At 55.5% G+C, this 56816-nt stretch carries 50 protein-coding genes, 1 tRNA gene, 1 pseudogene and 1 riboswitch (2 of these 53 only partly in view); of the genes and pseudogenes, 27 read left to right on the forward strand and 25 right to left on the reverse strand.

What is annotated here, in order from left to right; genetic code table 11:
* The 6 genes from ACFPDR_RS16270 to ACFPDR_RS16295 form a co-directional block, all read left to right on the forward strand.
* On the forward strand, positions 1-465 hold the 3' portion of the coding sequence (locus tag ACFPDR_RS16270) for a benzoate/H(+) symporter BenE family transporter (protein ID WP_376911491.1). The gene continues 699 nt to the left of window position 1, outside the view; the window shows 465 of its 1164 coding nt (coding positions 700-1164); the start codon falls outside the window, past its left edge; it ends in the stop codon at positions 463-465.
* A gap of 17 nt (positions 466-482) precedes the next feature.
* On the forward strand, positions 483-1745 hold the full coding sequence (locus ACFPDR_RS16275) for a GTPase (RefSeq protein ID WP_374698038.1): 1263 nt from the start codon (positions 483-485) through the stop codon (positions 1743-1745).
* Entirely contained in the window at positions 1745-3286 is a 1542-nt protein-coding gene (locus tag ACFPDR_RS16280) for a GTPase (protein WP_321386668.1), read from the forward strand. The genes ACFPDR_RS16275 and ACFPDR_RS16280 overlap by 1 nt, the downstream gene beginning before the upstream one ends.
* A 269-nt stretch (positions 3287-3555) precedes the next feature.
* Positions 3556-4494 carry a ZIP family metal transporter gene (locus tag ACFPDR_RS16285; RefSeq protein WP_060186076.1) on the forward strand — a complete coding sequence of 313 codons (939 nt, stop codon included), beginning with the start codon at positions 3556-3558 and terminating at the stop codon, positions 4492-4494.
* A 290-nt stretch (positions 4495-4784) separates the two neighbouring features.
* Positions 4785-5399 (forward strand): ABC transporter ATP-binding protein, encoded by a 615-nt coding sequence (locus ACFPDR_RS16290; RefSeq protein ID WP_088453247.1) that lies wholly within the window; start codon positions 4785-4787, stop codon positions 5397-5399.
* Between the two features lie 109 nt (positions 5400-5508).
* Positions 5509-6618 (forward strand): class II histone deacetylase, encoded by a 1110-nt coding sequence (locus tag ACFPDR_RS16295; protein ID WP_376911492.1) that lies wholly within the window; start codon positions 5509-5511, stop codon positions 6616-6618.
* Positions 6619-6664: 46 nt separating this feature from the next.
* Here the strand turns inward: ACFPDR_RS16295 and ACFPDR_RS16300 are convergent, their stop codons facing one another.
* The 7 genes from ACFPDR_RS16300 to ACFPDR_RS16330 form a co-directional block, all read right to left on the reverse strand.
* Entirely contained in the window at positions 6665-7600 is a 936-nt protein-coding gene (locus tag ACFPDR_RS16300) for a helix-turn-helix domain-containing protein (protein ID WP_009454544.1), read from the reverse strand.
* A 232-nt stretch (positions 7601-7832) separates the two neighbouring features.
* Positions 7833-8444 (reverse strand): superoxide dismutase, encoded by a 612-nt coding sequence (locus tag ACFPDR_RS16305; RefSeq protein WP_009454542.1) that lies wholly within the window; start codon positions 8442-8444, stop codon positions 7833-7835.
* Positions 8445-8497: 53 nt separating this feature from the next.
* On the reverse strand, positions 8498-8977 hold the full coding sequence (locus ACFPDR_RS16310) for a hypothetical protein (RefSeq protein ID WP_021446677.1): 480 nt from the start codon (positions 8975-8977) through the stop codon (positions 8498-8500).
* A gap of 303 nt (positions 8978-9280) precedes the next feature.
* A complete protein-coding gene (locus tag ACFPDR_RS16315; protein WP_239055540.1) occupies positions 9281-10714 on the reverse strand; it encodes a hypothetical protein in 1434 nt (477 codons plus the stop codon).
* A 245-nt stretch (positions 10715-10959) separates the two neighbouring features.
* The gene (locus ACFPDR_RS16320) at positions 10960-12882 is read right to left on the reverse strand and encodes a PIG-L family deacetylase (RefSeq protein WP_082453572.1); all 1923 of its coding nucleotides are present in this window, start codon (positions 12880-12882) and stop codon (positions 10960-10962) included.
* A gap of 167 nt (positions 12883-13049) precedes the next feature.
* A complete protein-coding gene (locus ACFPDR_RS16325) occupies positions 13050-14213 on the reverse strand; it encodes an NnrS family protein (protein WP_257113357.1) in 1164 nt (387 codons plus the stop codon).
* Between the two features lie 79 nt (positions 14214-14292).
* Positions 14293-14772 (reverse strand): MarR family winged helix-turn-helix transcriptional regulator, encoded by a 480-nt coding sequence (locus tag ACFPDR_RS16330; RefSeq protein WP_035267922.1) that lies wholly within the window; start codon positions 14770-14772, stop codon positions 14293-14295.
* Between the two features lie 413 nt (positions 14773-15185).
* On the opposite strand from ACFPDR_RS16330, the gene ACFPDR_RS16335 reads away from it, so the two are divergent.
* The gene (locus tag ACFPDR_RS16335) at positions 15186-16325 is read left to right on the forward strand and encodes an FAD-dependent monooxygenase (RefSeq protein ID WP_060185883.1); all 1140 of its coding nucleotides are present in this window, start codon (positions 15186-15188) and stop codon (positions 16323-16325) included.
* Between the two features lie 268 nt (positions 16326-16593).
* Positions 16594-17910: an MFS transporter gene (locus ACFPDR_RS16340; protein WP_060185882.1), complete on the forward strand. Its 1317-nt coding sequence runs from the start codon at positions 16594-16596 to the stop codon at positions 17908-17910.
* A 141-nt stretch (positions 17911-18051) separates the two neighbouring features.
* On the opposite strand, the gene ACFPDR_RS16345 is transcribed toward ACFPDR_RS16340, so the two are convergent.
* Positions 18052-18321 carry a hypothetical protein gene (locus ACFPDR_RS16345; RefSeq protein ID WP_035267915.1) on the reverse strand — a complete coding sequence of 90 codons (270 nt, stop codon included), beginning with the start codon at positions 18319-18321 and terminating at the stop codon, positions 18052-18054.
* Positions 18318-19121 carry a YggS family pyridoxal phosphate-dependent enzyme gene (locus ACFPDR_RS16350; protein ID WP_009454526.1) on the reverse strand — a complete coding sequence of 268 codons (804 nt, stop codon included), beginning with the start codon at positions 19119-19121 and terminating at the stop codon, positions 18318-18320. Before ACFPDR_RS16350 ends, ACFPDR_RS16345 begins: the two co-directional genes overlap by 4 nt.
* A 77-nt stretch (positions 19122-19198) precedes the next feature.
* Here ACFPDR_RS16350 and ACFPDR_RS16355 point away from each other — a divergent pair, with 77 nt between their 5' ends.
* The gene (locus ACFPDR_RS16355; RefSeq protein ID WP_035267913.1) at positions 19199-20506 is read left to right on the forward strand and encodes an aminotransferase class I/II-fold pyridoxal phosphate-dependent enzyme; all 1308 of its coding nucleotides are present in this window, start codon (positions 19199-19201) and stop codon (positions 20504-20506) included.
* A 101-nt stretch (positions 20507-20607) separates the two neighbouring features.
* Here the strand turns inward: ACFPDR_RS16355 and ACFPDR_RS16360 are convergent, their stop codons facing one another.
* Entirely contained in the window at positions 20608-21477 is an 870-nt protein-coding gene (locus ACFPDR_RS16360) for a DMT family transporter (protein WP_083053673.1), read from the reverse strand.
* 85 nt (positions 21478-21562) lie between these two features.
* On the opposite strand from ACFPDR_RS16360, the gene ACFPDR_RS16365 reads away from it, so the two are divergent.
* The 3 genes and pseudogenes from ACFPDR_RS16365 to ACFPDR_RS16375 all read left to right on the forward strand — a co-directional run.
* Positions 21563-22072: a MarR family winged helix-turn-helix transcriptional regulator gene (locus tag ACFPDR_RS16365; protein WP_376911496.1), complete on the forward strand. Its 510-nt coding sequence runs from the start codon at positions 21563-21565 to the stop codon at positions 22070-22072.
* A 39-nt stretch (positions 22073-22111) separates the two neighbouring features.
* Positions 22112-23779 (forward strand): VRR-NUC domain-containing protein, encoded by a 1668-nt coding sequence (locus tag ACFPDR_RS16370; protein WP_376911497.1) that lies wholly within the window; start codon positions 22112-22114, stop codon positions 23777-23779.
* A 797-nt stretch (positions 23780-24576) separates the two neighbouring features.
* Positions 24577-25953 (forward strand): annotated as a pseudogene (locus ACFPDR_RS16375) (ATP-dependent DNA helicase); the annotation flags it as partial.
* On the opposite strand, the gene ACFPDR_RS16380 reads toward ACFPDR_RS16375, so the two are convergent.
* The 11 genes from ACFPDR_RS16380 to ACFPDR_RS16430 form a co-directional block, all read right to left on the reverse strand.
* Positions 25898-27259 (reverse strand): D-amino acid dehydrogenase, encoded by a 1362-nt coding sequence (locus ACFPDR_RS16380; RefSeq protein WP_031232121.1) that lies wholly within the window; start codon positions 27257-27259, stop codon positions 25898-25900. The pseudogene ACFPDR_RS16375 and the gene ACFPDR_RS16380 overlap by 56 nt on opposite strands.
* 133 nt (positions 27260-27392) lie before the next feature.
* Positions 27393-27480: riboswitch (glycine riboswitch) on the reverse strand.
* Positions 27481-27571: 91 nt separating this feature from the next.
* Positions 27572-28642 (reverse strand): ABC transporter ATP-binding protein, encoded by a 1071-nt coding sequence (locus ACFPDR_RS16385; protein ID WP_083053668.1) that lies wholly within the window; start codon positions 28640-28642, stop codon positions 27572-27574.
* On the reverse strand, positions 28639-30405 hold the full coding sequence (locus ACFPDR_RS16390; protein ID WP_035267900.1) for an ABC transporter permease: 1767 nt from the start codon (positions 30403-30405) through the stop codon (positions 28639-28641). Before ACFPDR_RS16390 ends, ACFPDR_RS16385 begins: the two co-directional genes overlap by 4 nt.
* Before the next feature lie 71 nt (positions 30406-30476).
* On the reverse strand, positions 30477-31562 hold the full coding sequence (locus ACFPDR_RS16395; RefSeq protein WP_080747931.1) for an ABC transporter substrate-binding protein: 1086 nt from the start codon (positions 31560-31562) through the stop codon (positions 30477-30479).
* Between the two features lie 93 nt (positions 31563-31655).
* Positions 31656-34193 (reverse strand): extracellular solute-binding protein, encoded by a 2538-nt coding sequence (locus ACFPDR_RS16400; protein ID WP_376911498.1) that lies wholly within the window; start codon positions 34191-34193, stop codon positions 31656-31658.
* The gene (locus ACFPDR_RS16405) at positions 34193-34867 is read right to left on the reverse strand and encodes a response regulator transcription factor (RefSeq protein WP_035267896.1); all 675 of its coding nucleotides are present in this window, start codon (positions 34865-34867) and stop codon (positions 34193-34195) included. The genes ACFPDR_RS16400 and ACFPDR_RS16405 overlap by 1 nt, the downstream gene beginning before the upstream one ends.
* An 82-nt stretch (positions 34868-34949) precedes the next feature.
* The gene (gene nadB, locus ACFPDR_RS16410; RefSeq protein ID WP_376911499.1) at positions 34950-36716 is read right to left on the reverse strand and encodes an L-aspartate oxidase; all 1767 of its coding nucleotides are present in this window, start codon (positions 36714-36716) and stop codon (positions 34950-34952) included.
* Positions 36716-37855: a quinolinate synthase NadA gene (nadA, locus tag ACFPDR_RS16415; RefSeq protein ID WP_137430969.1), complete on the reverse strand. Its 1140-nt coding sequence runs from the start codon at positions 37853-37855 to the stop codon at positions 36716-36718. Before nadA ends, nadB begins: the two co-directional genes overlap by 1 nt.
* Positions 37856-38059: 204 nt before the next feature.
* Entirely contained in the window at positions 38060-39106 is a 1047-nt protein-coding gene (locus ACFPDR_RS16420) for an NADP(H)-dependent aldo-keto reductase (RefSeq protein WP_035267880.1), read from the reverse strand.
* A gap of 82 nt (positions 39107-39188) precedes the next feature.
* Complete coding sequence (locus ACFPDR_RS16425) at positions 39189-40925, reverse strand: amidohydrolase (protein WP_376911500.1); 1737 nt, start codon at positions 40923-40925, stop codon at positions 39189-39191.
* A gap of 290 nt (positions 40926-41215) precedes the next feature.
* A complete protein-coding gene (locus ACFPDR_RS16430) occupies positions 41216-41632 on the reverse strand; it encodes a YkgJ family cysteine cluster protein (protein ID WP_035267876.1) in 417 nt (138 codons plus the stop codon).
* A 459-nt stretch (positions 41633-42091) separates the two neighbouring features.
* On the opposite strand from ACFPDR_RS16430, the gene ACFPDR_RS16435 reads away from it, so the two are divergent.
* Positions 42092-42168 (forward strand) — tRNA-Val (locus ACFPDR_RS16435).
* Between the two features lie 536 nt (positions 42169-42704).
* Here the strand turns inward: ACFPDR_RS16435 and trhA are convergent.
* On the reverse strand, positions 42705-43325 hold the full coding sequence (trhA, locus tag ACFPDR_RS16440) for a PAQR family membrane homeostasis protein TrhA (protein ID WP_009454498.1): 621 nt from the start codon (positions 43323-43325) through the stop codon (positions 42705-42707).
* 372 nt (positions 43326-43697) lie between these two features.
* Here trhA and ACFPDR_RS16445 point away from each other — a divergent pair, with 372 nt between their 5' ends.
* Complete coding sequence (locus ACFPDR_RS16445; RefSeq protein WP_021446666.1) at positions 43698-43871, forward strand: YegP family protein; 174 nt, start codon at positions 43698-43700, stop codon at positions 43869-43871.
* Positions 43872-44019: 148 nt separating this feature from the next.
* Here ACFPDR_RS16445 and ACFPDR_RS16450 read toward each other — a convergent pair whose 3' ends face one another.
* Positions 44020-44424, reverse strand: coding sequence for a RidA family protein (locus tag ACFPDR_RS16450; RefSeq protein WP_376911501.1), 405 nt, complete (start codon positions 44422-44424; stop codon positions 44020-44022).
* A gap of 335 nt (positions 44425-44759) precedes the next feature.
* On the opposite strand from ACFPDR_RS16450, the gene ACFPDR_RS16455 reads away from it, so the two are divergent.
* The 7 genes from ACFPDR_RS16455 (at position 44760) to ACFPDR_RS16485 (ending at position 49694) form a co-directional block, all read left to right on the forward strand.
* Positions 44760-45188 carry a hypothetical protein gene (locus ACFPDR_RS16455; RefSeq protein ID WP_376911502.1) on the forward strand — a complete coding sequence of 143 codons (429 nt, stop codon included), beginning with the start codon at positions 44760-44762 and terminating at the stop codon, positions 45186-45188.
* A gap of 176 nt (positions 45189-45364) precedes the next feature.
* Positions 45365-45784, forward strand: a complete 420-nt coding sequence (locus tag ACFPDR_RS16460) for a GFA family protein (RefSeq protein ID WP_060185813.1) — start codon at positions 45365-45367, stop codon at positions 45782-45784.
* Between the two features lie 124 nt (positions 45785-45908).
* Positions 45909-46448: a lipocalin family protein gene (locus ACFPDR_RS16465; protein ID WP_060185812.1), complete on the forward strand. Its 540-nt coding sequence runs from the start codon at positions 45909-45911 to the stop codon at positions 46446-46448.
* Positions 46449-46618: 170 nt separating this feature from the next.
* Positions 46619-47428 carry an ABC transporter substrate-binding protein gene (locus ACFPDR_RS16470; protein WP_026482714.1) on the forward strand — a complete coding sequence of 270 codons (810 nt, stop codon included), beginning with the start codon at positions 46619-46621 and terminating at the stop codon, positions 47426-47428.
* Between the two features lie 102 nt (positions 47429-47530).
* On the forward strand, positions 47531-48265 hold the full coding sequence (locus ACFPDR_RS16475) for an amino acid ABC transporter permease (protein ID WP_302356723.1): 735 nt from the start codon (positions 47531-47533) through the stop codon (positions 48263-48265).
* The gene (locus ACFPDR_RS16480; protein ID WP_035267749.1) at positions 48265-48963 is read left to right on the forward strand and encodes an amino acid ABC transporter permease; all 699 of its coding nucleotides are present in this window, start codon (positions 48265-48267) and stop codon (positions 48961-48963) included. The genes ACFPDR_RS16475 and ACFPDR_RS16480 overlap by 1 nt, the downstream gene beginning before the upstream one ends.
* Complete coding sequence (locus tag ACFPDR_RS16485; protein WP_376911505.1) at positions 48960-49694, forward strand: amino acid ABC transporter ATP-binding protein; 735 nt, start codon at positions 48960-48962, stop codon at positions 49692-49694. The genes ACFPDR_RS16480 and ACFPDR_RS16485 overlap by 4 nt, the downstream gene beginning before the upstream one ends.
* 174 nt (positions 49695-49868) lie before the next feature.
* Here ACFPDR_RS16485 and ACFPDR_RS16490 read toward each other — a convergent pair whose 3' ends face one another.
* Both ACFPDR_RS16490 and ACFPDR_RS16495 read right to left on the reverse strand, forming a co-directional pair.
* The gene (locus tag ACFPDR_RS16490) at positions 49869-50147 is read right to left on the reverse strand and encodes a hypothetical protein (RefSeq protein WP_060185809.1); all 279 of its coding nucleotides are present in this window, start codon (positions 50145-50147) and stop codon (positions 49869-49871) included.
* A 95-nt stretch (positions 50148-50242) separates the two neighbouring features.
* Positions 50243-51946, reverse strand: a complete 1704-nt coding sequence (locus tag ACFPDR_RS16495) for a sigma-54-dependent Fis family transcriptional regulator (protein ID WP_060185808.1) — start codon at positions 51944-51946, stop codon at positions 50243-50245.
* 351 nt (positions 51947-52297) lie between these two features.
* Between ACFPDR_RS16495 and ACFPDR_RS16500 the strand changes: the two genes are divergently transcribed.
* From ACFPDR_RS16500 to ACFPDR_RS16525, 6 genes are all read left to right on the forward strand, one after another.
* A complete protein-coding gene (locus ACFPDR_RS16500) occupies positions 52298-52570 on the forward strand; it encodes a phenol hydroxylase subunit (RefSeq protein WP_009454452.1) in 273 nt (90 codons plus the stop codon).
* A gap of 23 nt (positions 52571-52593) precedes the next feature.
* On the forward strand, positions 52594-53601 hold the full coding sequence (locus ACFPDR_RS16505; protein ID WP_009454450.1) for an aromatic/alkene monooxygenase hydroxylase subunit beta: 1008 nt from the start codon (positions 52594-52596) through the stop codon (positions 53599-53601).
* Entirely contained in the window at positions 53601-53873 is a 273-nt protein-coding gene (locus ACFPDR_RS16510) for an MmoB/DmpM family protein (protein ID WP_003800437.1), read from the forward strand. Before ACFPDR_RS16505 ends, ACFPDR_RS16510 begins: the two co-directional genes overlap by 1 nt.
* Before the next feature lie 18 nt (positions 53874-53891).
* The gene (locus ACFPDR_RS16515) at positions 53892-55397 is read left to right on the forward strand and encodes an aromatic/alkene/methane monooxygenase hydroxylase/oxygenase subunit alpha (RefSeq protein ID WP_021446663.1); all 1506 of its coding nucleotides are present in this window, start codon (positions 53892-53894) and stop codon (positions 55395-55397) included.
* 65 nt (positions 55398-55462) lie between these two features.
* Positions 55463-55825 carry a phenol hydroxylase subunit P4 gene (locus ACFPDR_RS16520; RefSeq protein WP_035267737.1) on the forward strand — a complete coding sequence of 121 codons (363 nt, stop codon included), beginning with the start codon at positions 55463-55465 and terminating at the stop codon, positions 55823-55825.
* 15 nt (positions 55826-55840) lie between these two features.
* Positions 55841-56816, forward strand: partial view of an NADH:ubiquinone reductase (Na(+)-transporting) subunit F gene (locus ACFPDR_RS16525; RefSeq protein ID WP_035267734.1) — the 5' portion only. 86 nt of this gene lie beyond the right edge of the window; 976 of the gene's 1062 nt are visible here — the first part of the coding sequence; it begins with the start codon at positions 55841-55843; its stop codon lies off the right edge, out of view.

Here is a 56816-nt window from a genome sequence, read left to right on the forward strand (position 1 = left end):
TTGCAGTTGGCGGGTTACCCCACGCCATCGCGCCCCGTGTTGGCTGGCACCGGTTTGGCCTCGATGTTGGTGGCCTGTTTTGGGGGCATCACCATTGTGCTGTCGTCCATTACCGCCGCTTTGTGTACGGGCAAGGATGCCCATCCTGATCCCGACAAGCGCTATGTGGCTGGTATTGCCAATGGCGTGTTTTATCTATTGGGCGGCACCTTTGCCGGCTCGATTGTGTATTTATTTACGGCTTTGCCCGCCTCCTTGATTGCAGCCCTGGCGGGTCTGGCGTTGATAGGGGCCATTGTGGCCAATGTGCGGGTGATGGTCAGTGAAAGCGGCTATATCGAGCCGTCTGTCATCACATTTTTAACCACCGCATCAGGTATGAGCTTGTTTGGACTGGGCGCTGCATTTTGGGGCGTGGTGTTTGGCTTGGTGGCTTATCGCTTGCTTGGGTCCAAACATAAGTGAAACAAAAGGAAGAGACTATGAATCAGTTGGCACTATCCCTTGATCAAGTATTGGAGCCTGTGTTGGCCGTGTTGCCACAGCGCCGCTGGGATCTGGATCGTTTGCGCGTTCTCTTGCAATTGAACGTGCCGCCAACTGTGACCGTAGTCGGTAAATACAATCACGGCAAAAGTCGTCTGCTCAATGAGTTGATGGGCAGTGATGTTTTCAATGTGGCTGATCGCCGTGAAACTGTCGCATTGGCCGAGCATGTGCATGAAGGGGTGCGCTGGCTGGATGCGCCCGGTCTGTACGCAGACGTGGCCTTGCAGGACGATGCTCTGGCGCGTGAAGCCATGGGTTTGCAGGCGGATATTCGTCTGTTCGTCCACGCGGCCAAAGAGGGCGAGCTGGACGCGCTGGAAAGCAATTTGCTGCAAGAGCTGGCCGCAGACCATCAGCGTTCGCAGCGTCAGAACCTGATGGTCATCAGCCAGATTGACCAGTTGGCCGATGACGAGCAGCAAGAAAAAGTGCTGGGCGCGATTCAGCAGCAGTGTGCCGGTGTGACACTGCACCCCGTGTCCAGCACCCGCTATCGTCAGGGCCGTGATGGGGGCAAGCAGCGCATGCTGGAGAAAAGCGGAATTCCCGCTTTGCAGGCTTCTTTGGAAGCGGCCTTGAAACGTGTGCCGCAAGCCCGCGAGTTCGAGCGTGAAGCCTTGCTGACCGAACTGACGCAAGAACTGAACGCCTTGCAGCAAACGCAAGAGCAAAGCCTGCATAGCCTGCAGCAGACGCAAAAGCAGCAGCACATTGATTTTGTGGACGGTCTGCGCAAGATTCTGGAAGGCATCGAGAAGGATCTGGAGCCGGTGGTCAATGCCCCCGGCGTGGATCATTCCCTGGTGCCGGATACCTTCGAGTTTGGTTTCAAGATGACGGCAGGCAAGCAAGAGCGTGCCCGTTTGCAGATTGCCTATTCGCGTGCGTGTATTGCGATCAATGGGCATCTGGTGGAATACGGTGCCGTAGGCTTGCCAGCGGCCCAACGTACCTCGGTGCGCAGCATGGATACCGTCATGATTGCGGTGATGGGTGTGTCGGTGAAGTACCGAGATGATCTGCGTCGTATTTTCTGCGAGCAGGCGGGTCGCGACAAGCTGGTTCAGGATTTCACCCATTATTTTGAAGTCTCGGATGGCCGTGTTGCTTTGGAGAAGCAGATCGAGGCGACTGAAAATCAGCTTGAGCAAACGCGTCAGGCTTTGGAAGGTCTGTCCACCTTGGAGCATGCGTAATGTCGGTGGAAAGCACGTTTATCAAGGCGGTTGCGCAGCTCAATCCTGCCAGTCAGGATATGCAGCCCGCTATTGCCAAGATGGAGCAGTGGCTGGCGGATTTGGGCCAGACGACCGTGGCGCAAGCCTTGTCCTGCACGGCTTTGGCCGAGCAGGGGACATTGGCGCACAGTGCTCGACAACTGAATCAGCAGTTGCAAGAACAAAAAGAGGCCTGGGCGGCTTCCTGGTCTGCATTGGCACCCGCGCAGGAGTTGGCGGATCGTTTCCGCGATCGCATTATGTTGCTGGTGTTTGGCTCCTTTAATGCCGGTAAAAGCTCCTTGTGTAATTTCCTGGCGGACCGCTTTCGTCGTCAGGGTCATAGCGTGGATTTCTTCCGTCTGGCCGATGGGCAGATGCAACCCATGCCTGAAGGTTTTCAGGAAGGGGCAACGGAAACCACGGTTGCCTTGCAAGGGGTGTGTCTGGGCGAGAAGCTGGTGTTGCTGGATACCCCCGGCTTGCACTCGGCCAATGCGCATAACGCTGCTTTGACACAGCAGTTTCTGGAAAGCACGGATGCGCTCTTGTGGTTGAGCAGTTCCAGCGCACCGGGGCAAGTACAGGAGTTGGGCGATTTGCTGGTGGAATTGCGCCGCAACAAGCCCTTGCTGCCGGTGATTACCCGCAGCGATCGCATCGAGGAAGATGAGATCGACGACGAGATTGTCAAAGTGCTTTGCAACAAGACGGCCGATAACCGCCAGTTGCAGGAAGAGGACGTGATGACGCGGGCAGCGCAGGCCCTGAACCATTGGGGCTTGGGCAGTGACTTGCTCAAACCGGCCTTGTCCCTGTCTGTGCATATGGCGCGCAGTCAGCAGGATGAACAGCAGGGCTTGGAGCAGGCGGGCTTCGAGCGCTTGTATCTGGCAGTGCAGAACCTGCTGAAGCCTGCCTTGGCATACAAGCAGCGTAAACCTGCCGAGCTGCAATTGCACCATATAGAAGAAGTGATTCTGAGTCCCTTGACGCAAACGCTGGAGCAGGCCGCTACCCAATTGCGTCAGCGTATTGAAGAGCAAACGCTGGTACTGCAAGGAGCCGTGCAAGCTCTGACAGAAGGCACCTGGCGGCGAGTGGTGCCCCAATTGCCCGAAGTACTGGAAAAACATGCCGCCCAGCAAGATGTTGCCGCTGTGCGTACCGAACTTGGCCAGAACTTGAGCGAGGCGTTTGCGGAGTTAAGCCAGACTATCCTGGCGAATTTCCAGTTGATGCAGCCAGACGTGCCGACACTGAATCTGCCTGCGCATATTGGCTATGAAGTGTTCCAGGAGCAGGGGGAAGGGCAAGCGCCGTTGATCGACTACAACCGTCTGTACATGAGCTTGAGTGATGGGGTGATGAATAGTGCCCAGGAGCTGGCGGAACAGGTCGTGGAGCAGGCCGAGCAAAGTCTGGAACAGCTCCAGCAAGAGCTGATTCAATTGGAAAATGCTGTGGCTGAACAGGCCCAGGTTTTGGAGGCAATCAAGCATCAATTGCATACTGCCTGAGCTAGTATTCATTCGGTTTTGCATCGCCATGCAAAGCGCAGATAACAGGCTGGATGGCTGTCAAACCCCAAGCTGATTTCATGGATTGTGGCTTATTTGTTGAAATGCTAATGAGAATTGTTAGCATTTCGATATTTATGTTTTAAATCGAAGATGAAGTCGCTATGATGGTTTGTACAGCATCCATGCCTTTGCAAGAGCCGTTTTACGGCTCTTTGCGTCTGTATCAGGCAAACCTGGATTGCGTAATTTTCTGGGGGCGCACGGCTATGAAACCGAAAACAAGCCACTACTTTTCACCCAATAAGGGAAGCTCGCCTCACTGGCGCCAACACCTGCGCCTGTGGGTTGGACTCATCATCTCCATGGGGGGCGTCTGGGCGCTCTGTCATCAGTTCTGGCTGTACGCACAAGATCACCCGGTGGTCTTGCAGGCCCTGGTGGGCGGCTCCATCGCGGCACTGGCCACAGCACTGGGCACCGTGCCCGTCATGTTTTCTCAAACCATGTCGCAGCGTACGCAAGATACGCTGTATGGCTTTGGGGCGGGGGTGATGCTGGCCGCTTGTGCTTTCTCGCTGGTTCTGCCGGGCCTGGAAGCGGCACAGAACCAGCAAGTGTTTGGCGGTGGTGCCTGGGGCGCGGGCTCCGCCGTGGGCCTGTCCATCTTGTTGGGTGCTGCAGCCTTGATGCTGCTTGATCGCATCCTGCCGCACGAACACTTCATCAAAGGGCGTGAAGGTCCTGGCAGTACGACGTCCACCAAGCTGCGCCGTACCTGGCTGTTTGTGATCGCCATTACGCTGCACAACTTCCCGGAAGGTCTGGCCATTGGCGTGGGCTATGTGGGCAATGAAGGGGTGCGTGCCAATGCGTTGGCTACGGGTATTGCCATTCAGGACGTGCCTGAAGGTTTGGTGGTGGCACTGGCCTTGTTGGCTGCTGGTTATAGCCGTACCTTCTCGGTAGTTTTGGGTATGGCCAGTGGTCTGGTTGAGCCGGTCGGGGCGGTGCTGGGTGCGGTGGCCGTCAGCAGCTCGCTGGTGCTTCTGCCTTTTGGTCTGGGCTTTGCAGCGGGTGCCATGCTGTTTGTGATCAGCCACGAGATCATTCCCGAATCGCACCGGCAAGGACATGAAACCTTTGCAACCGGCGGTTTGATGATCGGTTTTGTCTTGATGATGTTGCTGGATACGGCCTTGGGATAAGCAAGTCCACGCGGAGAAATAGCCTGAACAAGCTTGTCTTGTTTCAGGCTATTTTTTTGGTTTTGGCTGTAGACCCGCGCATGAATGCCTGGCAAGGCTGTGCCCGACAAGGTTTTTGCTCCATAGCTGCTGAACCCTGCATGGCCACAGCACAGCAAGCAGTCCAAACATCAGCCCATAAAGACCTATACTAAGGCCCCTGTTCGGGGCAGTCCCGTACTTGTTTTTTATCCCGCCTCGTCAGAGCATCTTTTGTCTGCCCAGGCGCTTCTTTGGCAGTGATTTCCAGCATGCTACGCATAGACAATCTCAGTAAAAACTATGGCGACTACCCCGTTTTCAAGGGGCTGACTCATACATTTCAGCCTGGCTGCGTGGCGCTCTGTGAGGAAGACAGTACCGGTAAATCCACCTTGCTGAATATCATTGCAGGTTTGCTCGAACCGGATGCGGGGGAAGTGTGGATAGACGGGCATTCGCTGATGAAAGCCCCCCGACAAGCCCGCGCCCGTATGGCTTATGTGCCGGACAACTGCATGCTGTTTCCGTCCCAGACTGGCCGCGAACTGCTGGAACAAATCGCCGCAGAAAAGAACACCCATGTGGATGACAATGCGCTGGATCTGGCCTGCCGATTAGGGCTGGAGCCACACTTGGACAAGCGCTTTGAGCAGATGTCGACAGGCACGCGCCGCAAGGTATTTCTGACGGCGGCGGCCTTGGGTGACCCGGCAGTGATCATTGCCGATGGCCCCAGCAATGGCCTGGATACGCAGGCTCGTGCCGCTTTGGCGGAGCAGTTCCAGATCTGGTCGCAAGACCGTGTTGTGCTGTTCGCCAGCTACGATGCCGAGTTGGTTGAGGCTTGCGGAGCAGAAATAATCAATATTGCCGAGCTGGTTTAGACCTTGGGGGGGGGCCGTCAGCCCATAAATTCGGCAATCCTACGGATTCTTTCCGCCGTTCAGATCCCTACTATGGTTCTGCCAGACAAACCAAAAGAAAGGAGACGACATGGCAACAGGATATATTTGGAACACTCTTTACGGCTGGGTAGATACGGGGACGGGCAGTCTTGCCTCGGCCAATCTGGGGGCCCGTTTACAACCGATCAGCCACCACTTGGCCCATCCCGATACGAAGCGCCGCTTTCACGAGCTGGTTTGCGCCTCCGGGCAAATTGATCATCTGACTAGCATCCAGGCCAAGCCTGCACGCGACAAGGATATTTTGCGTGTGCATACGGCAGAGCATCTGGAAAACATGAAGCGTGTCAGTGCCTTGCCAACCGGCGGCGACACCGGCGACGGCATCACCACCATGGGTAATGGCGGCCTTGAAATTGCCATGCTTTCTGCCGGTGGCGCCATTGAGATGGTCAAGAAAGTGGTCAGTGGTGAAGTCAGTAATGGCTACGCACTGGTAAACCCACCCGGCCACCACGCACCCCGTGCTGGTGCGATGGGTTTTTGCATTTTTAATAACACCTCGGTGGCCGCGGCGTACGCTCGCGAAGAACTGGGCCTGGATCGTGTCGCGATTCTGGATTGGGACGTGCATCACGGTAATGGTACGCAGGATATCTGGTGGAATGACCCTTCGGTTCTGACCATTTCCCTTCACCAGCATCTATGCTTCCCGGCCAATAGTGGTTTTACGACTGAGCGCGGCGAGGGCGAAGGCTGGGGCTACAACCTGAATATCCCATTGCCTCCTGGCGGTGGGAATGCCGCCTACCTCTATGCCATGGAAAAAGTGGTACTGCCTGCGCTGCGCGCCTATAAACCGCAGCTGATTATCGTGGGCTCGGGTTTTGATGCCAGCATGATGGACCCGCTGGCACGCATGATGGTGACGGCTTCCGGTTTCCGTCAGATGGCACGTCAAATTATCGACTGCGCCGAGGAAGTGTGTGAAGGTCGTATCGCTTTTGTGCAGGAAGGGGGGTACAGCCCGCATTACTTGCCATTCTGCGGTCAGGCTGTCATCGAGGAGCTGACCGGTGTACGTACGCTGGCTGATCCTTACGCGGACTTTCTGGGCGGGATGGGCGGCGATACGCTACTGGATGCGGAACGTGCTTGCGTGGACGAAGCCGCAGGCTTGTTGAGCGGTCTACGCTAATACGCTGTGATGTTCATGGTTTGAACGCTACTCCGGACCTTGTCGTTTAATGGCAGAGTCCGGGCACGGCAGCCAGGATAGCACCATGCGCATCCGGCACATACCAGTGATTCAGAGCCGCTTTCACAGCGGCTTCTGTGCGTCTGGTAATGCCCAGCTTGCGCAGCAAGGACGTGACATGCGAATGCACAGTGCGTTCGCTTAAAAACAGACTGGCCGCAATTTCCCGGTCGGTATAGCCCGTTACCAGCCAGCCCAGTACTTGCATTTCCTTGGCACTGAGCGCGGCGGGCAAGGGAGCGGGGACCAGTCGAACCAGAACATCCCCCTTGGGAAAACGCTGTGCTTGCAGTCGATAGCTTCGTTTGCCTTCCAACCAGAACGCTTGCAAGGTTGAGGTCTCCTGGCCCATGAAGGACAAGGCTTTAGCCAGTGCGGGGCTGAATTGGGAGGCATTGGAGAGCATGTCTTCACGCATGATCAGGCTGCCTGCCTGTGGCACCAAATGCAAGACGATGCCGTTTTGCGCGACCATGTTTTGCATGGCCTCTTCCAGCAGGATTTTTGCGCCCAGCGCCAGCGTGCGGACGTGGCGATTGAAGCTGCCGGCCTGTTGGGAAGAAAAGTGAATCATCCCCAGATAGGAATCCCCTCGCTGCAGTTCTACCGTCATGCCATCCTGAAATCCACCACGCAGCAGAGCATCGGTATAGATAGCAGTGCTGCGAAAAGGAGGATCCATGGTGTCCGAGCACTCGGAAATGGAGGGGGGTAGCAAATCGTGGGGAGAGGCTTGCGCCGTAAATCCGGGTGGATAGATTTGCGGAAAGCCTGTCCCCAAGGCAGAGGCACAGTTCAGGTTATAGCCTTCACAATGCAATTCCAGATGCGTACGGCTTTGTGGTGCACAGCCCAGAAGCTGCACCGCATCGAAGTGAAACAGGGAGCGTAGGGATTGAATACGATCGCAGAGACTCAACATGTGGGGGCCTGGGGATGTGTGTGGTAAGGGCGCTAACAATCAACATAGCGTTTGGTGATGCACTGCGCAATTGGGCCAAACCCAGGCGTGGATGCTGGACTGTGTAGGGATGTGCCCCTAAAGCCAAAACCCTCCGAAAGTGGAGGGTTGCTTGGAAAGGCGACAAGCTAAAGTGCTTGTTGCTACCTGTCTCCGAGTAAGGCGACAGGGTTTGACGGGGCGTAAAACCGCTTTATTTAACGGCTTCCAGGTATCGTCTCAGCACTTCGGGCCAATTAATCACATTGAAAAAGGCCGCAATGTATTCAGGCCGACGATTCTGATACTTCAGGTAGTAGGCGTGTTCCCACACATCCAGGCCCAGTATGGGCGTGTTGCCGTGCATCAGCGGGCTGTCCTGATTGCCGGTGCTCTCTACCACCAGCTTCTTTTCCGGGGTGACACTGAGCCAAGCCCAGCCACTACCAAAACGTGAGATCGCCGCTTTGGTAAAGGCATCCTTGAATGTCTCGAAACCGCCCAGATCCCGGTCTATGGCATAAGCCAGATCGTTGGGAAGGGTGCTATCGGCATCGGGCGTCATGACGGTCCAGAACAAGCTGTGGTTGGCATGACCGCCACCATTGTTGCGCACGACATTGCGCAGGGATTCAGGCAAGGTGTCCAGCCCGGCTACCAGCTCATCAATAGGCGGGTAGGGCAAGTTGGCCGCTTCCAGTGCCGCATTCAGATTATTGATATAGGTCTGATGATGTTTGCTGTAGTGAATCTCCATGGTCTGGGTGTCGATATGCGGCTCCAGAGCATGGTAGGCATAAGGCAGGGCAGGTAAGGTGTAAGACAAGACGCACTCCTCGATAAACCCCAGGCCGGTGGCGCCTGGGGGACAGAATGAAACTAATGAGAAAAAGAGCGTTCCTGCGGGCTGACCGCCCCTAAGAACAGGGCAGAGCAGGTAGGGACATGATGGGGGTAGCGTCGCGCATAGCGGGCCAGTTCGGCATAAGTGCGGCGGCTGTGTTGCCAGGCAGCCATGCGCCAGTCGTCCGCCAGACGGGTATTGGCAGCGGCGCAGCACAAGGTTTCATGAGCTGTGCACAGGTGCAGACCCTGTTCGTCACTTTGACCCAGTTGCTCGCAGGCATCGGCCAGATTCAAATGGGCAATGACCCAGGCGGCAATGGTGGCGTCGGCCCCTTCGCAAGAGCCAAACAGCAGCGGTTTCACATACGCACGAGCTTGCTGATAGTGCGTGATGGCATCGGTGTAATTGTGGGATTGAAAGGCCTGGTTGCCCTGTGTGATCAAATTGCGCCAGGAGGCCAGTTCGTCGCGTTGGGTAAGAGCGTGTTGGGACTGTTGGGCGAGTGTCTGCATGCATTGCTCCTGATAAAAGGTAGCGCATCAATAATGAAATTAATGATAATGATTTGCATTTATATTATCAAGGTAATCCCAAAAGCAAATCGTAAGCAGATCAAACGTCAGGCAAAAAAGGAGGGGGAGCACTTCTTAAAGCCAATATCAGTGCGGCTTTGTGGGCAGGGTGAGCGTGCTTAGGTGTATACCCTGTAGCGTCAATATTCTTGTTTCAGATCAAGCCCCAGTTGGCTGCAGGACAAGAAAAAAGGCTGAAAGCCCGGGAGCTTTCAGCCTTGATTTCCGCTTGTCTGAACCGTCTTAACGACGTTTTACCGACAGCTCATATTCCATATCCTGGTCGTAACTACCCAAGGACATGGCTTTGACTTCGTATTCGCCCGCTTCCAGCTGGACTTCCAGACGTGCGTTCATGTCGCCGCCGCTATCATCGTCTTCAGCAACGGTTTGACCGTCTTTACGCAGCACCAGGTAGGTATCGAAGATAGGCGAGGTCATGTCAATGACGTAGCTGCCAGGTTGACGTACGGTCAACTGGTAGCTGTCGCTGGTGATGCCTTGCAGCATCAGAGCCTGGCGAGGCTCACCCACACGGATGGTTCCGCCGCCGGCATTGGCAGGGACTTCATCAGCCGAGGCGGACAGGGCAAACAGACCAGCCTGGTTGGAGCCAGAAATCTTCACCTGGTGTTCGCCTGCAGCCAGTACGCCGCGGACGCGTTGTTGGCCGGCTTCATCACCGTATTGGTTGGCACTGGTGGAGTCTACTTCCATCGTGGCCTGGAAGCCTTGGGCGTCCATTTGCACGGTGACCAGTTTGGGTTCGGACAAGGTGAAGCTGTAGGTTTGGGTTTCACCCGTGAACAGACCGGTTTTGCCATCGCCGTCCAGAGTCAGACTGTCGCCGTTTTTCAGCTCGATCTCGCCGGTCATTTCTTCGGGCTTGATCTCCAGCGAGAAGCCGCCCTGGAAGTTTTGTGCGCCCATGGCCGAGCTGGCCTGAACAATGTACTCACCGGCTTTCAGGTACACCTGCAAGCGTGCATCGGTACCGCCACCGCTGTCATCGTCCGAGGCCAATTCCATGCCGCGACGATCCATCAGCTTCAGATAGGCGTCCATGCTGTTTTGCTCGGCCTTCATGGCCAGGCTGTACAAGCCGTCCTTGTCGATATTCAAGCGGTAACGCTTCTGGCCGCCCAGTGCCCAGTCATGAATGGTCTGGTCTTGAGTCAAAGGCTCGCCGGTGTAGGCTTTCAGGGTATCGACGACGACCTGGAACGGACCGTAGGAACTGGTGTTGAAGCCGCTGACAACCACTTGGTAGGTGTCGTTGAAATCCGCCTTGAAGCCCAGTGTGGTGGCCTGGCCTTTGGTTTCGCTATCGGGGCAGTCTTCGCAGCGCTGAGTACGAGTGACCAGTTCGCCGTTGCGCAGCACGCTGATTTGCGGGCGCAGGGGGCCACTTACGCTGATCTTGATGATCTGGCCGGCTTCAGCCTTCACATCAAACAGGCTGCTGCGTACGCCATCGCTCAGGTTCAAGAAGCTCTTGCTGGTCAATTCGCCGGAGACGGATTGGCCCAATACCAGGGTTTGAGCAGCACCTATGCTGCTGGGGGCGCTGCTGACCGGGCCGCTGGCCGGTACGGGTACGTTTTTGGCGTAATAAATCGCGCCACCGGCGCCGATGACGACGCCCAACAGGGCTGCAAATAAGGTAGTTGGCTTCATGATCTCTGAAGAGTAGCTAAAAGAGTAAGGCACCGATAAGCCGGCAGCCGTTAGCGGGCGATTGTACTGGAGCTGAGAGAGCCAGCGCACACTGTTGCAACAAGATACTACGATATGGCCCTGGATTCCGGGTTTATGGTTGGGGCTTGGATCAATAACTGGATTCGTTTCCTGGCCCGGCTTTGTCTTGAAAGCCCGGCGCATGCCTGCGTACTTTGTTACGTTTTAAGCGGATGCTTCGCTCCTCAAGGCTGCACATAGTCTTGGCTGATGAAGGCAGGGGCCTCGCTAAAGGACTGTCCACCTCCTGGTGGTGGAGCCTGGGTCAGTGCTACTTGCACCCATTTGCCGTGACGGCGTTCCAATAATCGATAGCGCTGCTCGGGACCAATCGGACGACTGGCCAGGTAAAGGGTGCCGTTTTGTTTGTACAGAACGGGCTGGGACGCGGATTGCTTGTCCACTTCCTGTTCCTGCTCTTGATCAAGCAGCACAATGGCACCACCCGGACTCTTTTGAATCGCCACAACAACCTGTTCTTTTTCGCCCAGGCTAAGAGCGGGCGTGCCTACGTAGTTCAAACCCAGATCTTGCGGATGAGACCAGCGCTGCTGGCTGTCTTGGCTCAGGCGCTGCAAGTGCTGGCTCTGGCGATCGCGCATATACAGCTCAATCTGACCTTGCGCATTCAGGATAGAAGCCAGTCCGCCGCTGATGGGAGGGACCGGAATCGCTTGCCAGGCCTGCCATTTCGAATCATTTTGCTGAGAGGTCTGGAAAAGCTGGCCTTGCAGATTGCTGGCAAAGACATGGGTGCGTCCCTGTTTATCCAGGCTTAGAGTGGCGGGGTAGGCGGCCTGATCCAGTGCAGGGAGGGCTTTCCAGGCACTCCAGCCGTAATCAGGCTGGCGGGCGGCGCTCCAGTAAAAGCGGCCATCGGTGCCCATGGCCAAGGCCTGGCTGTCACGGCGGCTGACCATCGGTGTGTGCAGTACGCGTGGGCCGGGTATTTTTTGCCAGGCGAGCCAGTCGTCCTCATCGGGGGCACGGCTGAACCAGACTTGCCCGCTTGCATCGCGTGCAAACAGGCCGGGGCTGCCGTCTGCATACTGGAAGGCGTTCAAGGCATCCGCTGTGCGTCCGCCCAGGGTGGTCCAGCGCTGTTCTTGCACATCCCATTGATTGATGGCGTCGTTTTGTTCACCCGAGACGAAAAAGCTGAGCCTGCCTTCCTTGTCACTTAACAGGCTGGCCGGATAGTCGGCACGGCTGGTGTAGTAACTACGTTGTACCCAGGCGGCGGCAGGACCAGCGGGTTCCTGGCACACAGCGGGGCCTTTGCAGGCGTGTTGATCATGCCAGGCGTAGCGCCGGAAAATCTCGGTTTTGCTGTGAATTTCATTCAAGGTCAGATTGCGGGCCTGTTCTTGAATCGGGTAGTCCACATAGCCAATTTGCGCGTAATTGCCGGGGGCGGCCAGCATGGCTTCCCGAACCAGTCGGGCGCTGGCGATATGGTCCGGGTGCCCGTGTCCGCTACAACGCCAGCACAGCTGGGTGTAAGGCACGGGATTGGTGTCATCCAGATAGCGAACGCTGGTAGGCCGATACAGTCGTATCAAGGCCGCCAGCGTTTGAACCAGCTGCTCGCGGTTCAATGTTTGTTGAGGACTATCCAGTGTTTGTACGGTTTGGCCGGGTACGGATTCTGCACGGCTCAAGGGAGTCAGGCTTCCCCAGCCGGGGCCCAGCCAAGGGTCTTGCAGACGCAAATGACTAAGCTGAATGCCTGGCCTGGCTCGCAAGGTAAATTGCGCGATCGAGGCACTGCCGACCATCAAGCGGGTTTGCTGCCATTCATTGACCAGCCCGGCCATATAGGCATAGGCGGCGCGCACACCTTGCTCGCGGCTATACATATATTCCAGCCCGCCTTTGCGTTCACTGGCGGTCAGATACAGAACCTGCATGCAGCCACCTGCCTGGATATTGCTGGACAGGTCCGGGTTCATGAACAGCAGATCGTCATCCATATGGCCCACGACGACCAGATCCCGGCTGCCGTGACAAGCGTCGGCGGCCTGGGCAGAAAACGACAAGAGCAAAGCACACAGTCCGCCAAGCAGCCTGTGTTTCAGGGAAGGACCAGCCGAAAAGGCGAGATACATGAGGATGAGAGCGCGGAAAAAACAAGGATCAGAACGATCCGTCCCGCGTTGCTTGCAGAGGGTGCAAGCAACGTGCCTGCTTAGTATAAGCAGGCACGGTCAGGCAGAAAATAAAGATAAACGGTGCCAGGGACTTTGCTTTTTAAAGTGTGGCGCCGACGCTGCGATCAGTTCAATCTGGGGCGAATCAACATGGGGGCAAACTGATGCAGGTAATTGAGCATGGCCAGAATCCAGCATAGGCCAGCCGCATGCAGCAAGGGCAGGCTCCAACTGCTTGGGATCAGGGCCAGCAAGCGCAAGACGCAGGCGGCAATCAGGAAACCGTAACCCAGCACCACTTTGGGTGTGGCACGCAAGGGGCGGCCTAAATGACCCAGGGCAGTACGGGTCAGCATGCCAATAATCATCACGCTGAAACCTGCCAGACCCACAATATGTACCGGCCAGGCTGCGCGCAGAATCCAGCCTGCTTCATATGCCGCAGCACTTAATAGACCCAGTGCCAGACCGGCATAGCCCAGGTACAGAATCCACAGCAGTGGCGTATTGCGGCTGGCCCAGGGTTTCCAGCGTACCCACTGGAAGCAGGCGATCAAGCCCAAAGCAGCCAGAACCAGGGCTAATGACAAACGCCAGGGGCTCAGCGACAAGGCAATGGCGATGGCACTCAAGCCCATTTGCCAATGGCCGCTACGAGTTTGAGCAGGCAGGCTCAGGCCCGGCAAGGCGCGCATGGCAAAGAAGGGGATGATGCGACGGGCAATCAGCAAGGTGATCAAGCCCATGGTCCAGAAGCCACTGTAGAAGTAGGGCATGGGGTCTTGCCCTTGCATCAGGCTGTACATGAACAGCGCATGGCTAAGACCCAAAGCCAGCATGGCTAGCGGAATACCGTAATTGCGCTTGTTGCGGGCGATCAGGATGACGCGCCCCAGTTCAGCTGCGGCAATGGCAAAAAAGAGGGCATCGAGCAGCAATGCCGCCATCATGCCATGGGGAAGTAGCAGGCTGAAGCGCGCCAGAATCCAGATCAGACACAAGGCCCCTAAAGAGGGGCCACGCAAGGTGGGTTGCCCCGTCCAGGTGGCGCTGGCAGTCAGCAAAAATCCCACGGCAATGGTGCCGATAAAGGCCCAGAGCATTTCATGGGCGTGCCAGTACAGGGAAGGGATGGCCGCATTGGCCAGCCATCCGGGCGTATAGAGCCAGAGCGCAATGCTGGCAGCGCCCCAAAGCGTGGCTAAAAGATAGAGGGGACGAAATCCCAGTTCCAGGAATGCGCGCCATTCTGGGCGGGTAGAGGCGGGGGAGGCAGTCAAAGGAGTCATGGCAGATCAGTTATAAGATGTATTTTAAATATATCTTAAAGGCCGAATAAAACATAGTCTCTTCAAGTGATGTTCAGCCTTATTCTTTGTCGCTCATATCCAGGGTGCTGTCTATCATTTTGCGCAGAAGATAGACGATGGCCACGCGTTCTGCGGGGTTCAGATTGCCCATGGTCAGTTCGCTGATGGTATGGGCGCGAGGGATGACACGATCGAGCAGGTTCAGCCCTTCCTGGGTCAGCTCCACAATGACCTTGCGTCTGTCGTCCTTGTCCGGTGCCAGTTCAATCAGGTTGCGTGATTTCAGGCGCTGAATAATGCCCCGTATGGTGGCCTGGTCGACCGCCGTCGCTTCGACCAGCTCGGTTTGCGAGCTGGGTCCATGGTCGCGCAGAGCGCAGAGCGTCACGAACTGAATCGCAGTTAGTTGGCTGTCGCCCACGTAATGCTGAAAGATGGCCGTATGCCGCTGGCCCGCCTTGCGCAGCAGGTGGCCGATTTGTTCGGTGACATCGTAGGACAAGGTTTGAGGCTCAGAAACGGGGGAGGTAGGCTGCATAGTCTTTCTGTCTTGTTGTGGAATGGGCAGGCCAGTTAAAGAACAACTGAGCAAGTATACCTTCCCGAGGATCGGTTCACGTCTGATCCAGATCAGTTATTTCGCGTTTAAAGTATCTGTTATTTCAGGGTGTGCACCGCAATAAATGAGTCTACACACTGTTAAATCGGAAAATTAAATAAATTTGAAGTCTGGATATTCAAGGCTCGTTTTTGTTTTTGATTTTTTAATTAACTTGTTGATATTGTTGTTTTAATGGCTTGTTTAAAGCTTCTTTATAGGCTGTTTAAATCCCCTTTGGATAGGTATAAACCCTAGCTCAATCACCTGTTTTCATGCTTAAACTTAGTGTGTACACTACTAAAAAACATGTGGTGAGCACTTTTGATGAGTGCCGTGATTTGGAGCTAACGATGGAAAAAACAGTCAAGATTGCGATTGTAGGGGCCGGTCTTGGCGGAGCCGCTGCGGCGACTCTGTTGCAGCAAGCTGGCTTTGAGGTAGAAGTATTTGAGCAGGCGCCAGAATTCTCGCGTTTGGGTGCCGGTATCCACGTGGGCCCCAACGTGATGAAGATCTTCCGCCGCATGGGTCTGGAAAAAGCGCTGGACGATATGGGTTCGCACCCGGATTTCTGGTTCAGCCGTGATGGCGAAACGGGTGACTACCTGTCCCGTATCCCTTTGGGTGAATTTGCCAAGAAAGAATACGGTGCGTCGTACATCACCGTGCACCGTGGCGATATGCACGCTTTGCAAATTGACAGCATCAAGCCGGGCACCGTGCACTTTGGCAAGCGTTTGCAAAATCTGGTGGACCGTGGTGACGACGTTTTGCTGGAATTTGCCGATGGCACCAGCGTAACGGCTGACATTGTGATTGGTGCCGATGGCATCCACTCCAAGATCCGTGAAACCCTGCTGGGTGTAGAAGACCCGATTTACAGCGGCTGGGTGGCACACCGTGCCCTGATCCGTGGCGAAAAACTGGCCCGCTTTGCCGACGAGTTCGAGGACTGTGTGAAATGGTGGACAGACGACCGTCACATGATGGTGTACTACACCACTGGCAAACGTGATGAATACTATTTTGTGACTGGCGTGCCACATCCTGCCTGGGATTTTCAGGGTGCTTACGTAGACAGCTCGCAAGAAGAGATGCTGGCCGCATTTGAAGGCTATCATTCCACGGTTCAGAATCTGATCAAATCGACTGAAAGCATTACCAAGTGGCCATTGCGTAACCGTAATCCGTTGCCTTTGTGGAGCCGTGGTCGTTTGGTCATGTTGGGCGATGCATGTCACCCCATGAAGCCACACATGGCTCAAGGTGCTTGCATGGCGATTGAAGATGCCGCCATGTTGACGCGCTGCTTGCAAGAGACCGGCTTGTCGGATTTCCGTACGGCTTTCGATCTGTACGAGCTCAACCGCAAAGAGCGTGCGACTCGTGTTCAGTCTGTCTCCAACGCCAATACCTTCTTGCGCACGCAAGAAGATCCGGCCTGGGTTTACGGCTACGACCTGTACGGTCAGGACCTGAAGTCCAGCTAAGCAGTGCACGGTGCTGAGTCCGGGAGCGATCCGGGCTCAGCGCATCAATCTGATCGGGTCCCGCTGTGTCTGGCCTGCCTTTATAGATAAAGCAGGCATGTCCAGTCGGGAGTCACCGTTGATACATCATTCTTCATCTGTAAACGGTCTGCAGCCCAATGGGGGGAATGCGGACGCGTTCAGGGCCCTGCTGTGTTCTGTCAGGCGCTGTTCTTAGGCAGTTTTCTGGTTCACCAGGCATACCAATAATTATCTGGAGATATACAAGGTGCATTCATCCATCCAAAGTCCCACGGCTGTGCCTGCAGGTCGGGACGGAAACGGAGATCTCTATAAGAAGATCGTCTGGCGTCTGATCCCCTTTCTGTGCTTTTGTTATTTGGCTGCTTATCTGGACCGCATCAACGTGGGTTTTGCCAAGCTGCAGATGCTCGATCATTTGCAGTGGAGTGAAACGGCCTACGGTCTGGGTGCTGGCCTGTTCTTTCTGGGCTACATCCTGTTTGAGGTACCTAGCAACCTGATTCTGGAACGTGTGGGTGCCAAGCTGTGGATTGCCCGCATCATGATCACCTGGGGTCTGCTCTCTGGCCTGACCATGTTTGTCACCTCGCCGACGCAGTTCTACATTCTGCGTTTTGTGCTGGGTGCGGCAGAAGCCGGTTTCCTGCCAGGTGTGTTGTATTACCTGACCCTTTGGTTTCCTACTTACCGACGCGGCAAGATCATTGCCTTGTTCATGATTGGCCTGCCTTTGTCCAGCGTGATTGGTGGTCCTTTGTCCGGCTGGATTATTGGTCACTTTGATCACATGAACGGTTGGCGTGGTTGGCAGTGGCTGTTCCTTTTGGAGGCGATTCCTAGCGTGCTGCTCGGTTTCCTGACTTTCTGGGCCTTGCCAAACAACTATCAGTCTGCGAAATGGCTGAGTAATGATGAAAAATCTCGTCTGGCTGCTGACCTGGCTGCCGACGATGCCGAAGGCAAGGGCGTCAAGCACAGCTTTAAAGATGGTTTCTTCAACCTGAAAGTGTGGATGCTGGGCGGGATCGACTTCTCCATTCTATTGGGTACCTACTCCATCAGCTTCTGGATGCCGTCCTTTATCCGTGCGGCAGGTGTGCAGGATCCTTTCCAGATTGGCTTGATGACGGCGATTCCATCGCTGGCCGGTGTGGTGGGCATGCTGATGATTGGTGCCAGCTCGGACCGTTGCCGTGAACGCCGTTGGCACTTGATCGTGCCGCTGACTATCGGTGCGGTTGCGCTGGTTGCCAGTACCTTTGTGGCTCATCATGCCTGGTTGACCGTTCTGGCCTTTACCGTGGCTTCGGCTGTGATTATGGGTGCTGTGCCTGTGTTCTTCAGCTTGCCAGCGACGTTCCTGAAAGGCACTGCCGCAGCGACCGGTTTTGCTCTGGCTTGCTCGCTGGCCAATATCGCCGGTCTGGTCAGTAACTCTCTGATTGGTTGGGTGACCGATCTGACAGGTTCGGGCAGCGCCGCTCTGTGGCTGTTTGCCGGTAGCTTGATGGTGAGCTGCTTGTTGGCATTCGCCTTGCCAGCCAAACAGGTGAACCGCTAAGTCTCCGTTCGCTCCTGTTGTCTGAAACACAAAAAACATACCCGGCGAATAGCCGGGTATGTTTTTTTATGGTTGCGGCGTCTTGGGTACGCCGCTTTGCCGAATCAGGGTAGCAGGCTTATGGCCGGGTACCGATCAGATTCAGGCAGTAACTTTGCTGCCTTGCTGTAACCAGGCTTGCAAATCAACGGTTTCGTACAGAACCTGTGCGCTGAGCACGCGCAAGCCATGCGGTCCGCTATCCAGAATGCGGTGTTCGCCTTTGGCTTGTTGCAGTTCCAGTTCGCTGTCAGGCAGCGTCATCAGGTGGCGAGCCACGGTAATCAACTGCTCGGGCGGGCAGCAGGGGCTGGACTCAAAGTGTCCGATTTCTTTACCGTTTTGGCGGATGATCAGGCGTAGTGGATTCATGATGTTGTTGCCGTATCGGAGACGGGCCAGTAAAAGTTATTGGGCGTGGCGCGAGCACCAAAAATGGCTTGTCCAACGCGCACAATCGTGGAGCCTTCGGAAATAGCGACTTCATAGTCACCCGACATACCCATGGACAGCTCACGGATGTTTTCCGCGTGGGCAATGTCATTGCGCAATTGATCGCGCAAATTGCGCAGCAGGGCAAAACAAGGCCGTACCCGTTCCGGGTCAGCGTCCATCAAGGCCAAGGTCATCAGGCCTTTGACTTTCAAAGCAGAAAACTGTGGTAATTCGCGCACAAAAGCATGGACTTCTTCCGGGGGTAAACCGAACTTGCTGTCCTCGTTGGAGGTGTTTACCTGCACGAAAACGTCCAGACTGCGGCCTTCAATTTGCAAGCGGCGGTCCAGGGCTTCTGCGGTCTTGAGCTTGTCCAGTGCATGAAATTCAGAAGCAAAGCGTGCAACGGACTTGGCTTTATTGCTTTGCAGGTGTCCAATAACAGCCCATTCCAAATCCGGTAGTTCTTCGCGCAGGGCTTCGTACTTGCCTTCGGCCTCTTGCACCTTGTTCTCGCCCAGCAGGCGACAACCGGCCTGGTAAGCCAGGCGGATGCGGTCAATTCCGAAGGTTTTGCTGACGGTGAGCAAACGTACATCGCCAGCGGCACGCCCGTAGCGCACGCAGGCGGCATCAATTCTTTGTTGTACCAGGGCAATGCGTTCCCGAAATGCCTCTACACTGGTGGAGGTGGGATAATGCTCGGTGTGAAGTAGATCAGGGGCGGATTCGGACATGGCGCACCAGTAAGGAAGAAAAAAAAGATAAACTCGACCCTGCGGGTCGCGCATAAACTATTATGTCATAGGTCAAAATGAATATCCAGGGAAGCAATGCGAAGGAACTTTTCGATGATATCCGACAGCAAGTGGCACTGGGGCGAATCGCTCCGGGCCAGATTTTGCCGCCGGTACGCGAACTGGCTCAAACACTGGGCTTGAACCGCAATACGGTTGCCCTGGCATACAAGCGCCTGGTCTCCGCCGGGGTGGCCGATGCACAAGGCCGTCGCGGTACACGGATTCGTGAAGCGATCCGGGAGCTGGCGCGGGAAGGGCATGGGGCCAGCTCGGCCTTGCAGGATCTGGCCAGTGGCAATCCGGCGCCGGGCTATTTGCCTGCACCTACCCAATTGATAGCTGGGGTGCGCGGTCAAACCCAGGCTTTGTACGGCGCCGACCCGTTGGTGCCCGAATTGCGCGCCGTATGTCAGCAGGTGTTCCATAAAGACACCCCCCCCGATACCGATTACCACGTCAGTTACGGCGCAGTCGACGCGATCGAGCGCTTGCTGCAAGCCTTTTTGCTGGCGGGCGATAAGGTCGGGATTGAAGATCCCGGCTACCTGAACAGCATCAACTCCGTGCATACGCTGGGCTACAAGCCAGTGGGTATTGCTGTTGATAGCGAAGGGATTGTGCCGGCCTCGCTGGAGGCGGCTTTGGAAGATGGTCTGCGCGCCTTGATTCTGACCCCGCGTGCGCACAACCCTACGGGATGTTCGCTAAGCCGTGCCCGTGCCAAGCAGATCGAGCAAATTCTGAAGCAGTATCCCGAATTGTTGCTGATGATTGATGACCACTTCTGGATGCTGGCCAGCAGCCCTTATCGAAATGTGATTCCTGCCGATCATTTGCGCTGGGCCTTGATCCGTTCCGTGTCCAAGGGCCTGGGCCCGGATTTGCGCGTGGCTCTGGTCGCGTCAGACCTGCAAACCAGCGAGCGCTTGTCGCAACGTCTGGCTTCGGGGGCTCAGTGGGTCAGCCATCTGTTGCAGCAAATGGTGGTTCATGGGCTGACCGATGCCGACATCAAGGCGCAGACTCGTGTTGCACAAGCCGCTTACGTACAGGCTCGCATCGATCTGATGCAAGCCCTGAAAAAGCAGGGCATTCCTTTTTGGGATAGCGAGGAAGGCTTCAATCTGTGGATTCCGCTGGATCGGGAAGCCGAGCCGGTACTGGCAGGCTTGGCCGCACGTGGCTGGCTGGTTCGATCCGGCCAAGTCTTTGGGGTGAGCAACCCCGCTCAAGGCTTGCGTGTCAGTTTTGCGAATCTGAATGCCAAAGACGCTCAACGCTTTGCAACCGATTTAGCTCAAGTTCTGCAAGAACGCTATTAGTCACTATCTTGCTGCTTCTAGCGGAGTAGCAAGATAGTGAACTCTCTTACGCGCCCATCCAGATAGTTAATAGGGGCGCTATTTTTATGGGCGCGAGATGCTTATTTGGCGGGACGATTGCTGATCCACTGCACCGCCAGCACACTGCCCATCACCAGAATAATGCCCAGCAGGCTGGAGCCTGTCATGGCCTGACCCAAAATCAGCCACCCCAGAATTACAGCGGTCAAAGGGCTAAGCAGACCCAGCGAAGACACGGCCACAGAGGGTAAAACGGCAATCCCGCGGAACCACAGGGTATAGGCCAGGAGTGCACCGACCAGACACAGGTAGAGATAGCCACCGATTTGCACGCCGCTCAAGGAACTGTCCAGCGGTGGGTCCAGCCACAAGGCCAGAGGGGCCAGCATCAGTCCACCCAGCATCAACTGCCAGGCCGTGAAGGCCAGAATGGGCATGCCACTGCGCCAGCGATGCGACAGGTACGTGCCCAAGGCCATGCATAGGGCCCCGACAATGGCCGCGACCATGCCCCAGGTATCCCATTGGCTCTCTGGCGATAGCAGCAAAATACCCATGCCGATAATACCGATCACGCAGGCGACCAGGGCCATGGTCACCGGACGTTTGCCTTCCAAAGCCCAGGCCAGGCCAATCACCACCAAGGGTTGAGCCGCACCCACAACGGCAGCCAATCCACCCGGCAGGCGGTAGGCCGCAACGAATAGCAAGGCTTGAAATGCCCCGATGTTCAAGGCCGCCAGAATCAGGGTCTTGCCCCAGTCGCCTGGGGCAGGCATGCGTCGACTCCACAAGAGCAGCATCACGCCAGCGGGAAAGCAGCGCAAAAAGGCCGCGATAAAAGGGCGGTCGGGGGGCAGAATTTCTGTGGTCACAATGTAAGTGGAACCCCAGATGGCGGGGCCTAGTGCGGTCAAGGCCGTCACCAGCCAAAGGGAAAGTCGGTTCATGATGAAAGTATCTTGATGTCGAGATAAATGCCAGTGTAGGGATGATTTATCTTAATATCAAGATAAATATCGAAATCGAGAAATCATGAGCACAGAACACGACGCGGTAGACCTGATCATCAATCAATGGCGCGAGCAGCGGCCAGACTTGCAGAATCTGGACGCCATGGCTTTGCTGGGCCGAATGACACGCTGTTTTCAACTGGTCCAAAAACAAATGAGTGAAAACTTCAGGCGTCACGGCCTGCAGTTGGGCGAGTTTGATGTACTGGCCAGTCTGCGCCGCTCCGGCCCGCCGTATACCTTGGCGCCTACCGCCTTGTTTTCCACCTTGATGGTTAGCTCCGGCACCATGACGCATCGCTTGCAGGGTCTGGAAAAGCAGGGCTTGATCGAACGTATTGCTGACCCGGAAGATGCACGCCGTATTCTGGTGCGTTTGAGCCCTGCGGGCCTGGCCTGTGTGGATGCGGTCGTGGTGGATCATTTGGCCAATGAAGAAAATTTGTTGGAAGGGCTGGATGCCACGCAGCGCCAGAATCTGAATACCTTGTTACGCGACTGGATGCGTTTGTTGGAGTCGCGCTCAGCTTGAAGGAATGCTAAAGTAGCTGGATATATACACAGCCTGCTTATGATTCCGCCCGAGCTTCCTCCTTTTTATTATCTGCACAATTTCCACCAGGTTTTGCAGTGGGTACAGCACGCCAGTTCCGACCTGCTGGAGCCTGAACACGTCCAATGTGGCCATCGTTTTGGACATGCTTCCCAGCCTGCGCAAGCCTTGCTGGTACGCTTGCTGATGCGTAAAGGCCCGGTGTTCCGTATCGACAAGCTGCGTTATGCCGAGATCGAAAATTTGGAAGAGGCAGTGCAAGAGCTGGCGGCTTGCGAGCTGATAGAAACCGATCCTGAACTGGATCTGGAAACGTTGTTTGCTGTCCATACCGTTCCCGAGCTGCGCCGCTTGTTCAGCGAGCTGCCAGCCACCGGGCGCAAGTCAGACTATCTGGAATGGATTGGCCAGACGCAGGGCGAACAGGCCCGGCCTTTTACGCAGTGGTGTGCAGATCCCGGCCTGCAAGCCCCGACGCTTCGTCTCTCACCACAAGTCATGCATTGGGCGCAGCGTTTGCAACTGCTGTTCTTTGGCAATCATTACCAGGACTGGTCCGAGTTCGTGCTCAGCGATCTTGGCTTGTATAGATACGAAACTGTGATTCTGGATCAGTCTAGTCGGGCGTTTCGACATAATGAGGACGTGCGCCTGTATGAAGCCTTGTCCGAGCTGCGTGATGCGCAAGACGAGGCCGATCCAGATCTGTGGGCCCAACGTTTTGCCGCTGTTCAGGCTGTTGAGACCGACAGTGATTGGCTTCAACGACGCAAGGCGAAAACCCTGTTTCAGCTAGGCCAGCAAGCCGAGCGCCAACATTGGTGGCCGTTGGCCGAGCAGGCCTATGGGCAGACTAACTGGCCGGGCGCCCGTTACCGTCAATTGCGGGTGCTGGAGCGTCAGGACAAGCATCAAGGGGCCTGGTCCTTGTTTTGTCAGGCGTGGGAGCAGCCCGAAAATGAGAGTGAAACCCAGAAGCTGCTGCGTATGCTGCCCCGGCTGCGTCGCAAACTGGCGGTAGAAGCTCCGCCCAGCTCGCCATCCACTAAGCCCACAAGCCGCACGCAGCGTAGTGATCTGGTTTTGTTTGATGACGGCAATCGGGTCGAATCCCAGGTGTTGGCCCATTGGGATAGTCCCTTGGCTCCGGTTTTTTACGTAGAAAACGCCTTGTTTCCGGCCTTACTGGGATTGTTGAGCTGGGATGCCATTTTCGCTCCCTTGCCCGGCGCATTTTTTCACCCTTATCAAGCCTGTCCGGCCGATTGGGGGAACCCGGACTTTGTGTCGCGCAGGCAAAACTTGTTTGATCAATCTTTAAGTGTGCTGGATGGCGCAGACTATAAAACCGTGATCTGGCAACGCTGGCAGCAAAAGCGCGGCATACAGTGTCCCTTGCTGATCTGGCCAGCCTTGAACGAATCCTTGATCGATCAGGCCTTGCATTGCATCCCCGCCCAGCATTTGCAGCTGGTGTTCAAGCGTATCTTGCAGGATTGGCGGGACAACCGTTCCGGTTTGCCGGATTTGGTGCGCTTCATGCCCGCCCAGCAAAGCTATGAATTGATTGAGGTAAAAGGCCCCGGAGACCGCTTGCAAGACAACCAGCGGCGTTGGTTAAGTTATTTCGAGCAACATGCCATCCCTGCGCGTGTTTGCTATGTGACCCGGCCTGAATCGCCATGAAAGCCTGGACGGTAGGTGTACGAGCCTTATGCGAATTTACTGTACGTAGCGGGGATCTGGACCTGCGCTTTACGCCTGCGACCACAGCACAGGAAGGTATCCTTGGCCACCAGCAGCTAAAGCTGCGTCGCCCCGAGCACTATGAAGCCGAAGTGCCCCTGTCGTACGAGATGGAAGGACTGCTGGTGCGTGGTCGAGCCGATGGGTTTGATCCTGTCAGCAACTGCCTGGAGGAGCTGAAAACCTATCGTGGGACCTTTGATGCTATCCCCGAGCACCATAGACGTCTGCATCAGGCACAAGCCAAGGTCTATGCCGCCATCTTGTGCCAGGAGCGTGATTTGCCGGGGATGACGGTTAGCGTGGTGTATTACCACGTGGATAAGCACAAAGAGACCAGCATCTCCGAGTATATGGAGCGCGCAGCGCTGTGGGCCTTTTTCGAGGAGCAATGCCGCGCTTATGTAGAGTGGGGGCGGCAGGAGCAAAAACACAGGCTGGCGCGCGATCAAGCTTGTACAGCGTTGCAGTTTCCCTATGAACAATTTCGTGCCGGTCAGCGACAGCTAGCCGTGGCCGCGTTCCGGGCCCAACGTGACGCACAGTGCCTCTTAGCCCAAGCGCCCACCGGTATTGGCAAAACCTTGGCCGTCGTATTTCCAGGCCTGAAGGCCATGCCAGAGGCGGGTTTGGACAAGCTGTTTTATCTGACGGCCAAGAACTCCGGTCGGCAAATGGCGCTGGACGCCTTGCAGCGCTTAAGCCCGGAAGGCGAGGGTGCGTGGCGGGTGCTGGAAATGGTGGCCCGTGACAAGCAGTGCCCCCATCCGGATAAGGCCTGTCATGGTCAGTCCTGTCCTTTGGCCGAAGGTTTTTACGATCGCCTTCCCGCTGCTCGTCAGCAAGCTCTGGAACAACCCATGCTGACTAGCCAGCGCTTGCAGCAAGTGGCTAGCGAGCATCAGGTCTGCCCCTATTATTTGAGCCAGGAAATGCTGCGTTGGGCAGACGCTATTGTGGGCGACTACAACTACTTTTTCGACACGCATGCGGTGCTGTATAGCCAGACCCTGGCCCAGCAATGGCGCAGCGCTGTTCTGGTGGACGAGGCTCACAATCTGGTTGAACGAGCCCGTTCCATGTATTCCGCGTCTTTCTCGCAAGTGCAGTTGCGCATGGCGCGTAAAGCCTCGCCTTCGGCCTTGAAGCGTCATTTCGCCCCCTTGACTCGCTTGATGGAGGACTTGATACCCGAGGAAGGCGGCGACCAATGGGGGCTGGAAAAGATCCCGGAGGATCTGCTGGAGCAGTGCGACTATCTGGCGGCCCGTTTAGGGGCTTATGTGGCCGAGAATCCCATGCCGCAAGACAGCCCCTTGCTGCAGTTCTATTTCGAGCTGCTGTACTTTGTGGACCTGGCCGGCCAGTTCGGCTCGCATTCCTTATTCGATATTTTGGCGCAGCGCGATGGCGTGCTCCTGAACTTGCGCAATATCGTGCCTGCTCCGTTTCTGGCCGAACGCTATGGCGATGCGCACGGTGTGGTGCTGTTCTCCGGCACCATGAACCCTTCGCAGTTTTATCGTGATGTCTTGGGTCTGCCGCCCAGCACAGCAGAGTTGAACGTGGCATCTCCTTATCGGGCTGAGCAGTTGCGGGTACGTCAATATGCCGGTCTGTCCACGCGCTATGCCGACCGGGCCCAGAGCCTGAGCGGCGTTTGCGATATTGTCGGGCAGGCGTATCAGGAGCAGCCGGGCAACTATCTCTTGTTTTTGAGCAGCTTTGATTATCTGCACCAGGTCAGTCAGGCCTTGCAGGAGCGCTGGCCGGATATGCCGCTTTGGCATCAGCAACCGGGCATGAGCGATCTGCAAAGAACGCAGTTTCTGGACCGCTTCACGCTGGATGGGAAGGGAGTGGGTTTAGCGGTGCTGGGTGGGGCGTTTTCAGAAGGGGTGGATTTACCCGGTAAACGCTTGATCGGTGCTTTTATTGCCACCCTGGGTTTGCCGCAGTTCAATCCGGCCAATGAGTCCGTCAAACAAGTCATGGCCCGGCTCTTTGGGGAGCGGCGGGCCTATGACTATACCTATCTGTATCCGGGACTACGTAAGATTACACAGGCCGCGGGTCGTGTGATTCGCGATGAACAGGATCAAGGCTTTGTGTATCTGCTGGACGAGCGCTATGGGCAGCGGCGGGTGCAGCAGTTGCTGCCGGACTGGTGGCAAATTGAGCAGGTGCGGACTGACGCTCGTTCTGGGCAATCACTTCGGTAATGATTTGGGCGGTGGCGGCTGACAGTGTCCAGCCCAGGTGACCGTGGCCGGTGTTGTAGTACACGCCAGGGCGGCTGCCTGCTTTTACGCGCGGCATCATGTCCGGCATCATGGGGCGCAAGCCAGCCCACGGTACAACACGGTCGGTCGCCGCGTCGTGGAAGTTGCGACGGGTCCAGTTGGTCAGCGGGGCGATACGGTCGGCGCGAATGTCCTTGTTGGCGCCGTTGTATTCCGCCGTACCGGCCACACGCAGGCGGTCCTTGCCCAGACGGCTGGTCACAATCTTGGCTTCTTCGTCCAGCAAACTGACCCAAGGGGCGGCATGTTGGGCTTCCGGCGTATCCAGGTACACGGAGATCGAATAGCCTTTGACCGGGTAGATGTTGATGTAGTCGCCCAGCATATGGGCCAAGTGACGGCTACCTACGCCAGCGCAAACTACCAAGGAGTCCACAGACAGTGTATGGGTGTGGGCTTCAGCGCCTTCACCGGTACGCAACTGGATGCGATGTGGTGGGCCGCAATCAATACCCAGGACTTCTGTATCTTGCAGAAATTTCACGCCGCGCTTGGCGCAGGCATCGGCCAAGCCGCGTGTGTATTTATGAATATCCCCTGTGGCGTCCGAAGGCGTAAAGAAACCGCCGTAGTAGGTGCCTTGCAGAGCAGGTTCGATCTGGTGGATTTCTTCGTTGGTGACCGTGCGGCGTTCCAAGCCGCCTTTGTGCAGCAGCTGGCTGACTTTTTTGCCGGACTCAAAGCCGCCGGGGGTGTGGTAGATGTGCAGAATGCCGCGCTGTTCCAGGTCGAAATCAATGTTTTCGTCCTTGGCCCACTGGTACAGATTCTCGCGGGCGCTGATGGCCAGCTTGACGGTGTCCACGGTGTTGCGCTCGTAACCGGAAATCGCGCCCACAAATTGCGCCATCCAGCTGTATTTATGCCAGCTTGGTTTGGGGTTGAACAGCAGTGGGGCGTCTTTGCGCATCATCCACTTCAAGCCCTTGAGAATGGTGCTGCGGCTGTTCCAGACTTCGGCGTTGCACGCAGACAGCTGTCCGCCGTTGGCGAAGGAGGTTTCCATCGCGGGGTAGCGCAGGCGGTCGATAACGGTAACTTGATAGCCTTTCAGGCTGAGGGCGTAGGCGGTGGTGATTCCGGAAATACCGGCGCCAATGACGGCAATATGCGACATAACAGGCTCCTGACAGGTGAATTACCACCGAGTAGTGGCAATACCCCATCTGTCCTGTGACCTGAGAGTTTATCCAACCTGTGTGTCTGGCTGGGCTCCTTCGGTGGGCGTCAAACGCCGCTCTCCAGAGTGTCGGGCTGGTACGATCCTTTTGCCTGAGAGATTCCGGGGTGGTTGCTCCGTCGGCGCCTGACTGAACAGGTCTCTTTCATACCGCCTGTAGTGACGCGACTACAGTAGCTGTGCTTACAAAAGTTTGCAATCAGGGTAAACCGGGAGCCGCTGGGGGCAACTCCCGGTTTGGGCTGGGGATCAGGAGGGGTAAATCCACAGTTTGGAGGGTGGCAATTGCAGGTGATGCACACCACTGGGCAGGGGCTCGGGCCCGAAAGCACGCAAGGTGCCGGCAGACGGGTCGGCCATGCGGAAAACGTGCTCCCACTTGTCGCCCAGGTACATGCTGGTGGACAGTTGTAGTTGCAGCGTATCGGGGCCGGGTTGTGCATTCAACTGCACTTGTTCGACACGAATCACGGCGGTGGCTTGCTGGCCAGCGTTCAGGGGAGCGGCGGCATGGCCCCACAATTCCCAGCCGGGCCCACTTAGGCGAATTTGCTGGTCACGTTGTTCCGTCACCTTGCCTTGCAGACGGTTGTTCGAGCCCATGAACTCGGCGGTGTACAGCGTCTTTGGATTGCTGTAGACCTCTTGCGGGCTACCTTGCTGCTCGATTTCACCACCGTTCAGCAGCAAGATTCGGTCCGAAATCGCCATGGCTTCCGCCTGGTCATGGGTCACCATCAAAGCCGACAAACCCATCTGCACAATCAGCTCGCGCAGGAAGACGCGGGCTTCTTCGCGCAGCTTGGCATCCAGGTTGGACAGCGGCTCGTCCAGCAAGATCACAGGAGGGTTATAGACCAGAGCACGCGCAATGGCGACACGTTGTTGTTGCCCGCCAGACAGCTGGCTGGGGTAGCGTTCGCCCAGACCTTTCAAGCCCAGCTGATCCAGAATGGCGTCCACTTTCTGGCGGCTTTCCGCTTTGGGTGTCTTGCGCAGCGTCAAAGGGTAAGCGACGTTCTCCTGCACCGTCATGTGTGGCCACAAGGCGTAAGATTGGAACACCAGGCCCAGATTGCGGGCTTCGGCGGGCAGGTCGATACGGGCCTGCGAGTCGTACAGCACGTCATTATTGATGGCGATGCGGCCCTGGGATGGTTGTTCCAGCCCGGCAACGGCGCGCAGCAAGGTGGTTTTGCCGCTGCCCGAGGCACCCAGCAGGGAAACCACTTCGCCTTTGTTCAGGCTCATGGAGACCCCTTTCAAAACGGGGTTGCGGTCGTAGGCCAGGTGGATATTGTCTACAGTCAGCTCGGTCATCGTAGTTTCACTCCGAAGCGCAATGCGATGGTCAGGCCAATGACCACCAGAACGATATTAATAAAAGACAGGGCAGCCACAATGTCGATGGCACCGGTGGCCCACAGGGAAACCAGCATGGAGCCAATGGTTTCCGTACCCGGCGTCAGCAAGTACACGCCGGTGGAGTATTCCCGCTCGAAAATCAGGAACATCAGTAACCAGGAGCCAATCAGGCCGAATTTCGCCAAAGGCAGGGTGATCTGGCGTGTGACCTGACCGGGGCGGGCACCCGTACTGCGGGCCGCTTCTTCCAGTTCAGGACCTACTTGCAGCAGAGTAGAGGAGATCAGGCGCAAGCCATAGGCCATCCAAACCACGCTATAGGCCAGCCACACACTGAAGATGGTGCTGCGCAGGGCACGCATGGGACCGACGACCGAGCCTCGCAGCCATTCCGCCATGGGCAATACCGACAACCAGCCGTTTTCCAGGGACTGGTCCAGCCACATGGGCACGAACAGGAACATCCACAAGAAGGCCAGACCGGCCAGCAGACCGGGCACCGCACGTGGCACCAGTACGCTGTAGTCCAGGAAGCGGGTGATACCGTCTGGCTTGCGGTGCATGGCCAAACCGATAAAGGTGTAGCAGATCACTGCCAAGGCACCCCCAAACACACCAATCGCGATCGAGTTCAGAATGGCGCGCAGCAGGTTGGCTTGCCCAAAGACTTGTCTGAATGCATCCAGAGAAAGCACGTCCATCAGCGACACCCCAATGCCCCAGTTGGACACAAAGGCACGCAGCACCACGCCGACAACCGGCACGATCACGGTAAAGAACAGCCACAGTGCAACCAGTGTGGCGGCAGCCCAGCGCCAGCGGCCCAGTGGCAGCGAGCGAGCTTGGGAAGCCTTGCCCTTGACGGTTACAAAGCGGTTGGCGGTACGCATCAGACGGCGTTGCAGCATCACCAGAGGAATGGTCATGGCGATCAGAATTACGGCAACCGCGGCCATCAGGTGATAGGACGGGATGCCCAGCTTGTTGGTCAGCTTGTACAAGTAGGTGGCCAGGACCAGGTGGCCCTCGGGATCACCCAGCACCAGAACCAGACCAAACACTTCCAGGCCCAGGAAAAACAGCAGTACGCAGGCATAGAGAATGGCCGGGCGAACCATGGGCAGGCTGACCGAGCGCATTACTTGCCAAGGGCTGGCACCGGCACTACGGGCGGCTTCTTCCACGTCCGAACCCATGCTGCGCAGGGCGGAGGAAATGTACAGGTAGGCGTGTGGAACGTGGGTCAGACCGGCAATGATGACAATGCTGGTGAAGGAATAAATGTTCCAGGGCACAAAACCGATCAGGTCCAGCGTCCAGGTGGAGAAAAATCCGACAGGCCCGGCGGCAACAATGTAGCCAAAGCCCAGCACCATGGGAGAGACAAAAATGGGGACCAGAATCAGCGGTTCAATCCAGGTACGACCCGGCAAATCGGTACGCACCATCAGGAAAGCAAGAATGCCACCTAAAGGAATCGAGATACCGGCCAGGCCAAAGGCCATGATGAAACCGCTACCCAGGGCTTTGTAAAAGTCCGGGTCGTCGAAAATAAAACGGAAGGCATCCAGCCCCAGAGACTTGTCAGCCGCGAAGAAAGGGGCGGATAGCAGGCTTTGGATGATGATCAGGCTAAGCGGCACATAAATGGCCAATGCCGTTATCAGAACAACGACATGGCGCGGCCAGGCCTGCCACCGAAGGCGTAAGGCTTGCATGATAAGGATTCCAGGCGGAAAAGAGGCGGGGTGGCGGCAGGGGCCGCCACCCGATTCAAAGACGAAGCGTCTCACTTATTGGCGGCAGCGCGCCATTGCTTGATGAAGTCCAGACGTTCCTTTTGTTTCAGGAAGTCCAGCAGGGACGAATCCACCGGGATGGGGGTCAGTTCCACACCCGCCAGTTTCTTGGTCAGGCCGTCCACGTCGTTATCGCCTTCCACGTCAGAGCGAATCGAAGCCAGTTCCGATTTGTTGGCCAGGATGTCCTGACCGTCTTTGGACAGCATGTAGTCCAGGAAGACACGGGCAGCGTTGGGGTTTTGTGCCTTGTTGCTGATGAAGGCCACGCGCGACAGAACCAGGGTGTAGTCCGAGGGGTACACAATGCCGATGGCTTTATCCTTGGCGGCGCGGGTTTCCGCATACGAACCGAGCAAGTTGTAGCCAATCAGGTTTTCACCCGAGCTGACGCGCTCCATCATGGTGCCGGTGGACGATTGCAGAACCAGATTGGCCGAGCCTACGCCCTTGATGAAATCCCAGTAGCTGTCGCCTTTCTTGCTGTCCTGAGCGGCCAGCATATAGCCCACAGCGGATTTCTCGATGTCGTAGGTGGTGACCTTGTTGCGGAAACGGTCCTTATCGCTTTCGACCAATTTAGCCAGTTCGGCGTGGGTCTTGGGCACTTCCTCGGGTTTGATCAAACGGTTGTTGTAGATGAACACCGTAGGCTCGTAGGTGGTGCCAAATGCCTTGTTTTCCCAAACGGCCCAGCTGGGCAGGGAGGGAATTTCAGGGGAGGCGTAGCTGGCGGCGTAGTCCGTGGCCAGGCGCATGGCTGAATCCATGGACGAACTCCAGACCACGTCACCACTATTGCTGCCCGAGGCTTGTTCGCTGATGTAGCGGTTGTACAGCTCGGTGCTGTTCATGTCGTGGTATTCGACTTTGATCTTGGGGTTGGCCGCTTCAAAGGCGGAAATCAGCGGAGCGGCTGCCTTGGTATCGGTCGTTGAGTAGACGATGACCTTGCCTTCTTTTTCGGCGGCTTGCGCTTGATCGCCTTGTGCCCAGGCCGCTTGACCGGCAAGCATGCTGGCACTGAGTGACAGGGCTAGCAGGCTAAGGCGGCTAGGGATGGTGAATGCTGACATTCGAGTCTCCTTGGTTTGGAGTCCCGTCATGATGCGGGACTTTTTTAGGATCAATGTCATTCCATTGTGTTGACACTAGCTGTCAGCATCCTGTCACTGCTGATAGGGAACATCCCCTAGTCCGGTGGGCGTGTCCGTGACCAGACGCCGCCAGTTTTGTAGAAAGCGCTGGCGTCGAGTGGGGTCCAGACCCACCAGCAAGGAAGGGTTCAGGATAAGTGGTTGAACGATTCCAATTGATTGATTTGAAACGGGTTTTGTAAACCAGCTGCCGGTTTCGATGGCATTGAGCGGGCCTAATCCAGCCGGACCCGCGATGGTTTGCTGTCCGCGGGGCGAGAGCAAATAATCGATAAAAGTGGCGGCCAAATCCGGTCGACGAGCCTGTTTGTGAATCAGGGCGCTGCGGGTAAACACCGAGACGTAATCGCTGGGAACGACGATGGCAATGTCCGAACCGGCTTGTTGACGGGCTCGGGCATAAGAGCCCAGCACGTTGTAGGCCACATCCAGAGTGCCATTGTCCAGATCGTCCAGAATGGCGCCGGTATTGGCATACAAGCGGGTGCCGACACGCCCCAGGGCATTGGCCATCCCCCAGAAGGTGGAGGAGGTGCGTTCGTCGTAGAGCGCAAACAGATAGCCCACGCCACTGATCTGGATGTCGTAGGTGCCGACGCGTCCCATCAAGCTGCCGCTATTGCGCTCCAGCAGTCGGAGCAGGGCCTCGCGGGAGGCGGGTAAATCGGGCGGTAAACGGGACGGGGCGTAGGCGATGACAGCCGGTTCCAGTGTGAAGCCGAACACCTCATTGCGCCAGCGTGCCCAGTTGGGCATGGCATTGGTCAGGCTGGACGAGTAGGGGCGAGCGTAGCCATCGTTAGCCAGCTTCACCTGCAAGTCCGAGGCCGAGCTGATCAGCAAATCCGTGTCAGGCAGGCTGCCTTCCGTGGTATGCCGATACAGGGCCGTGGAGTCCATTTCGTGGTAGAGAATGCTGACCTGAGGCTGGATTTGCTGGAAGTCGTGGACCAGCACTTCAAACAGCTCCGTATCGGTAGGACCCGCGATCACCAGCAAAGGCTGATCGTCTGTTTTTTGCTTGGGAGCAAGCGCCGGGTACTCATGACTGCGTATACCCATATCAGGCCGTGCGATTTTGTCCTGGGCATGAGTGGTATCGGGGTTTGCAAGCAGGCCCGTCAATGCCAAGGCCAGAATCGCCAGCGTCTGTGGCAGGGTGTTTGCAGGTTTGGGACCTTGGATCAGCGCCGGGATTTCGATGCGGACCGTCAGCCCTTGCGGCGAGTGATCACGCAAGAGCAGGGTTCCCTGATGCGCTTGCACTACTGTGCGCACGATCGACAGCCCCAAGCCCGAGCCTGGTCTACCTTGACTGCTGGGGCCGCGCTGAAAGCGCTCCAGCAAGCGGGTTTTGTCCTCGTCGCTGATGCCGGGGCCCAGGTCAGAAACATCAAATACCACCAAGCCACTGGGCCGGGTATAGATGCGTACCGAAATGTGCTCCTCGCTGTAGAGCATGGCGTTGTCGATCACGTTGCGCAGCATTTCTCGCAGTGAAACGTGGTCGCCCAAGACCTGGGCACGCCGCGCCGAAGGAGTAATGTGGACTTGCAGCCGATGCGCACGGTCCGGGTCCACACGCCCTTGGATTTCCTGAATCAGTGGGGGCACGTCCAGGGGGCGCATGGTGCTGCGATCCAGACGATGGCTGACCGTGGCATCCATCAGCAATTGGTTCAGCAAATGGGTAGCATGGGTGGTGTTGTTCAGAATCCGTTGCAGACGCGGGCGTACGGCCTCCGAGCCGGGCTGATCCATGGCTAGCTGGGTTTGCAGGTGCACGGCCGCCAAAGGCGTGCGAATCTGATGGGCCGCATCGGCGACCAGATTGTTCAGGGTGCCTACCGCGGTTTGCAGACGCTGCATGAAGGCATTCAGAGTGTCGACCAGGCGGCGAATTTCCTTGGGTACTGGCGTGTCTATGGGCTGCAGGTTGTCGTGAGAGCGTTCCCTTAGCGCGGTCTCCAATTCCGCCAAGGGGGCGAAGGCACGGCGTATTCCCAGACTGGTAATCATCAGTGCCAGCAAAATCAAGCCCGTTAGCGACAAGGTACTGCGGCCCAGCAGCTCGTCGGCCAGCGCCTGCCGGGTTCCCAAGGTTTCGGCCACGCGTATGGTGATCCAGCCCCGGCCCAATGAGTGCTCACCTGTCAGCAAGCGTCCGATCGTGGCGACCCGCACGGGCGTGTCGTGATAGCTGATCGTGTCATAACGGGGTTCAGAACTGTTGGCGGGTGGGAGGGCCTCTCCCAAGTCCGGGTAGCCGGAAATCAGCCCACTGGTGGAGCGCACACTGTAAAAAATGTGCTCCTGTTCGGGCAGCATGGCCATGGCCGAGTAGGGCAGTTCCAGGGAGAGCTCGCCTTCATCAATTTGAATAGCGTTGGCAATGGTCAGGGCGGCGGCTTTCAGAAGCCGGTCATAAGCGGAATCGGCAGCGCGCTGGGCGTATTGGCGTGACGCCAGACCCAGGGCCAAAAGGGCGGCGGCCAATAGACACACCGCCAGCGCCAGCACACGCTGCTGGATGGATAGGGCGCGGCGCATTAGCTGACATCGCCCAGGCTAGCCATGTAGCCGGTGCCACGCACCGTGTCGATGCGAATGGCAATATCGCTAAGCTTGCGCCGCAGACGGGAGACATGCAGCTCTACGGCATTGGGACTGGAGTCTTCATCAAAGTTGAACAGTTGCATCATCAGCCGTTCCTTGGTGACGACTTGCCCGGCACGACTCAGGAGCAATTCCAGCAGGCAGAATTCGCGCTGGCCGAACTCCACGGTTTGATCCCGGCTATTGATGCGCCGCGCCGCGATATCAATACTGACGTGTCCCAACTGCCAGATTTCTGCTTGCGTGGTAGCGGGGCGACGCATCAGGGCGCGCAGCCGTGCTTCCAGCTCGCGCAGATCAAACGGTTTGACCAGATAATCGTCCGCCCCCAGGTCCAGCATGGAAACACGGTCCTCGATTTCTGAGCGAGCCGTCATGACCAGTACGGGCAAGCTGGGCGTTTGCCGCCGTAGATGCCGCAAAATACTGAAGCCGTCCTGATCGGGCAGCATGATGTCCAAGAGCAGGACGTCCCAATTATCCATTTCCAGATAGCGCAGGGCCTGCTCGCCATTCATGACCCACTCCACGCTATGACCGCCTGCGCTGAGCCGGCTGGCGATGGCCTCTCCCAAATCCTCATTGTCCTCGACCATGAGTAATCGCATATTGCCTCCATCGGATGGGCTCCTGCATGTTGAGGTGCCTCTTGATTTGATTTTTTTATTCTATCCCATGGAGGGCAGGCACCTAATCGACCCTGAAATGCGCCCCCAGGCTGTGTGGACGAGCCAAGGCAGCCTGGGTCAGCAGCCAGGCTGTGTCCAGTTGCAGGCTTAGACTGGCTTGTTCTTGGATGCAGGGGAGTTGGCGGATCTGTTCGCGCCAATCATCAAGGGTGCGCAGGGCGAAGGTCAGGCCCTGGCGATTGCGCAACAGGCCGACATGCTCTTGCATCAAGTTGCGCAAGGCGGGCAGGGAGGGGGGATTGTTTGTGGATGGGCTGCGGTTTTTACTGTTGCCGTTGCTATAGCTCTTGTTTTTGCCATAGTGACGTCCTTTGTCGTTGATTATGTTTTCCACTGTATTGGCTGCCACCGCAGTCATAAGGGGAGGTCTTGGGTTTGGGGTCGAGCGCGAACTAGCGTTCAAACTCAAACCCCAATTCGGGCCGACACTAGCCTGGGAACTGGAACTGGAACTGGAACTGGAACTGGAACTGGAACTGGAACTGGAACTGGAGTTCTTGTATGAACATGAACGTGACATCGAACTTGTATTTGCAATGCCTGTCTCAGGGATCAAAGCTGAAAGCTGGATTCTCTTGCTTCCAGCAATCGCCTCGGCAGCCGCCCGCCCCATGACGACACACTCCAGCAAGGAGTTGCTGGCCAATCGATTTGCCCCATGCAAACCTGTGCAGGCTACTTCACCCACGGCGTACAAACCAGCTACCGTTGTGCGGCCTGACAAGTCTGTTTCAATTCCTCCGCAGCTGTAGTGCGCGGCAGGCGCTACCGGCACCCAATCCTGACGTAAATCCAGTCCTCGCCGCAAACCTTCTTCCAATGCTTTCGGGAAATGCTGCTGCAAAATGTCTGCACCAAGATGGCGTACATCCAGCCAGACATGGCTGCTACCTTCTTGCCGCATCTGTGTGGCAATAGCACGCGACACAATATCGCGTGGAGCCAGTTCCGCTCTGGCGTCGTAATCCGGCATGAAGCGGCGACCTTGCTTGTCCAGCAGATGTCCACCCTCACCACGCAAGGCTTCGGTTAGCAAGAAGGTGGGACCCTCCGCATGCAAGCAGGTCGGATGAAACTGCACAAACTCCAGATCGCGTATCGCCGCACCAGCGCGCCAGGCCAGGGCAATGCCTTCTCCCAAGGCGCTATCGGGATTGGTGCTGTGCGCGTACAGGCTACCTAGCCCACCAGTTGCCAACACGACATGATCCGCCAACATAGTTTCGTAGCGACGAGTGTGCTTGTCGTAGATATCCACGCCAGCCACCGCGCCTTGCTTATTGCGGCGCAGGTCTAATGCCAGGCAGTCTGTACGCTGCTGGATATGAGAGGCTTGAGTCAATTGGGGCAGGAGAGCCTGCATGATGGCGTAACCACTGGCATCGGCCGCGTGTACGATGCGTCGCTGGCTGTGCCCACCCTCGCGAGTCAGGTGCAATTGGCCATCTTCCGTTCTGTCCAGAGGAACCTGCTTTTTCAGTAGCCAATGCACCGCTTCTGGCGCGGCTTGCAAAATCCCGCGCACCGCTTCTTTATCCGAGCGCCGAGCACCCGCTTCCAGCGTGTCTTCAATGTGTTGTTCCAGACTGTCCTGGGCACTGAGTACGGCGGCCAGACCTCCCAAGGCCATCGGGCTGGCCCCACAGGGAGCGGGGGCGCTGCTGAGCAGAGTCACTTTCATGGTGGAAGGCAAGGATAGAGCCAGACTGGTGCCAGCCAGCCCCGCACCGATGATTAACACCTCCGTCTGTGTCGAGCCTGATTGCATCAAGCAGCTCCTACATGCTGGAACTGCTGACTGTGCTCGGCCAGGTCAGCACTAACGCGCAAATTGTTCTGCTGAGCGGCAGCAAAATCCATCATGCGTTGCAAAGAACGTCGGGCGCCTTCACGCAGGTCAGGATCTACTTGAATGCCAGGGCCTGGTTGACTTAATCGTTGATGCAGTGCTTCCAGACTGTTCAAGGCCATCCAGGGGCAAAAGGCGCAGCTTTTGCAGGTAGCACTTTCGCCCGCGGTAGGGGCGGCCAAAAAGGTTTTGCTCGGCGCTTGCTGGCGCATGGCATGCAAAATTCCTTGATCGGTAGCGACGATAAAGGTGTCGGCAGAACGATTGATGGCAGCGCGCAGTAGCTGCGTTGTCGAACCAACCACATCTGCCAGCGCAACAACAGAAGCGGGTGATTCAGGATGCACCAGCACCTGGGCATCGGGGTGCTCGCTCATCAAGGCTTTCAAGCCATCGGCCTTGAATTCGTCATGGACCAGACAGGAGCCTTGCCAAAGCAGCATGTCTGCGCCGGTTTGCTTTTGGATATAAGAGCCCAAATGACGATCCGGTGCCCACAGAATTTTTTTCCCTTGGGCATGTAAATGCCGCACGATGTCCAGGGCGATGGAGGACGTCACCACCCAATCCGCCTGGGCTTTGACAGCCGCGCTGGTATTGGCATACACCACCACCTCCCGATCCGGATGCGCAGCACAGAATTGCTTGAAATCCTCGGGGGCGCAACCTAGATCCAGAGAACACGTCGCCTCGTCATGTACGGCCAGTACGCGCTTTTCAGGGCTCAGAATTTTGGCGGATTCAGCCATAAAGCCCACGCCAGCTACCAAGACCGTGCTGGCCTCATGTTCCTGCCCAAAGCGCGCCATTTCTAAGGAGTCGCCCACGCAGCCACCGGTTTCCAAGGCCAGGTCTTGAATATCCGGGTCTGTGTAGTAGTGGGCCACCAGTACGGCGTCTTGCTCTTTCAACTGCTTGGCCAGAGCTTGCTTCAAAGCGGCCTTATCGCTTTGCAGATTGAGTTTGGAAGGAACTTCATGCCAGGTAATCTGACGGCTCAAAGTGTCCTTGGCGTCGGGCTGACAGACATCCACGGGGAAATGCTGAATCATGTTCATCCTTGATGCTCATTTTGAGCATAAATAGAATAAAAAAATGGGGAATATGAATTTCTGATCGGAAAGAAGCGCGTCTCTACTGTTATGCTTTTTTTGAGCATAAATAAAAAAACAGCACACTGCAAGCACAAGAGCAGGGTAGGGAAAGAAAAAAGAGGGGTGCCCCGCCTTGGACGCCTGGGCCCAAGGCGGGGTGAAAGCCAGTTAAGGCGCAGGGTTCGGGGTGTGGTGATGAATAGCGTTGATCTTGGCAACTAACTCATCACTTAATTGAACATCTGCACTGGCGATGTTCTCGCGCAGTTGTTCCAGCGTAGTCGCACCGATCAGGTTGCTGCTGGTAAAGGCTTGCTGGTTTACCCAGGCCAAGGCCAATTGGGTAGGCGTCAAACCGTATTCGCGAGCCAGTTCGTTGTAGGCCAACGCGGCCTCACGAGCGCGGGGAGCATCGTAGCGCGTGAAACGGTCGTACAGCGTCAGCCGTCCTTTCTCGGGACGAGCTCCGTTGTCATATTTGCCCGTCAACACACCCATCGCCAAAGGTGAATAGGCCAGCAGACCCAGGCCTTCATAACGGCAGAATTCGGACAGCCCTTCTTCAAACACGCGGTTCAGCAGGTTGTAGGGGTTCTGGATCGTGGCAATCAAAGGCAGAGAGCGGGAGCGCGACAGCTCCAGAAAGCGCGAAACACCCCAAGGCGTTTCATTGGAGACACCTATGTGACGTATCTTGCCTTGACGCACAAAGTCATCCAGTACCGACAAGGTTTCCTCGATGGGGATAGTGTCTTCTTCTTTCCACGGGTAGCTGCGCTGCCCAAATGTCACCGTGCTGCGATCTGGCCAGTGCAGCTGATACAGGTCCAGATAGTCCGTTTGCAGTCGACGCAGGCTGTCATGCAGGGCTTGTTCCAGATTCTTGCGATCCAGGCTGGTACCGCCATTGCGGATATGACCAGGGCGTTTGGGGTCACGTTGGGGGCCAGCAATTTTGCTGGCCAGAACAATGTCCTTGCGGCGGCCGGTTTTAGCCAGCCAGGTGCCGATATATTGCTCGGTCAAACCTTGCGTAGCCGCCATAGGGGGCACAGGGTACATCTCGGCGGTATCCACCAGATTCACACCCAGTTCCAAAGCAAGGTCCAGTTGAGCGTGCGCATCGGCCTCGCTGTTCTGTTCCCCGTATGTCATGGTGCCCAAGCCAATCAGGCTGACATCCAGGTCTGTATTGCCCAGCTTGCGGTATTTCATTTGCTTCGACTCCCGAAAGCGCAGGGCCGGGCGGCCCTACAAACCGTGCATGGTAGCGTATTTAGTCAGCCTGCCGGGCAGCTTATTTTGTAGCTGTGTACACCAGACGACCTTGGAAAATAGTCATCAACACCTTGGTGTCGCTAATTTCGCTAGGCTCAATCTTGAATAAGTCCCGATCCAGCACAATCAGATCAGCAGATTTCCCAGCTTCCAAGGACCCTGTTTCTGTTTCGCGGCCCAAAGCCTTGGCACCGTTTTGCGTAAAAATCTGCAGTATTTCGGTCAGATTCAAGGCTTGTTCAGCGCCCAGTTGTTCACCCTGCCGCTGCCCGAAGGGATTGGCGCGTGTCATCAGAGCTTCAATCGCGGGCCAAGGGTTGTTGTCCTTCACACCAGAGGGCCAGTCTGAGCCGGCAATAATGGTGGCGTCATGATCCAACAACATACGGGCCTGGAACATGTTCCTGCTGCGCTTACCCACTACCGAGCTGATGGCGTCAGTCAAACCGGAGGGATACCAGATATAGGGAGAAAAGTCGGCGGCTACATTCAGAGCCTTGAAGCGCGGTTTGTCCTGATCGTCCACAAACTCCGAGTGTGCAAGCTCGTGCATCAAACCTTGAGGACCATTGGCGTTGCGTGCTTTTTCAATAGCGTTCAACGCCACGCGAATAGCCCGATCACCTGCGGTATGCATCTTCAAACCATACCCGGCTGCATCCAGGTGAGAGACGACGCGATCCAGTTCATTTTCAGGAACGACCAAGGCCCCCAAGGACAAAGGATCATCCTGGTGAGTGTCCGCGTAGGGCTCCAGCATGGCGGCTGTATGTGCTGCGGTAGGAACCCCGTCGGTATAGATCTTGACGTAGTTGGTCTTCAGATCAGGGAGGGCATACTGCTTGCTGATGCGGTCAATTTCAGCAAAATCAAAAACATGCTTGCTGTCCTTGCCAGAGATACGGATGGCGGTGGCGATATGGGCATTCAAACCCTCTTGTTTGGCCAGGTTGTAATACGAGCGCACAACAGCCTCGCTGGCATCGGCATCCTTTAAACCCGTAATCCCGAATTGGTTGGACTCCTGGATGACATACCGCGCTGCTTTCAGATATTGATCCTCTGTCCAGTCCGGTACAAAAGAGCGGATATAGCTATTGGCCTCGACTAAAACCCCATTGGGTTCGCGGCTATCAAGCTCGTGCTTGACGGTCATGCCGCTAGGAGGCGTAAAGTTGGCATCAATCTGCAAGAGGCCCAACGCCTTGGAGTTGACCCAGGCGTTGTGACCCGTGTCGTCGGTCAACACAATAGCCTTGTCGCCAGAGACGGCATCCAGCCATGCGCGCGGCGAAGCAATTTTGTGAGTTTTGAAGAAATCACTGTCCCATTGGCCTCCCTGAATCCACAGCGTTTCGCTACGCGCCACGCAGGCTTTCAAGGTGTTTGTCAATACATCCGGCGTTACCGTGAAAGGGAAGTTGCACTGGAACAGATGCTTCAAGCCACTCCATACAGGGTGGGAGTGTGCTTCATTGATACTGGGCATAGCCATCTTCCCGCCAAGATCAATCAGCTGAGTCTTGTCTCCACGTCTGGATTGCAGTTGCTCTGTACTGCCCACGGCTTCAATTTTTCCATCACGTATCGCAATGGCTTCAACCCAAGCCTGTTCCGGGTTCTGTGTATAAATACGCCCATTCACGATTAGCAGGTCGGCGGCAGGTGAGGCCGCCAATGTTATTGGGCTGATGGTACTGATCCCAGCCAGGCATGCCAATGAGGCAATTGCTAAACGTGAACGACTAAAACGCATGTCTCTGTGCTCCAGTATTGTTATGACGATGTTTGAGGTGTTGGATATAGCTTGCTTGTGCTTTTGAGTGTTCAAAAAAGCGATAGCCAACACCTCAAGGCTACAGCTCTGGAGCAGGGGTTTCTATAGGTAAAAACACAATGAGAGATCTACGAGTATGCCCAAAGTTATTCAAGCAATAAAATATCTCTGAACGTGTGAAAGAAGCTTTATGTGTCAATTGGTAGCCAACAAAAAAGCCTTCACGCATCAGCAGTGAAGGCTTTCCGGGAGAGGCTCAGCTACGGGTATCAGGCCGCCTCATCATGCTCCGGCAGGGCGGGTGGAGCAGGCAGCGGGCGGTTAGGCAGTAAAGGCAAACCGTGTTTGCTGCGCAAACGCTGGCAATCCACATTTGGGCTGCCATCCAGTTCCCAGATTTGGTAGTCACGACAGGGGGTAGGGCGATCCGGATAAATAGCGCAATGAATTCCAGGCTGGCCCAAGGTGCCACGCAAGGCAATACAACGACCTTCCCCTTGCTCGGTTCCTTTCATACAGGCGCGCAACGGCCCAACCTTGGTGGTCAACTCGACCGGCACCGTACCGCCAGTCTCGCCACTTAACTCACCACTATAGAAAGACACCCGAAAGTGCGAACAGCACACGCCGCAGCTTAAACAAGGATTTTCATCAAAAATCTCGTCATTGGGCGGTGTATAAAGCACCGCTTCCAGCGTAGTTTCCTGAACGCCGGGTAAATCCAGTAGTTGAGTCGGGGTAGGCGGGAGAGAAGAGCAAGTCATGTGCGTAGGTGTCCCGTAGCAGCCGCAGATCTGTTTCGGACGAGATTGATGATCTGCAGGCGTAAAGCAATCATTTTATTTTTGCCCGAAGAACTTGAATAGAAAAATCGTGCGCCAGTAAGGTAGCTTGATGCTGGCTGGAGACAGATTGAGTGTATCTATATGTTTCATGGATCTGCCTTGCCAGGAAGGGTATAAATTTCTGGGAATTCGTCAGTTTTTTGTTTAATTCTTATAAAACAATGGATTACAAGATTTATCGGTCTTGGAGAGCAATTTTTCCAGCTAAGACATATAAAAAAGATCATCTTTTTTATAGAAAAACGCAAAATAGTGTTGACAGCCCCATAGGGAAGATCTATTATTTCATTTCTTCACCGCAGGCGGTTAGCTCAGTTGGTTAGAGCGCTACGTTGACATCGTAGAGGTCGCTGGTTCGAATCCAGTACTGCCTACCAGAATACATGCACACAGCACCAAGCTGTGTCAAGAAAAGCCCCAAAGATCAATGCTTTGGGGCTTTTTTTGTTTTCTACGGCCATAGCCTGCACTATTAATGTCTATATTGAATCCAGCGCGCGTCTAAGCTCTCTCGGCTCAGGGCTGACCCCCACGGCTCGTAAATGGCGATTACAGATAAACCAGATTTCGTCCCTGTCGTTAGCCAAAATAAAGAAGGCGTCCGATGTCTCTGACGGGTTGAACATCCCCAGGGCACGGTAAGCGGTCTGCATATTGAATCCGCTTTGAAGCGGGGAGGGCTTGGGCCCATCCTTCAGCTCTTGAACACGAAGATATAGTCCCGTCTCTAGTGTGATCATGCAAGCCTCGCTTCTAGTTGCGTTGCTTTATTCTAGGAGCAGGAAAAGATCTTCGCCACAGGTCCGTACCTTTAGATGTAATCAGATTTCATCAGACATAACAGAGCTTATGTCAGTCGACAAAAAAGCCTCGGGAGAGGCTTTTTGTGTGTTCGCGCCCGGGGTGCTTTGTTTTACATGACAACATACTGGGAGATGGCCAGAAAATGCGCTGCGCTGCCAGCCAGCACAAACAAATGCCAGATACCGTGCCAATGCCGGAAGCGCTCGTCAAACACAAAGAACACGATCCCGGCGGTATAAATTGCTCCCCCTGCCGCCAGCCAGGAAAAGCCTTCCGAGCCCAGATTGTCTGCCAGCGGACCCAGTGCCAGCAACACAATCCACCCCATAACGGCATAGATCACCAGCGATAGTATGCGCGCCGGCGAACGTGGGCGGATATCTTGAAGAATGCCAATCAGTGCCAAACCCCAGACCACGCCGAACAGACTCCATCCCCAAGGGCCTCGCAGCGTTACCAGGCAGAAGGGCGTGTAGCTGCCAGCAATCAACAGGTAGATGGAAAAGTGATCCAGCTTGCGGAAGACGTTTTTGGCCCGTCCCTTGAAGCAGTGGTACAAGGTGGAAATCAGGTACAGCAGGATAAGTGTGGCGCCGTAAATGGCCGTGCTGGTGATGCGCCAGGGGTCCCCGGTAAAGCTCGCCATGACAATTAGCCAGGATACGCCGCCTACAGCCAGAACTGCACCGATCAGATGTGACCAGGCATTGAAACGTTCACCGTAATACATGATGCTTTATTCTCTCCGAACATTCGGCCCGCCGATTGCAAGACCGTCGACGTGGTCGGAAAAGCTTAGCGCATAAATCAAGCTCTCGTATTGATCTCTGTTAGGTCAATGCGGGACATTCGTTCGCCGCTTTGGATGAGGAATGCCGATCGAAGTGTCCACTACACAAAACCTGATGAGTTGCACTTTTTTCCTTGCTTGGGTTCTTGCCTGACTTGATGGCATATCTCTTGCGTTGTCAGTAAAAGAGGTGTGGTTTGATGGCAATTCAGTCACTTGTAGGCCTGCCACGTAAACCCCAATACCTGCTGATCAACTCCAGTTTTAGGATACGGTTTGCGCGACGTGCGCTCATACCTAAAGAGGGTCATCATGAAATTTGTGCTTTACAAGGACAAAAGTGGTGAATGGCGGTGGCGATTCAAGGCCGCGAATGGGAACATTATTTGCGTTAGCTCCGAAGGCTACAGCAGTAAGCAGAGCGCACAACACAGTATTGAGTCTGTGAAAAAAGGGATGGCTGATGCTCCGGTTGTCGAGGAGTAAGCAGAGTCTTTCTTTAAGTTTTTACGCGCAGCTTGTAGGCTTATGAATAAAAAAAGCTCCCCAGCGAAAAGGGAGGCTAAAGACCTCGTCAAGATCCGAGGTCTTTTTTTATGTCGACTCCGTACGGGAGGCGACTTAACAGCAGCGATCAATCCAGCATCGCTTCAGCCTCAATCTCAATCAGCCACTCAGGCTTGGCCAAGCCACTGATCAAGATCCAGGAAGAGGGTGGTGGATTGACGGGAAATCGCTTCAGCAGCGCAGCAGCTATGTCGTTCTGCTCTTGTGGTGAGCTTGAATCTTCCCGGATGAAAATCCGCAGCATGATTACCTGATCCATCTTGCCGCCAACCTCGGCCAGGACTAGTTCAATATTGTCCAAGGCGGCTTCTGTTTGCTCGCGCATTCCACCAGCTACGGTTTGTTCCTGAGCATCTACACCTACTTGGCCAGAGAGCATGACACGGCGGTTGCCTGTGACCACCAGGCCCTGGCTGAAACCGTATTGCAAGGAATTGAATACGGTGGAGGGATTAATAGCGCTTTTTGTCATCTTGATAAATACATGAAAAGTTGAGTGGGTGTATTTACACACCATGCTCCTACCTTGGGGCGTTACGTCGGAAAGCAAGGGCTTGTCTTTAAGGAGGCTTTTTGAGGGGGAGCGGAGCCCAGTCTCCAACGGCAATAGGTAGGAAAAATTCCTAAAAATTAATTAAGTTTTATTTAAAGTGTCCATCGTCTGGCTTTATGCTTTTTTTGTCCGGAATAGGCTGACCCTGCCTGCTGTACTCGCGGCTTATTTTTTTTTGGTAATAAAGGAAGCGGGAAGTGAAGAAGATCGTATTTATAGCTGCCCTGTCAGTGGGCTTGGCGGGATGTGAAACGATGAACTCCATGACTAAAGGCATTGATGATGCGTTTGCCAGTGTCAATGAAGCGATGGGGGCGGGCCCGATTGCTGACACTCCGGCACAGATTTGTTCAGAGATGCGTTCCAATCATGCGCGTGCTGTGAACAAGTACAGTGGGAAAACCGTTGAGGTGACTGGCAAATTGGTGGCCATGGAGCAAAATACACTGGCCGAGGCCATGAGTGGCATGAACTCAAAAGTATGGGGCAGTGCCAAGCAGTTTGACGTTCGAGTCAGCAGCGGGCCTATCCTCTTTTCTTCCTTGATCAACCGCCGCACTGAGCAACTGAATGTGTTCAATATGGGTGACACGGTGACAATTAAAGGCCGTATCAGGACGATTGGCAAAGGGAAGTCTTGCACCATTAGCCTTGAAGAAAACATGAGCATCAAGCAGCAGTAAATGGGTAAGGGGCCGTTATGGCGGACTGCACGAATAAGCCCGCTTTGTAGCGGGCAATGTTGTTTCTGGAGCCCAGGTTTTGTTGCACCTGGCCTTGGGAAAGCCTCATATCGAATTTCCATTACGGGACGATTCAGCCGTTAGAATTGCTTATCCATCTACCTACAGAGGCTCGTATGGCAAACAATACATCCACGATTCACGGCAACTGTCTGTGCGGTGCCGTCTCGATCAGTTTTCAGCAGCAAAAGCCTTCAATCAGCGCTTGCCATTGCGGCATCTGCCGCAGCTGGTCCGGAGGCCCCTTCTTGTCGCTGGAGTCCCATGAAGCCCCAGTGATCGAAGGCGCGGAGCATGTGCGCTCCTATGCCTCTTCGGAGTGGGCGGAGCGCAGTTTTTGTGATGTATGCGGTACGCACTTGTTTTACAAGCTCAAGGCCGGTGGTTTCCATGCTGTTTCTGCTGGCTTGTTCAAGGATAGCGGGAGCTGGCCGTTCGAGCTGCAGGTCTTTATTGATGACAAGCCTGACAACTACGCATTCGCTAACAAAACGCGAGAGATGACAGGCGAAGAGGTGGTTAAGCTGTTTTCCTGATGCTATGACTGGCCAGATGCATAAGCATGGCCAGGGCTGCGCTTGCTGCAAACTGGACCGGTCGATCTATCAAAGGACGATTCCAGAAACTCGATCTTGGGTCACCTACAAGGAGAACTCCGTGATGAAAAGAATTCTTTTCCTGTCGCTGTCTGCGTTATTGGTCGCCTGCGCTTCTTCCAACGCCGATCTGGCGACCCAGGAAGATGTAGACCTGAGTAAGTACATGGGCACGTGGTACGAGCAGGCGCGTCTACCCAATAACTTTCAGCGTGAATGTGCTGGAGATGTGCAAGCTAATTACGTGATGGAAGCCGACAAGACGATTACTGTTACCAATCGTTGTCAGGGTACGGACGGTGAGGTGAAGCAAGCCATCGGGCAGGGGCGTTTGTCGACGAGTGTGGAGCCTGCTGATCCGGCGATACTGGAAGTGCGTTTTGCTCCGAAATGGCTGTCCTGGTTCCCTATGGTGTGGGGTGACTACTGGATCATGAAGCTGGAAGGGGATTACCAGTATTCTTTGGTCGGTACGCCGGATCGGAAATATCTCTGGGTCTTGTCCCGAGAAAAACAGGCTGATCCGCAGCTTGTCAGTGACTTGCTGGATTACGCGGCATCCCAGGGCTTTGCGGTCCAAAAGGTGATTTCCACCAAGCAGTAGCGTGCATTCGATGATCGATGCTTCTGCGCCTGCATAAAACAGCACATCCTCTTAGCGTTTTTAGTTATAAGCATGGGGAAATTTGATCGTTTTGAAGAGCTTGCGGCTGTGGTCGAATGGCACGACGGTATGTATCGGACGTGCCATTTTTTTATCGGAATGTTTTTACTATGAAGTCGTTTTTAAGCATTGCCGCGACCCTTACCCTGGCGTTGGTGGCTGGAGTGGCCCAGGCTGATCGTCTGGATGACATCAAGAAAACGGGTGTCTTGAAAGTAGCGTCTTTCGACAGCAATCCACCGTTTGGTTTTGTGGATCAGAAGTCCCGCCAGATCACCGGTCTGGATGTGGATTTTGCTCAGGCTCTGGCTGACAAGCTGGGCGTGAAGCTGGAAGTCTTGCCAACCAACCCGGCCAATCGTGTGCCGCTGTTGACGTCCAATAAAGTAGATCTGGTTTTGGCCAACTTCACCATCACGGAAGAGCGTGCCAAACAGGTAGATTTCAGCATTCCGTACTTTGCATCGGGCCAGCAGTTTCTGGCTAAAAAAGGCGTCTTGTCCTCGCCCGAGCAGTTGAACTCGCTGCGTATTGGTGTGGATAAAGGGACGGTCAATGAGATCGTTCTGCGTGAAAAATACCCCCAGGCCAAGCTGGTTGCCTATGACGATACCCCCTTTGCTTTTACCGCTTTGCGTAACGGCAATGTGCAGGCCATCACTCAGGATGGTCCCAAGCTGATTGGTTTGCTGGCCAATGTGCCGGACAAGGAAAACTATGAAATTCCGGCCTTCAGCATTTCCGAGGACTTGATCGGTATTGGTATCCCCAAAGGCGAGACAGCACTGAAATCCTTTGTGGATGAAACTTTGCTGGAGCTGGAAAGCCAGGGCAAGGCTCAAGCCATTTATGACGTCTGGTTTGGCCCTCAGTCCAAAACACCGCTGGAGCGCTTGTACCGCATCGGTCAGCAACAGTAAGTCATCACTTGCTTGCAGGCCAGCCTTGAGTGTTCAGGCTGGCCTTTTCCTGTTTGTGTTTTTAACAGCGGGATCACTTGATCCTGCTTTTTGGTGTTTGCTATGCCGTCTTCTGATTTCTGGCTGGCACCCCACTATGTGGGTTGGTTGCTGCAAGGGTTCTGGGTCACGATCCAGCTCTCTTTAGTTGTCTCTTTCGCTGCAACTGTTTTGGGTTTTCTGGTGTGTATTGCCAGGCTCTCGCCGTTTGCCTGGCTGGCCTGGCCGGTACGTGCTTACCTGAGTCTGTTCCGTAATACGCCCTTGTTGGTGCAACTGTTTTTCTGGTATTTCGGCGCCTCGGCATTGATGCCGCCGGAGCTGGTTCAATGGTTGAACACCCAGCATGTCTTGCAACTGGTCTTGTTCGATGTGCATTGGCCCAGTTTCGAGATGTTGGCCGCCTTTGTAGGTTTGACGATCTACACCACGGCTTTTGTTGCAGAAGAATTTCGCTCTGGTGTGAGGGCAGTGCGCAAAGGGCAGTGGGCCGCAGCAGCCTCCTTGGGCATGTCTTCCATGCAGGTCTGGCGCTATGTGGTGATGCCGCAGGCCTTGCGCAATACCTTTCCCTCGCTGATCGGGCAGTACATGAATGTCATCAAGAACACCTCGTTGACCATGGCCATTGGCTTGGCAGAGCTGTCTTATGCGTCCCGTCAGGTGGAGACTGAAACTTTCAAGACCTTCCAGTCCTTTGGGATTGCAACGCTGTTGTATGTCTTGCTGGTCATGCTGGTTGAAGTGGTTGGGCAGTGGTTACAACGCCACCGTCTGCAAGTGCGAGGTGGGCTGTAATGAACTTCGATGTAATCCATGACAATCTGCTGTACTTCCTGGTGGGGGCGTATCCGCATGGCCCTTTAGGTGGGGCTGCGCTGACGCTCTTGCTAAGCGTGCTCTCGGCAAGCTTGTCGGCCGTTCTGGGGCTGGTTTTTGGTATAGCCCTGGTCTTGACGCGTGGCGTGGCGCATACCGCTTTGCTGCTGTTTCTGGGCTTTTTCCGCGCCATCCCTGTGATCATGCTGATTTTCTGGGTGTATTTTCTGCTGCCCATTCTGTTCAAGGTGGATGTGCCGGGTCTGTTTACCGTGGTCTGCGCCTTGTCCTTGATTGGTGGCGCCTATCTGGCGCACTCGGTATTTGCGGGCATCAGCAGCTTGCCCGCGGGGCAATGGCAAGCGGGCAAGGCCCTGGGCCTGAAAACTGCCCAAATCATGAAGTCCATCATCCTGCCGCAAGCTTTGCCGGTGATGCTGCCTTCTTTTATTAATCAGTGGGTTGCCTTGATCAAGGATACGTCGCTGGCCTACGTTATTGGCGTGGCGGAACTGTCTTTTGTGGCCACCCAGGTCAGCAACCGGGTTATGGTGCACCCCACTGAAATCTTCTTGTTTGTCGGGCTGATGTACTACGTGATCTGCGCAACGCTGGAGTTGATTGCGAATCGTGTGGCTCGACGTTATGACAAACATCTGCGACTGGATGGCAAATGATCCGTATCGATAGTGTTTCCAAGTGGTATGGCACGTTTCAGGTGCTCAAGAACTGCACGGCCCAGGTGGACCGTCAGGAAGTCGTGGTGGTGTGCGGGCCTTCGGGCTCGGGCAAGTCCACCTTGTTGAAAACCGTCAATGGTCTGGAACCGTTTCAGCAGGGCACGATTGTCGTGGATGGGATTTCTGTCGGTGATCCGGCAACGAATCTGCCCGACTTGCGCAGTCGGGTCGGGATGGTTTTTCAGAACTTCGAGCTGTTTCCGCATCTGAACGTCTTGGCCAATCTGACCTTGGCGCAGCGTAAAGTGCTGGGCAGGGAGCGGGACGAAGCGAATGATCGGGCCTTGCTGTACCTGGACAGGGTGGGCCTGAAAGCGCTGGCGGATCGTTATCCAGCCAATTTGTCGGGCGGGCAGCAACAACGTGTCGCCATTGCGCGGGCCTTGTGCATGGATCCGGTCTGCATGTTGTTTGACGAGCCTACTTCGGCCCTGGATCCTGAAATGGTCAACGAGGTGCTGGACGTAATGGTTAGCTTGGCGGAAGAGGGGATGACCATGATGTGCGTGACCCATGAGATGGGCTTTGCCCGCAAGGTGGCGGATCGGATGGTTTTCATGGATCAGGGCCAGATTCTGGAAGACGTCTCCACGGATGTGTTTTTTGGTGATCTGGACGGTCGACCACAGCGAGTGCAAACCTTTTTGTCCAAGGAGCTGCGGCTGTAGCTTGTTTCTTTGTTTGGCAGCTAGGCTGATGATTGCCAAGCCATAGAGTCCGCATCTATAAAAAAAGCCCGCCTGTTGAAAAATTGGCGGGCTTTTTTACGGGCGAGTAAACCAAGCTTGATGAAACAGGGCGAATGACATGCTTGCCCGGCCTGGAGTGTGTCGCTATGTTGCTCAGGATTGCTGAGCAGGTGTGTCGAACGATTGCAGCAGAGATTCTGATGCCAGTACGGCACGGCGCGCCTGTTCGTGCTGATCATGCAGGGCCAAGTAACGTACTTCGGCCTCATCGCCTCGTGTTACATCCCCTTTGTATGACTGCGCTACGTAGTTTGCGTACCAGATGGACTCGGCTACGGTCATACCTACAAACACTTCATTGTCGTCCTGATCTTGAGACAGGGCGCGGATACCAGATAAATACGCCCGTTCACGGGGCTGAAATTCCAACATAAGACTCCTTAGATAAGCCCCCATTGTAGTAGGTGGGGAGAATCAAGCCAGAGTCACGCCGAACTGCCTGGAAAGAACACCCTGACTATGGCGCATCAAGCGGGCATGGCCACCTTCTTCAGCCGGTATGCCAAGGCAGGCCGTGTCAGTCCCAGCCTGCGCGCGGCTTCTGAAATATTCCCGTTCGTTTTCTTCAGTGTCAGCTGGATGATTTGTTCTTCCAGGTCGTCCAGGTTGAAGGGCGTTTCCAGCAGGTTCTCCAGATATTGCGTCTGGTTCGCGCTGAAACAGGACTCTTTCGCCATAAAGCCTTGCGTATTCAAACTGCTCAAATACTGCAAGGCACTTTTCTGCTGCGGGAACAGGTGGTGAGTTTCGATTTCGTGATTGTGCTCGGTCAGGATGACGCCACGTTCGATCATGTTTTCAAATTCGCGGATATTGCCTGGCCAGTCGTATTGCATCAGTAATTCACGGCTGCGGTCGCTCACTCCCAGCACGTGCTTTTTGTACATGCTGGAGTATTTGTTCAGAAAGTATTCGGTCAGCAGCGGAATGTCTTCTTTACGCTCGCGCAGCGGCGGAATGTGAATGGGAAAGACATTCAGGCGGTAGTACAGGTCGGCACGGAAGGTGCCTTTCTGTACGGCTTCGGCCAAATCCTCGTTAGTGGCCGCCACCACGCGCACGTCGATATGGCGAGTGTTCTCATCACCCACGCGTTCCAGTTCCTGTTCTTGCAATACACGCAGCAGGGCGGCTTGGGACCGTGGCGATAGCTCCACGATTTCATCCAGAAAGATGGTGCCGCTCTGGGCACGCTCAAAGCGTCCGGGGCGGGATTTATGTGCGCCGGTATAAGCGCCTTTCTCGACACCAAACAGCTCTGACTCAATCAGCTCCGGGGGAATGGATGCACAGTTCACTGCAACAAAGGGTTGATCAGCCCGGTCGCTGGCGGCGTGCAGGCCGCGTGCGAAAGCTTCTTTCCCTACGCCGGTTTCCCCCAGCAGCAGCACGGAGACTTTGCTTTGCGCCGCCTTTTCCAGCAGATGACAGGCGGCCTGGTAAGCGGCGGACTGACCAATGGAGTTGGGCAAGGTGAAGTTGGCGCTGGAGTGCTTGAACTCCTGTTCGCGCAACTTCACCAGCTCACATCGCAAGGCAAACAGTTCGTCCTGGACTGGATCGGGCAGCATGAAACGGTCAATCTCGGGGTCATCATCTTCCCATTCCTCGGCTGGCTTGCCCACGATCTTGCAGTGGCTATGGCCCATGGCGCCGCATTGGGTTTCTTTGTAAATGATGCTCTTGCCCATATAGAAGCTGGTGTAGCCGCTGGCATAGCCCAGCAAGCTCCAACAGACCGGCTCGCTGGACTGGCCATGTTCTTTCTGGTGATTGCTGACTTCATAGGAGTCAAACCAGTCAAATTCGCCGTAGTACTGGCCTGCGTCGCGGTCAAAGGTCAGGGCGGTGGGCACGACTTTGACCATGCCGCGGATGGTGTGCATTTGCGGGCCGGCCAAAAAGGTCTCTTTCAGTGATAGGTCCGGGCGCACTTTTTGTGAGACCTCGGCATCTTTCATGCCCGCGTGGTAGCCAAAGCGCATCAGAAAGTATTTGGCGCGCTCGCTGCCTAAAGAGGCAATCAGTTCCTTGCGTAGCTGGCCAAAACCGCTGGCGTGCAGCAAGAGCATGCGCTGCTCGCCAAACCATATTTTGCCTTCCCGCGCATCAAAACGAATGGCGTCGATCAGGTCCTGACTTAATGGCAGTGTGAGTTCAGTAGCCCCCATGGCTGTCTCCATCCTGTGATTTCTTATTGTGGTTTTGAGTGTTCTAAAACCAGTATGCCGCCTGTCTTTCTAGTGACTCAAGGAAAACATAATAGTGTCCAGAGGACGGATAAAACGGATTTTGCTAAGGTTTTACCCTAACTCAGCATTTGATGAAAACGACGCTAAGCACTTGATCAAATGATCAATTTTCCTGCCGTCGCCCCTTCGCAGGCCGCATTCCTTCTAGGCCGGGTTTCACCTATCTCTTTAATCCTAAAGGGTTAAATCCTTCAAATTTAAAGTTGGCACGCGGTTTGCTATGAACAGGCTGTGGACACTCATGCAACAGCTTGATCAGGAGGAGAACAGATGTCAGACACGAGCTTGCCCACTTTGACAAAGTACGTACGCGTACGCAGTCCGGCCAACGCCCGTTTTGTGGAATTTGATTTTGCCATCGGCCAGCCGGACCTGTTTGTGGAACTGGTCATGCCCCCGGCGGCGTTCGAGCAGTTTTGCCTGCAGAACAATGTCCAGCCCATGAGCGATGAGCAAATGCGGGTCAATGACGAGAACGAAGAGAAATGGCGTTTTGGTTATGACACTTTGGTCGGCAACAGTCGTCAGGCTGAAGCCCAGTAGGTTTTATTCAGGAGAACAAGAGGATGACATTAGAAATTAAAACGGCCAGTTTGCAGCCCGTGCGGCAAACCTTTGCCAACGTGGCCCGCCGCTTTGGCGAAAAACCGGCCACGCGCTACCAGGAAGCCACATACGACGCCCAGGCGACGGCCAACTTCCATTACCGACCCCTGTGGATGCCGGACAAGACCCTGAACGACCCCACACACACCGCCATTCAAATGAAGGACTGGTATGTGTTCCGTGACCCTCGTCAGTTCTACTACGGTGCTTACGTGCAAAACCGTGCCCGCATGCAGGAATCGGCTGAAACCAATTACGGCTTTTTTGAAAAGCGGGAACTGGCCCAGTATCTGAGCGAGGACGTCAAAGCCAAGGTCACCCGCTTGCTGCTGCCTTTGCGTCACATCGAGCAAACCGCCAACCTGAATTTCATGTCCGGCTCGGCTTACGGGTATGGCACCACCATTACCCAAGCCTGTCTCTATGCCGGGATGGACTCGCTGGGTATGGCGCAATACGTCTCCCGTATTGGGCTGCTGATTGATGGCAATAGCGCCGATTCCCTGAGCCAGGCCAAAGAGGCCTGGATGCAGGATGCGGCCTGGCAAGGTCTGCGCGCCTTGTGCGAAAAAACGCTGGTCCAGAAAGACTGGTTTGAACTGCTGTTGGTGCAGTCCTTGCTGATCAATACCGTGGTGCATCAAGTGGTGTATCAGGGTCTGGTCGCGGATCTGGCCAAGGAAGGCGGCCGCGATCTGGATATGCTGCTGGAGTTCATGCTGGAGTGCCATAAAGACCTGTCCAACTGGAGCGATAGCGTCTTCAAGATCGCGGCGGCTGAAAGTGAGGAAAACAAGCAGCAACTGCAAAGCTGGCTGAATCAGTGGCTGCCACAAGTGCAAGCCGCCTTCATGCCGTACATCCAGGCTGCCTTTGCCGACCAGGCGGATCAGGTCTGGGAGCAAGCGCAGGAAACCATTGCCAAACGCGTCACGAAAGCAGGCTTGAGCCTGGGTGGAGAAGCCTGATGACATCCAAGGTTTATATCGGTCTGCAAGACAACGACATGTCGCGCTACATCGTCGAGGCCATCGAAGAAGACAACCCGGACGCCACGGTGATTTATCAGCCAGCCATGATTCGCATTGAGTGCGTGGGCCAGCTGACCGTCAAGCGCGAGACCGTGGAAGAAAAGTATGGGCAGCAGTGGGACATGCAGGAGCTGCATCTGAATCTGATCACCTTGGGTGGCAACGTGGATGAAGATGAAGACCGCTTGTTTTTGCACTGGAACAGCTAAATCAGAAAAGGGGGCAACATGGCCACGAAAAAACTAAATATCAAAGACAAATATCGCTATCTGACTCGTGATCTGGACTGGGAATTCAGCTACCAGGATCGTAAGGACGCCTTCCCCTACGAGGAGTTTGAGGGCATCAAGATTACCGATTGGTCCAAATGGGAAGATCCGTTCCGTCTGACAATGGACGCGTACTGGAAATACCAGGCCGAAAAAGAAAAGAAGCTGTACGCCATTTTTGATGCCTTCGCGCAGAACAATGGCCAGATGAATATTTCCGACCCGCGTTACTTGAACGCGATCAAGGTGTTTCTGACCGCGGTGACCCCGCTGGAATACCAGGCTTACCAGGGCTACTCCCATGTGGGACGTCAATTCAGCGGCATCGGCGCACGTATTGCGTGTCAGATGCAGTCGATTGACGAGCTGCGTCACGTCCAGACGCAGGTTCACGCCATGAGCCATTACAACAAGTTTTTCAATGGCTTCCAGGACTGGAGCCATATGCACGATCGCGTCTGGTACCTGTCGGTGCCCAAGTCTTTCTTTGAAGATGCCCGCGCTGCCGGCCCCTTCGAGTTCCTGCTGGCGATCAGCTTCTCCTTCGAGTACGTGCTGACCAACCTGCTGTTCGTGCCCTTTATGTCGGGTGCAGCCTACAACGGCGACATGGCCACGGTGACTTTCGGTTTCAGCTCGCAGTCTGACGAAGCACGCCACATGACGCTGGGCCTGGAAGTGATCAAGTTCCTGCTGGAGCAGCACGAAGACAACGTGCCTATCGTTCAGCAGTGGATCGACAAATGGTTCTGGCGCGGCACCCGCCTGCTGTCCGTGGTTGGCATGATGATGGATTACATGCTGCCCAACAAGGTCATGTCCTGGAAAGAAGCCTGGGAGGTCTATTTCGAACAGGCTGGTGGTGCACTGTTCAAGGATCTGGCCCGCTACGGCATCCGCATGCCCAAGTACAGCGAAGTGATCGAAAAAGAGAAAGAGCACATCTCGCACCAGGCCTGGTGGATCTTCTACAACTTCGGTCACGCTGCCGGTTTCCACACCTGGATCCCCAGCGACGAGGAATTGGATTGGTTGAGCGCCAAGTACCCCGATACTTTCGACAAGTACTACCGCCCACGCTGGGAAATGGCCAAGAAGATGGAAGCCGAAGGCAAGCGCTTTTACTCCAGCGGTCTGCCGCAGCTGTGTCAGGTATGTCAGGTGCCCATGACCTTTACCGACATGGAAAAACCCGACGAAATCACCTACCGCCAAAGCCAGTACAAGGGCGAGCGCTATCACACCTGCTCGGACGGCTGCCGCGACATTTTCGAGCACGAGCCTGAAAAGTACATCCAGGCCTGGCTGCCGGTGAACCAGATCCTGCAAGGTGGCTGCGGTGGCCCCGAGCTGGAGAAGATCCTGAGCGACTACTACCAGTTGAACGTGGGTGTCGACAATATGGACTTCAAGGGTTCGGTGGACGAAGCGCGCTGGAACGAATGGAAAGGAGTGACGGCCTAGTCACACGAGAAAAAGGGCAGTGCCTCGGTGGGCACTGCCACTACCTATAAAAATTGGAGATCAATATGGCAGTTACTGCAATTACCCCGGACTACCAAGGCTATGCGCGCGACCAGCAGTCGCACTATGGCGACAGCATGTTGCTGTATATCGGCTGGGACGAGCACCTTTTGTTCTGCTCGGCCAAGGCCTTTCTGGTTCAGCCCGACATGACCGTGTCCCAGATGATCCAGCAACTGTTGCCTGCCGGCTTTGCCCAGCATCCTGACTTTGAGCAGATCGAATGGAGCAAGGTGCAATGGAATTTGAATGGCGAGGCGGTTGAACTGAATCCTGACGACACCCTGGGTTCCAAGGGCTTTGATCACAAATCCTTGTTGCGTTTCAAGACCCCGGGCCTGAATGGCTACAAGGGTACGGGCGTATAAGAGGCGGAGGCAGCAATGACGTATCAGGTAACCGTAGAACCCACAGGTGATGTGGTAGAGGTGGAAGATGGACAAACCTTGTTGGACGCTGCGTTGCGACAAGGGGTTTGGTTGCCTTTTGCCTGTGGACATGGCACGTGTGGCACCTGCAAGGTGCAGGTGCTGGAAGGCTATGCAGACGCAGGCGATGCGTCCAGCTTTGCCTTGATGGATTCGGAGCGGGACGAAGGCAAGCTGCTGGCTTGCTGCTGTCTGCCCGAATCCGATATGGTCATCGAGGCCGACGTGGATGTGGACCCGGATTTCCAGGGCCTGCCTGTCGAGGATTATCAGGGCAAGGTCGTCCTGATTGAAGACTTGTCGCCCACGATCAAGCACATCCGTCTGGAGCTGGATCGTCCGATGGCGTTTCAGGCCGGGCAGTATATCAACCTGCATGTGCCGTCCATCGACAGCACCCGTGCTTTCTCCATTGCGAATCCGCCGTCCATGAGCGGCATTATTGATTTGCATGTACGTAAGGTAGAAGGGGGCGCCGGCACGACCTGGCTTCATGATGAACTGCAAGTGGGGCAGTCTCTGGATGTGTCTGGCCCTTATGGTCAGTTCTTTGTGCGCAAGTCCGACCCGCAAGGCGCCATTTTCATCGCGGGTGGCTCGGGCCTGTCCAGCCCCGAATCCATGATTATGGACTTGCTGGAAGAGGGCGATACCCGTCCTATTTATCTGTTCCAGGGTGCGCGCAATAAAGCCGAGCTGTATCATGCGGATCATTTCTATCAACTGGCCGAAAAGCACGACAATTTCCACTACATTCCGGCCTTGAATGCGCCTTTGCCGGATGATGCCTGGGAAGGCTTTGTGGGCTTTGTGCATGAAGCCGTGGGGCAGTTCTTTGAGCAGCGTTGCTCGGGTAACAAGGCCTACTTGTGTGGCCCGCCCCCTATGATTGAAGCGGCCATTTCCACTTTGATGCAAAGTCGCCTCTTCG

It is taken from the genome of Alcaligenes sp. GCM10023179 (genome assembly GCF_042653705.1).
Classification (GTDB): domain Bacteria; phylum Pseudomonadota; class Gammaproteobacteria; order Burkholderiales; family Burkholderiaceae_B; genus Alcaligenes; species Alcaligenes phenolicus.

Coding starts and splice junctions, on each gene's coding strand:
- ACFPDR_RS16275 (WP_374698038.1), top strand. CDS start 483: ATGAATCAGTTGGCACTATCCCTTGATCAAGTATTGGAGCCTGTGTTG.
- ACFPDR_RS16280 (WP_321386668.1), top strand. CDS start 1,745: ATGTCGGTGGAAAGCACGTTTATCAAGGCGGTTGCGCAGCTCAATCCT.
- ACFPDR_RS16285 (WP_060186076.1), top strand. CDS start 3,556: ATGAAACCGAAAACAAGCCACTACTTTTCACCCAATAAGGGAAGCTCG.
- ACFPDR_RS16290 (WP_088453247.1), top strand. CDS start 4,785: ATGCTACGCATAGACAATCTCAGTAAAAACTATGGCGACTACCCCGTT.
- ACFPDR_RS16295 (WP_376911492.1), top strand. CDS start 5,509: ATGGCAACAGGATATATTTGGAACACTCTTTACGGCTGGGTAGATACG.
- ACFPDR_RS16300 (WP_009454544.1), bottom strand. CDS start 7,600: ATGTTGAGTCTCTGCGATCGTATTCAATCCCTACGCTCCCTGTTTCAC.
- ACFPDR_RS16310 (WP_021446677.1), bottom strand. CDS start 8,977: ATGCAGACACTCGCCCAACAGTCCCAACACGCTCTTACCCAACGCGAC.
- ACFPDR_RS16315 (WP_239055540.1), bottom strand. CDS start 10,714: ATGAAGCCAACTACCTTATTTGCAGCCCTGTTGGGCGTCGTCATCGGC.
- ACFPDR_RS16320 (WP_082453572.1), bottom strand. CDS start 12,882: ATGTATCTCGCCTTTTCGGCTGGTCCTTCCCTGAAACACAGGCTGCTT.
- ACFPDR_RS16325 (WP_257113357.1), bottom strand. CDS start 14,213: ATGACTCCTTTGACTGCCTCCCCCGCCTCTACCCGCCCAGAATGGCGC.
- ACFPDR_RS16330 (WP_035267922.1), bottom strand. CDS start 14,772: ATGCAGCCTACCTCCCCCGTTTCTGAGCCTCAAACCTTGTCCTACGAT.
- ACFPDR_RS16335 (WP_060185883.1), top strand. CDS start 15,186: ATGGAAAAAACAGTCAAGATTGCGATTGTAGGGGCCGGTCTTGGCGGA.
- ACFPDR_RS16345 (WP_035267915.1), bottom strand. CDS start 18,321: ATGAATCCACTACGCCTGATCATCCGCCAAAACGGTAAAGAAATCGGA.
- ACFPDR_RS16350 (WP_009454526.1), bottom strand. CDS start 19,121: ATGTCCGAATCCGCCCCTGATCTACTTCACACCGAGCATTATCCCACC.
- ACFPDR_RS16355 (WP_035267913.1), top strand. CDS start 19,199: ATGAATATCCAGGGAAGCAATGCGAAGGAACTTTTCGATGATATCCGA.
- ACFPDR_RS16360 (WP_083053673.1), bottom strand. CDS start 21,477: ATGAACCGACTTTCCCTTTGGCTGGTGACGGCCTTGACCGCACTAGGC.
- ACFPDR_RS16365 (WP_376911496.1), top strand. CDS start 21,563: ATGAGCACAGAACACGACGCGGTAGACCTGATCATCAATCAATGGCGC.
- ACFPDR_RS16370 (WP_376911497.1), top strand. CDS start 22,112: ATGATTCCGCCCGAGCTTCCTCCTTTTTATTATCTGCACAATTTCCAC.
- ACFPDR_RS16380 (WP_031232121.1), bottom strand. CDS start 27,259: ATGTCGCATATTGCCGTCATTGGCGCCGGTATTTCCGGAATCACCACC.
- ACFPDR_RS16385 (WP_083053668.1), bottom strand. CDS start 28,642: ATGACCGAGCTGACTGTAGACAATATCCACCTGGCCTACGACCGCAAC.
- ACFPDR_RS16390 (WP_035267900.1), bottom strand. CDS start 30,405: ATGCAAGCCTTACGCCTTCGGTGGCAGGCCTGGCCGCGCCATGTCGTT.
- ACFPDR_RS16395 (WP_080747931.1), bottom strand. CDS start 31,562: ATGTCAGCATTCACCATCCCTAGCCGCCTTAGCCTGCTAGCCCTGTCA.
- ACFPDR_RS16400 (WP_376911498.1), bottom strand. CDS start 34,193: ATGCGCCGCGCCCTATCCATCCAGCAGCGTGTGCTGGCGCTGGCGGTG.
- ACFPDR_RS16405 (WP_035267896.1), bottom strand. CDS start 34,867: ATGCGATTACTCATGGTCGAGGACAATGAGGATTTGGGAGAGGCCATC.
- nadB (WP_376911499.1), bottom strand. CDS start 36,716: ATGCAATCAGGCTCGACACAGACGGAGGTGTTAATCATCGGTGCGGGG.
- nadA (WP_137430969.1), bottom strand. CDS start 37,855: ATGAACATGATTCAGCATTTCCCCGTGGATGTCTGTCAGCCCGACGCC.
- ACFPDR_RS16420 (WP_035267880.1), bottom strand. CDS start 39,106: ATGAAATACCGCAAGCTGGGCAATACAGACCTGGATGTCAGCCTGATT.
- ACFPDR_RS16425 (WP_376911500.1), bottom strand. CDS start 40,925: ATGCGTTTTAGTCGTTCACGTTTAGCAATTGCCTCATTGGCATGCCTG.
- trhA (WP_009454498.1), bottom strand. CDS start 43,325: ATGTATTACGGTGAACGTTTCAATGCCTGGTCACATCTGATCGGTGCA.
- ACFPDR_RS16445 (WP_021446666.1), top strand. CDS start 43,698: ATGAAATTTGTGCTTTACAAGGACAAAAGTGGTGAATGGCGGTGGCGA.
- ACFPDR_RS16450 (WP_376911501.1), bottom strand. CDS start 44,424: ATGACAAAAAGCGCTATTAATCCCTCCACCGTATTCAATTCCTTGCAA.
- ACFPDR_RS16455 (WP_376911502.1), top strand. CDS start 44,760: ATGAACTCCATGACTAAAGGCATTGATGATGCGTTTGCCAGTGTCAAT.
- ACFPDR_RS16460 (WP_060185813.1), top strand. CDS start 45,365: ATGGCAAACAATACATCCACGATTCACGGCAACTGTCTGTGCGGTGCC.
- ACFPDR_RS16465 (WP_060185812.1), top strand. CDS start 45,909: ATGAAAAGAATTCTTTTCCTGTCGCTGTCTGCGTTATTGGTCGCCTGC.
- ACFPDR_RS16470 (WP_026482714.1), top strand. CDS start 46,619: ATGAAGTCGTTTTTAAGCATTGCCGCGACCCTTACCCTGGCGTTGGTG.
- ACFPDR_RS16475 (WP_302356723.1), top strand. CDS start 47,531: ATGCCGTCTTCTGATTTCTGGCTGGCACCCCACTATGTGGGTTGGTTG.
- ACFPDR_RS16480 (WP_035267749.1), top strand. CDS start 48,265: ATGAACTTCGATGTAATCCATGACAATCTGCTGTACTTCCTGGTGGGG.
- ACFPDR_RS16485 (WP_376911505.1), top strand. CDS start 48,960: ATGATCCGTATCGATAGTGTTTCCAAGTGGTATGGCACGTTTCAGGTG.
- ACFPDR_RS16490 (WP_060185809.1), bottom strand. CDS start 50,147: ATGTTGGAATTTCAGCCCCGTGAACGGGCGTATTTATCTGGTATCCGC.
- ACFPDR_RS16495 (WP_060185808.1), bottom strand. CDS start 51,946: ATGGGGGCTACTGAACTCACACTGCCATTAAGTCAGGACCTGATCGAC.
- ACFPDR_RS16500 (WP_009454452.1), top strand. CDS start 52,298: ATGTCAGACACGAGCTTGCCCACTTTGACAAAGTACGTACGCGTACGC.
- ACFPDR_RS16505 (WP_009454450.1), top strand. CDS start 52,594: ATGACATTAGAAATTAAAACGGCCAGTTTGCAGCCCGTGCGGCAAACC.
- ACFPDR_RS16510 (WP_003800437.1), top strand. CDS start 53,601: ATGACATCCAAGGTTTATATCGGTCTGCAAGACAACGACATGTCGCGC.
- ACFPDR_RS16515 (WP_021446663.1), top strand. CDS start 53,892: ATGGCCACGAAAAAACTAAATATCAAAGACAAATATCGCTATCTGACT.
- ACFPDR_RS16520 (WP_035267737.1), top strand. CDS start 55,463: ATGGCAGTTACTGCAATTACCCCGGACTACCAAGGCTATGCGCGCGAC.